A 54,780-nucleotide genomic window follows, 5' to 3' on the forward strand; every position below is an offset into this window, starting at 1 on the left:
CGGTGAAGCCGTCGCCGTCGTACAGCATGACGCGGCGGCCGGCGCCACGGAAGTTGTCGCGCAGCACCTGGATTTCGGTGCTGTGCATCTCGAACAGGCGCAGGCGGTCCGCGTCGCGCAGCATCTGCCAGGCGAGCCAGGGCGAGCCGGGGTAGTGCTTCAGGTTGCCGTCCGGGTTCAGCGTGCGTACCTGCTCCAGGTAATCCTCGACCAGCGTCGGCATGGGCCGCTTGGCGGCGGCGGCTTGCCACAGCCTGGCAATGCCGGTCTCGAACTCGCCCTTTTTCTGCGCGTAGGCGTGATCGAGCGCGTACAGCCCGGCGCCAGCGTGCGTGTCGATGTACCAGAAGGGCTTGTCTTTCTGGCTCAACTGCTCCAGCAACTGGACCACGATGGCGTGTTTGAGAACATCGGCGTGGTTGCCGGCGTGGAAGGCGTGACGGTAGCTGAGCATGGCGAGGCGGGAAAAGGGCGTGCGGGGCGTGCAGGTGCCGGCCTGGAGGGGCCGGCGGCACAGGGCGCTATGCTACCATCGCCAGGCTTTGGGGCGGGCCGGCGGCATGCCGGAGGGCGCGCCTGGCGGGCAATTGCCGATTGCCGGCTCCTTCGCCATCCTCCGGTCCAAATGCACTTCCAATGCATTGCGCGTCTGACGGTCCTGCGCACTTCCCATTCTCCCGACTCTTGTCACCTTGTTGCCTTGTCCATGTCCCGCAGCCTAGATCTCGCCGAGCCCGCTTTTTCTGCCTCAGGCTTGCCATACTCGCCGCGCTACGACGAGGCCTATCAAGGTAACGAGGATAGCCTGGAGCGAGCCCGTCACGTCTTCCTTGCCGGCAACGGCTTGCCGCAGGCCTGGGGTGGGCGCGACCAGTTCGTGATTCTGGAGGCCGGCTTCGGGTTGGGGCTGAACTTCCTGGCAACCTGGCAGGCATGGCGAGACGATCCCAAGCGTTGCCGGCGGCTCCACTTTGTGTCGATCGAGAAGCATCCGTTGACGAGCGAGGGGCTTGCCGCGATGCATGCCAGCTTTGGCGCGCAGGCGGCGCTCATGCCGTTGGCCGCCGAGCTGAGGACCGCGTGGCCGCTGGCGCTGCCCGGCCTGCACCGGCTGGAATTCGAGGGCGGGGCGGTTGCGCTGACGCTGGCGTTTGGCGATATCGACGCCATGCTGCCGCGGCTGGTGCTGGGCGCGGATGCGTTTTACCTGGACGGTTTTTCGCCTGCGCGCAACCCTGATATGTGGCAGCCGCCATTGATGAAGCGGCTGGCCCGGCTGGCCCGCCCGGAAGCCACGCTAGCCACGCACGTGGCGGACATCGTCTTCCAGCGGGGTTTGCAAGCCGCCGGCTTCGCGGTCAGCTCTGTGCCGGGATATGGCTCAGAGCCACTGATGACCGTGGCGCGCTTCCCTGTCATGCGCGGTACGCGGCGGCAGCCGCCGCCATCCGCCGCCGCGTGGCCTGAGCGGCACGCGATCGTCATCGGCGCGGGCCTGGCCGGCTGCGCGGTCTCGGAGCGGCTGGCCGCGCGTGGCTGGCGCGTGACCTTGTTCGATGCCCATGACGGCCCGGCGCAGCTGACCTCAGCCCACCGTGCCGCCGCCATGCATCCGCACTTGTCCTCGGATGACAGCGTCCTGTCGCGCCTGTCGCGCGCCGGCAACCTGCTGGCCCTGCGGACCTGGGCGGCGCTGGCGGCGGCGGGACATGCGCCCGGCTGGCAGGGCTGCGGCGTGCTGCAGACCGGTGCGGGCGTGGAGGACGCGGATATCCAGCAGGCGGCTCTTGCCGCCCTGGGTTTTCCGGAAGCGTTCGCGCGGTGGATGAGCGCCGAGGAGGCGGCCAGCCGGCATGGCGCGCCGGTGCCCCACGGCGGGCTGTGGTTCGGGCAGGGCGGCTGGGCGCCGCCGCCCGAGATCTGCCGCGCGCAGCTGGCGCGGGCCGGGACGGCGGTAACGGCGCGCTATGGCAGCCGCGTTGCGCGGCTGGCGCGTGTGGCGGATGGCTGGCAGGCGCTGGATGAGGCGGGCATGGTCATGGCCGCGGCGCCGGTGGTGGTCGTGGCCAACGCGTACGAGGCGCTGCGCTTGCTCGCGCTGCGCCATATGACGATCGACCGGGTGCGCGGCCAGCTCACCACGCTGGAGCCGGCAGAACTGGCGCGCCTTGGGCGATGGCCCGATTGCGTGGTCACCGGCACCGGCTACCTGCTGCCGCGCGCCGCGGACGGCACCGCGCGCATCGGTTCCAGCTACGAGCCGGATGCACAGGAATCCGGCGCGCTGGACGAGCGCCCCGCGGTGCACGCCGAGAACCTCGCCCGGCTCGCCGGGTTGCTGCCGGCGCTTGCCGGCACGGCAGCCAGCCTGGATCCGGCAACGCTCAAAGGGTATGTGGGCGTGCGCAGCGTCTCGCACAACCGCCTGCCGCTGATCGGCCGCGTGGCCGACGAGGCCCAGGCGGCGCGGGACGCCGCGGCGCTCAGCGGGGCACGCCTAAGGGATATCCCTCGGCTGCCGGGGCTTTACGCGGCACTTGCATATGGCTCGCGCGGCCTCACATGGGCCGCATTGGGGGCGGAATTGCTGGCCAGCCAGATCGAAGGGGAGCCATTGCCGCTCGAGCTCGAACTGGCCGAGGCCATCGATCCGGCGCGCCTGCTGGTGCGCGCCTTGCGCCAGGGGACCGTGGCAAGCGGCGATGTGCCCGCCGAGCCGGTTCCCGGGTAAAAACTGCCGGAACCGAATGAAAACCGTGCGATAATGCCCGTTTTCCGTTTGCGTGGACCTGCGCCCGGATGCTCTGGAAACGCCAGTTTTTGCGCGTGTCCTGCGTGCGACGCGGTTTGCGTGCCGGGTATCGGCATTAGCCGTCGCTTTGCCTGTGTCTTCTCGGGCACGCGAGCGGGGTGCGCTTACGAACACAACAACACTCTGGATTGGATCAACGACCATGTCGAATGTCATTGAAAACCTTGGCAAACTGGACCGCAAGGTGACCCTGGCCATTCCCAAGGCCGAAGTCGAAAAGGAAAAGCTGGAACGTCTGGTTCGCCTGTCGAAGACGGTGAAGATGTCCGGTTTCCGTCCCGGCAAGGTACCGATGAAGATGGTCGAGAAGCAATACGGCCAGCAAGTCGAGTTCGAAGTGCGCTTCGACAAGGCTGCCCGCAAGTTCTTCGACATCACCAAAGAACAAGACGTCAAGGTTGCCGGCCAGCCGAAGTTCGAAGTCAAGACCGACGGCGTGAGCGAAGATGAAGTGGCCTTCGACGCGACCTTCGAGGTCTATCCGGAAGTCAAGCTGGGTGACCTGGCTGGCGCCGAAGTGACCCGCACCAAGACCGAAATCACCGATGCCGAAGTCGACAAGACCATCGACATCCTGCGCAAGCAGCGCGTGCACTACCACACCCGTGGCGAAGCCGGCGAGCACGGCGACGGCGGTGCGGAAGTGGCCGCCCAGAACGGCGACCGCGTGACCCTGGACTTCGTCGGCAAGATCGACGGCGTGGAATTCCCCGGTGGCAAGGCTGACGACTTCGCCTTCGTGCTGGGCGAAGGCCGCATGCTGCCCGAGTTCGAGCAAGCTGCACTGGGCCTGAAGGTTGGCGAAAGCAAGACCTTCCCGCTGGCGTTCCCCGAGGACTATCACGGCAAGGACGTGGCCGGCAAGACGGCCGAGTTCACCGTCACGCTCAAGAAGATCGAGTGGGCGCACCTGCCGGAAGTCAACGACGAGTTCGCCAAGTCGCTGGGCGTCGCCGACGGCAGCGTCGAGAAGATGCGCGCCGACATCCGCGAAAACCTCGAGCGCGAAGTCAAGCGCCGCACGCACGCCATGCTGAAGGACCAGGTCATGGACGCGCTGTTGAAGGCGAGCGAGCTGGAAGTGCCGAAGGCCCTGATCGAGCAAGACCAGGAGCGCCTGGTGGAAATGGCTCGTCGCGACCTGGAGCAACGCGGCATGCCGAACGCCAAGGACATGCCCATCCCGGCCGAAATGTTCACGCAGCAAGCTGAGCGCCGCGTCAAGCTGGGCCTGATCCTGGCCGAGATCGTCAAGGCGCACGGCCTGGACGCCAAGGCAGACCAGATCAAGGCCGAGATCGAAGACTTCGCCAAGAGCTACGAAGACCCGAAGGAAGTCATGCGCTGGTACTACGGTGACCAGCAGCGCCTGGCCGAGATGGAGGCCTACGTGCTCGAAAACAACGTGGTAAATTTCGTGTGCGACAAGGCCAAGGTCACCGACAAGACGGTGTCCTTCGAGGAACTGACTGCCGAAGGCAACAACCAGCCTCAGCAGGCCTGAGCCTGGCTCGTGGCCGGCGCGCGTGGCGCGTTGGCCGCAGCCTTGTCTCTTACCGAACTCCAGGAGAACTTGCATGACCCGCAATGATTTGCTTGACCGTCTGGCCACCACGCAGGCCTCCGCCCTGGAAACGCAGGGACTGGGGCTGGTGCCGATGGTGGTTGAGCAGTCCGGTCGGGGCGAGCGCGCCTATGACATCTATTCGCGCCTGTTGAAGGAGCGYCTGATTTTCATGGTCGGCGAAGTCAACGACCAGACCGCTAACCTGGTGGTCGCCCAGTTGCTGTTCCTGGAAAGCGAAAATCCCGACAAGGATATCTCGCTCTACATCAACTCGCCGGGTGGCTCGGTGTCGGCTGGCCTTGCCATCTACGACACCATGCAGTTCGTCAAGCCGGACGTGGCCACGCTGTGCATGGGCATGGCAGCCAGCATGGGTGCCTTCCTGCTGTCGGCTGGCGCCAAGGGCAAGCGTTCGGCGCTGCCCAACTCACGCATCATGATCCACCAGCCGCTGGGCGGTGCGCGCGGCCAGGCCTCGGACATCGAGATCCAGGCCCGCGAGATCCTGTACCTGCGCGAGCGGCTCAACACGATCCTGTCGGAAGTCACCGGCCAGCCGGTCGACAAGATTGCCCGCGATACCGATCGCGACAATTTCATGAGCGGCGAGCAGGCAGTGGACTACGGCCTGATCGACAAGGTGCTCGCCCGCCGTGCCTGACAGGCCGGCCCGGCTGCCGCAAGGCGGGCCGGGCAGGGGCCGGGTGGCGATCCTTCGGGTATCGCCGCGCGGCCGCAATGAAGAAGGCTATACAGAAACGAGGCCTTGTGCCTCGTTTTTTGCTTTTGCCCCACAGCTTGGGGGTCTACCCGCCGCGCCATTTTTTTTGGCGTATGATGCGTTTGAAGCGTATCCCCGCAGCGCTCCGGCACTGCGGCACGCACACTGCTAATGTGACTGATTCCTATGGCGGATAAAAAAGGTTCATCCAGCGAGAAGCTCCTTTACTGCTCGTTCTGCGGCAAGAGCCAGCACGAGGTAAAGAAGCTCATCGCGGGCCCGTCGGTGTTCATTTGCGACGAATGCATCGACCTGTGCAACGAGATCATCCGCGACGAGGCTGCTGCATCCGACAAGGACGCGGGGGCCACGGCCAAGTCCGATCTCCCCACCCCGCACGAGATCCGCGAAAGCCTGGATCAATACGTGATCGGGCAGGAGCAGGCCAAGAAGATCCTGGCCGTAGCGGTGTACAACCACTACAAGCGCCTGAAGCACCTCGGCAAGAAGGACGACGTCGAGTTGTCCAAGAGCAACATCCTGCTGATCGGCCCCACCGGTTCGGGCAAGACGCTGCTGGCGCAAACGCTGGCGCGCCTGCTCAATGTGCCGTTCGTGATCGCTGATGCCACCACGTTGACCGAAGCCGGCTATGTCGGCGAGGACGTGGAAAACATCATCCAGAAGTTGCTGCAGAACTGCAACTACGAGGTGGAAAAGGCACAGCGCGGCATTGTCTACATTGATGAGATCGACAAGATCTCGCGCAAATCCGACAACCCGTCCATCACCCGCGATGTCTCCGGTGAAGGTGTGCAGCAGGCCCTGCTGAAGCTGGTCGAAGGCACCATGGCTTCGGTGCCTCCGCAAGGCGGCCGCAAGCACCCGAACCAGGACTTCCTGCAGGTGGATACCACCAACATCCTGTTTATCTGCGGCGGTGCGTTCGACGGCCTCGAAAAGGTCATCATGCAGCGTTCGGACAAGACCGGTATCGGTTTTGCCGCGCAGGTGCAGAGCAAGGAAGAGCGCGAGGCCAGCGAAGTGCTGCCGCAGGTCGAGCCGGAAGACCTGATCAAGTTCGGGTTGATCCCGGAACTGATCGGCCGCCTCCCGGTAGTGGCTACGCTGGCCAAGCTGGACGAAGCCGCGCTGATGCAGATCCTGGTCGAGCCGAAGAACGCGCTGATCAAGCAGTACCAGAAGCTGCTGGCGATGGAAGGCGTTGAGCTGGAAATCTGCCCGGCCGCGCTCTCCGCGATTGCCCGCAAGGCAATCCGCCGCAAGACCGGTGCACGTGGCCTGCGTTCGATTCTCGAACAATCGCTGATGGATGTGATGTACGACCTGCCTAACTACAAGGGCGTGCAAAAGGTGGTGATCGATGAGAACACCATCACCGGGGATGCTCCGCCGTTGCTGATGTACGAGGAACAGCCTAAGGTGGCTGGTTCGAACTGACGCGAACGCCGGCGCTTATGACGATGCCAGGCCGGCAGCGAGTCCTGAGAGGCCGTTCGCGAAAAGCGAGCGGCTTTTTTTCTTCATTTTCGTAAAACGAAGGGGAGGAAACGGGGGTATGCTGTTTGGACGGGTCTTGCAAGTGCGGGGAGCAGCATTTTGCAACTAGCATCGAATCGCGTGCAAAGGATGTCTTGCAATCGATTCATGAGACCCAATTTACGCCTAAATGACTGACTGGGGAAAATGATGTCCGGAACACAACTCCTCCCGGCTGAGCCGATCCGCTTGCCACTGTTGCCGCTGCGCGACGTGGTGGTGTTTCCGCACATGGTGATCCCACTGTTCGTGGGACGTCCGAAGTCCATCAAGGCGCTGGAAACTGCGATGGAGGCGGGCAAAAGCATCATGCTTGTGGCCCAGAAAACGGCGGCCAAGGATGAGCCGACCGCTGACGACCTCTATGAGGTGGGCTGCATCGCCAACATCCTGCAAATGCTCAAGCTGCCCGACGGCACCGTCAAGGTGCTGGTGGAAGGCACGCAGCGCGCGAATATCCGCGAAGTGAGCGAAGACGAATCGCACTTCATGTGCGAAGCCGTGCCCGTGCCGCCGGGCCCGGTCGAGACCGCCGAGACGGAGGCGCTGCGCCGCGCCATCGTGTCGCAATTCGACCAGTACGTAAAGCTGAACAAGAAGATCCCGCCCGAGATCCTGACGTCGCTGTCGGGTATCGACGAGCCGGGTCGCCTGGCCGACACCATCGCCGCGCATCTGCCGATCAAGCTCGAGCAGAAGCAGAAGATCCTGGAGATGGTGAATGTCACCGAACGCCTGGAGAGCCTGCTGTCGCAGCTCGAAGGCGAGATCGACATCCTGCAGGTGGAAAAGCGCATCCGTGGCCGCGTCAAGCGCCAGATGGAGAAGAGCCAGCGCGAGTACTACCTCAACGAGCAGGTCAAGGCCATCCAGAAGGAACTGGGCGAGGGCGAAGAAGGCGCTGACCTGGAAGAACTCGACAAGCGCATCAAGGCTGCGCGCATGCCGAAGGAAGCCAAGAAAAAGGCCGACGCCGAATTCAAGAAGCTCAAGCTGATGTCGCCGATGTCGGCGGAAGCCACGGTCGTGCGCAACTACATCGACACGCTGGTCAACCTGCCGTGGCGCAAGAAGAGCAAGGTCAACAACGACCTCGCCAACGCCGAGCGCGTGCTGGATGAAGACCACTACGGTCTCGAGAAGGTCAAGGAACGCATCCTTGAGTATCTTGCAGTGCAACAGCGCGTGGACAAGGTGAAGGCGCCGATCCTGTGCCTCGTTGGGCCCCCTGGCGTGGGCAAGACTTCACTCGGGCAGTCTGTCGCGCGTGCCACGAACCGCAAGTTCGTGCGCATGGCGCTGGGCGGCGTGCGCGACGAGGCCGAGATCCGTGGCCACCGTCGTACGTACATCGGCTCGATGCCCGGCAAGATCCTGCAAAGCCTGGCCAAGGTCGGCGTGCGCAATCCGCTCTTCCTGCTCGATGAAATCGACAAGATGGGCATGGATTTCCGCGGCGATCCGTCGTCGGCATTGCTCGAAGTGCTGGACCCGGAGCAGAACCACACGTTCCAGGACCATTACATCGAGGTCGATTTCGACCTGTCCGATGTGATGTTCGTGGCGACCTCCAATTCGCTCAACATTCCGCCTCCGTTGCTGGACCGGATGGAAGTGATCCGCCTGTCGGGTTACACCGAGGAAGAAAAGGTCAACATCGCCCAGCGCTACCTGCTGCCCAAGCAGATCAAGAACAATGGCCTGAAGCCCGGCGAGATGGAAGTGAACGAAGACGCCCTGCGCGACATCATTCGCTACTACACGCGGGAAGCGGGTGTGCGTTCGCTCGAGCGCGAAGTGTCGAAGATCGCCCGCAAGGTGGTGAAGCTGCTGCTGCTCAAGAAGGAAACGGGCACGGTCAAGGTCGCGTCCGAGAACCTGGACAAGTTCCTTGGCGTGCGCAAGTACGACTTCGGCCTGGCCGGCAAGGAAAACCAGGTAGGCCAGGTGACCGGGCTGGCGTGGACGGAAGTGGGCGGCGATCTGCTGACCATCGAAGCCGCGATCATGCCGGGCAAGGGCAACATCACCCGCACCGGTTCGCTGGGCGACGTGATGAAGGAGTCGGTCGAGGCAGCACGTTCGGTGGTGCGCTCGCGGGCACGTCGTCTGGGCATTACGGACGAGATGTTCGAGAAGCGCGACATCCACATCCACGTGCCTGAAGGCGCCACCCCCAAGGATGGCCCTTCGGCAGGCGGTGCGATGACCACGGCGCTGGTGTCGGTGCTCACGGGCATTCCGGTGCGCGCTGACGTGGCCATGACCGGCGAGATCACGCTGCGCGGCGAAGTCCTGCCGATCGGTGGCCTCAAGGAGAAACTGCTCGCGGCGCATCGCGGCGGTATCAAACTGGTGCTGATCCCCGAAGAGAACGTGAAGGATCTCGCGGAGATTCCGGACAACGTCAAGAACGCCATCGAGATCGTCCCGGTGCGCTGGATCGACAAGGTCCTGGAACTCGCGCTCGAGCGCAAGCCCGAGCCTCTGCCTGAAGAAGTGGCCAAGCCTGCCGATGTGGCGGACAAGGGCGCTGCCAAGGTCGAGATGATTCATCACTGATGATGTCTCGCTGATGCTGCCGTAGCTTGCTGGCAGCGCGTGAAAAACGCCGCGGGTGTCCCCCGCGGCGTTTTTCTATTCTGTCTCCCGTTCCGCCGTTTATTTCGTGCCACTTTGCACAACGTGCAGGTGCATTCTCCGGCCTGTAAAAATGTCTGCGAAGACTACTTGGCAAAACGCCAAAGGCTGTATTACACTTGCGCCCTCGCAACGCAAACAGCAGTAATTACTCTGATATGTGCGCGGCGATGCTTGCAGCATGCAGTGCGGCTGCGGTACGAGCGGGTGCTTAGCTCAGTTGGTAGAGCGGCGCCCTTACAAGGCGTAGGTCGGGGGTTCGAGCCCCTCAGCACCCACCACGCTCCTGCCGCAAGACAAGCCCGACACACTGATGCATCCTGCAACACCGATTCAGGAGTGGTAGTTCAGTTGGTTAGAATACCGGCCTGTCACGCCGGGGGTCGCGGGTTCGAGTCCCGTCCACTCCGCCAAACAAGCAGTCAGCAAAACGGGCCCCTAGTGGCCCGTTTTGCTTTTTGCGCATCACATCGCTTGACCAATTCCGCGCTCCGTTCTTGATCAAACCGGCTCCGGCTTGCAGTGTCCCGCAGCACCCGCCCGGCAAGGGCAGATATGGCTCGCCAATTGCGCCGCAGGGCTGCAAATCGCGTGAAGCCTGCCGCTCCTGATAGAATCCCGGAGTTTGCCGTTCGTACAACCCTTTTCCTGAGTCAGCATGCTTGATTTCGTACGCAACAACCGGCGCTTGATGCTTTTGCTGCTGCTGGTGCTTGTCTTCCCGTCGTTTGTGTTCTTCGGCGTGGAGAGCTACTCGCGTTTCATGGACAGCTCGCACGACCTCGCCAAGGTCGACGGCCGCGCTATCACCGCGCAAGAAGTGGATAACGTGGTACGTGACCAGAGCGAGCGCATGCGCCAGATGCTTGGCACGAACTACGACCCGCGCCAGTTCGAAGGCGCGCAGGCACGCCAGCAGGTGCTCGACCAGCTGATCCTGCAGCGCGTGGTAGCGGATGAGGTGGCCAAGAAGCACCTGACCGTTTCCAACGAACGCCTGCTCGAGACGATCAGCAGCATTCCCGCCATAGCCCAGTTGCCGAAGAAGAAAGACGGCACGATCGACGACAAGGCCTATGTCGGCCTGCTGGCCCAGCAAGGCATGACGCCGGAGCAGTTCGATGCCCGCATGCGTTTTGACCTGGCCACCCAGCAGCTCAGTAGCTCGGTTGGCGCTACCGCCTTCGTGCCGAAGTCCTTGCTGGACCGCTTGATTGCCATTCGCGACCAGCAGCGCGACGTGCAGGCGCTGCAAATCAAGGCGGCTGATTTCACCGCCAAGGTCAATCCGGATGACGCTGCGCTGAAGGCCTACTACGAAGGCCACAAGGCGGCGTTCTCGGTGCCCGAGCAAGCCAAGGTCGAATACCTGGTGCTGTCGGCCGACGCGCTGGCCGCGACGACGCCGGTCACGCCCGAAGAGCTCAAGTCCTACTACGACAGCAACATCGCGCGCTTTCGCACCGACGAGCAGCGCCGCGCCAGCCACATCCTGATCGGCTCGCCCAAGGAAGCCTCGGCCGCAGAGCGACAGGCTGCCAAGGAAAAAGCCACCAAGCTGCTCGAGGACCTGCGCAAGCATCCCGAGACGTTTGCCGACGTGGCCCGCAAGCAATCGCAGGACCCGGGCTCGGCGGAGAAGGGCGGCGACCTCGGCTTCATGGGCCGTGGCGCGCTGGTCAAGCCGTTCGAAGACGCGATGTACGCGCTCAAGGATGGCCAGATCAGCGACGTGGTCGAGACCGACTACGGCTATCACATCATCAAGCTCACCGGCATCAAGCCGGCCGAGACCAAGCCGCTTGATCAGGTCCGTACCGAGCTGGAAGCGGAGTTGCGCAAGCAACTCGCCGCCAAGAAGTACACCGAACTGGCCGACACGTTTGGCAATACGGTCTATGAGCAGTCCGACAGCCTCAAGCCGGCCGCCGACAAGTTCAAGCTGACGATCCAGAGTGCCGACAACGTGACCCGCCAGCCGAACCCGGCCCTGGGCGCGCAAAACCCGCTCAATAACGAGAAGCTGCTCAAGGCGCTGTTCAGCGATGAGTCCGTCAAGAACAAGCGCAACACCGAGGCCGTGCAGGTTGGCCCCACCACGCTGGTGGCGGCGCGTATCGTCGACTACCGCCCGGCCACGGTGCGCAAGTTCGAAGACGTGCAGGCCAAGGTGCGTGAAGGCTATATCGCGCAGCAGGCAGCCGAGCTTGCCGCCAAGGCGGGCGCGGAACGTCTCGAAGCACTGAAGAAGAGCGGCGGCGCCGACGGCTTCGGCGCACCGGTAACGGTCTCGCGCGCCAAGGCCGACGGCCTGGCACCGAAGGCGGTGGAAGCCGTCATGCGTGCCGATACCGCCAAGCTGCCCGCGTATGTCGGCGTGGACCTGGGCGCCGACGGCTACGCGATCTATCGCATTGGCAAGGTCAGCCAGCCTGCGCAGGCGGATGCCGCGCAGCGCCAGGGCGAGGCGCAGCAACTGGGCCAGATGCTGGGCCAGAGCCAGCTGGAAGCCTTCTACGAAGGCCTGAAGGACCGGGCCAAGGTGAAGCTGCTCAAGCCCGCTACCACCACGGAAGCGGGTCCGGCCAGCGGTGCTGGCGCGCAGTAATACTGCCGCTCGCAGCCATAAAGAGAAAGGCGCCTTCGGGCGCCTTTCTCTTTATGGCAAAGCCGCGGACAACTAGCGGGTAGCTGTCTTGGCCGCTGGCGTCTTCAGCAAGGGCTTGAGCTGCGGCCAGACGGTATCGAGCAATGCGCCCTGCGCCTGCGCCGTGGGATGGAGGCGGTCCGCCTGGAACCACTCTGGCTTGGCGATCACCTGCTCCAGCAGGAAGGGCACCAGCCGGACCTTGTACTCGCTGGCCAGCTTGGGGTAGAGCGAGAAGAACCGCTCGGTGTAGTCCGGCCCGTAGTTGGGCGGGATCCGCATGCCCACCAGCAGCACGCTGGCCTTGGCCTGCTGCGCGCTGGTGACGATGCTGCGCAGGTTGGCCTCGGTGGTCTGCAGCGGCAGGCCGCGCAAGGCATCGTTAGCGCCCAGTTCCACGATGACCACGGCCGGATGGTGCGTTGCCAGCAGGTCGGGCAAGCGCGTCTTGCCGCCCACCGTGGTCTCGCCGCTGATGCTGGCATTCACGACGTTATAATCGAAACGTTCCGCCCGCAGACGCGCCTCCATCAGCTTGACCCAGCCTGCATCGCGGGCCAGCCCATACTCAGCGGACAGGCTGTCGCCCAGCACCAGGATGGCGGGCGTTGCCGCACGCGCCATCGACGCCGTGGCCGGCACCATCGCGGGCAGCAGCGTGGTCACGCATACCGCCAGCGCCAGCTTTCGCCAACCGCACCAGAACTTCTTGCTCATGTCTTCATCCATTCTTGCAGTCGAGTCATTAGGAAAGACCGTAGCCGACACGACAGGTTCGCTGACGATTTTGCACGACGTGTCGTTTTCCGTCACGCCCGGCGAAACGCTGGCCATTGTGGGCGCATCCGGCTCGGGCAAATCCACCCTGCTGGGTTTGCTGGCGGGTCTGGACCTGCCCACGACAGGCACCGTCAAGCTCAACGGGCAGGACCTGTTCCAGCTCGACGAAGACCAGCGGGCTGCGCAGCGCGGACGCCATGTGGGCTTTGTGTTCCAGTCGTTCCAGCTGGTCGGGCACCTGAGCGCCCTGGAAAACGTCATGCTGCCGCTGGAGTTGCGCGGAGAGACCGCGGGCGTGCGCGAGCGCGCCGCCGACATGCTGGCCCGCGTGGGGCTGAGCGGGCGCCTTTCCCACTATCCGCGCACGCTCTCTGGTGGGGAGCAGCAGCGCGTGGCGCTGGCGCGGGCGTTTGTGGCCCGTCCCGACATTCTCTTTGCCGACGAGCCTACCGGGAGCCTGGATACGGCCACCGGGGAGGCCGTCATTGCGCTGATGTTCGAGCTGAACCGCGATGCCGGTTCCACCCTGGTGCTGGTCACGCACGATCGCTCCGTGGCGGCCCGCTGTGGGCGCATCCTGACCATCGAAGCCGGCCGGGTCGCCAGCGACGAGTGGATGACCGCGCCGGTTTGATAACCGCTGCGTCAGGTGTTGCCGAGCGCCGCGCGCGCGCGCGCAATCAGGCTGCCGGTCGATGCATCGTGCTGCCCGGCGGCGGCACTTGCCGCATGGTTAAGTTCGCCCTCGATCGGCTTGGCCAGTATCTTGCCGAGTTCCACGCCCCATTGGTCGAACGAGTTGATGTTCCAGACCACGCCTTGCACGAAGGTGCGGTGTTCGTAGAGCGCGATCAGCGCGCCGAGGGTATGCGGCGTGATGTCTTCCATCAGCAGCGTGTTGCTCGGCCGGTTGCCCTCGAACACCATGTGGGCGATACGGATCTCGTCGGTGAGGCCCGTGGCGCGCAGTTCCTCGGCCGTGCGCCCGAGCATCAGCGCCTCGGCCTGGGCAAAGCAATTGGCCAGCAGCTTGGCGTGATGGCCGGGCAGCAGGCGCGGCGGCCGCAGCGGCGCCACGAAATCCACCGGCACGATCTGCGAGCCCTGGTGGATCAGCTGGAAATAGGCGTGCTGGCCGTTGGTGCCGGCGGAGCCCCAGACCACCGGCGCGGTATGGGCGCGCACGTGGCGGCCGTCAAGCTGCACCGATTTGCCGTTGCTCTCCATCTCCAGTTGCTGCAGGAAGGCAGGGAACAATTCGAGCGAGGTGGAATACGGCGCCATGCAACTGGTCGGCATGCCGAAGAAGTTGCGGTACCAGATGCCGAGCATGCCCAGCACCACCGGCATGTTCTGCGCCAGCGGCGCGCTGCTGAAATGCGCATCCATGGCGCGGCCACCGATCAGCAGGTCTTCGAATGCATCGAAGCCCACCGCCAGCGCAATCGACAGCCCGACCGAGGACCACAGCGAGAAACGCCCACCGATCCAGTCCCAGAACTCGAACATGTGCGCCGGGTCGATGCCGAAGGCGCGCACCGCCTCCACATTGGTCGACACCGCGGCAAAATGGCTGGCCAGCTGGTCCTGGGCCACGCCTTTGTCGAGGAACCACTGGCGCGCGCTGCAGGCGTTGGCCATGGTCTCTAGCGTGGTGAAGGTCTTGGAGCAGACGATCACCAGGGTTTGCTCGGGGTCGAGCCGGTCCAGGCATTCGGCCAGTTCGGTGCCGTCCACGTTGGAGACGAAATGCATGCGTGGGCCGTTGCCGGCCAGGTGCGAGAGCGCGCGGCACACCATGCGCGGGCCCAGGTCCGAGCCGCCGATGCCGATGTTGATGACGTCGGTGATGCGCTTGCCGGTGAAGCCGGTCCAGTCGCCGCTGCGCACGCGCTGCGAGAACACGCGCATGCGGTCCAGCACGGCGTGGATGGCGGGCATGACAGGCTTGCCGTCAACCTTGAACGCTGCGCCGGCGCCGGCGCGCAGCGCGATGTGCAGGACCGCGCGGTCCTCGGTGGCGTTGATGTGGTCGCCGGCAAACATGGCATCGCGGCGTTTCGGCACGCCGGCTTCATCCGCCAGTTGCATCAGCAATGCCATGGTCTGCGGCGTGATGCGGTTCTTGGAGTAATCGAGATACAGGCCTGCGGCTTCCAGCGAAAACTGCTCGACGCGTTGTTCCGCGGAGCCGGCGGCAAACCACTCGCGCATCGGCGTTTCGCGAATGGCGTCGTGGTGTTGCAGAAGTGAGTGCCAGGCGTGGAGGTCTGTGGGCATGCGTACGGAAATCTTTGAAGGACAGCGCGGAAGTACCGTTTCAAGCTTGGTTTTTCGGCTAGATATCATTGCTCCCCGGCAGCCAGCCCGGCTGGCCTTGCGCGACGGTCAGGAGCCTCTCAAGTATAACGCGCCCATCTGGCACGACTCGGCGTTTTGGCGGCAAAAGACGGCATTAGTGCTTCCGAGGGGATCGATCGCCAAGCGCATTCCTTCGCGCGCTGGCGCTGTTCTCCCGTCAGCCGGGCCGGCGCGCGATCGCCCGCAGCGCTGACTCGCCCCCCGCCACGCACACCCCGCCAACGCAGATCACCGCCACGCCGAGCGCGGTGATCCAGTCCGGCAACTGGCCGAACGCCAGGTAGCCGATGGTCGTCGCCGACAGGATCTGCAGGTAGAGGAAGGGGCTGAGGAATGACGCGTCGGCGTACTGGAACGCGCGAATCACAAAATAGTGGCCAATCGAGCCGGTGATGCCGGTGCTCAGCAGGAGCACGGCTTGCAGCGGCGTGGGTGCCGCTTCGAACCAGAAGAAGGGCACCAGCAGCGTGGTCAGGGCTGCGCCGGTCACGCCGCTCTGGATCAAGGTGGTCATGGGCGCGTCATGCGCGGCGATGCGCCGCGTCAGCATCTGCATCAGCGCGAACACCAGTGCCGACAACAAGCCCAGCGTAATGCCGGCCCCGCTCAGCTCGCCGCCGGGGCGCACCACGATCAGCATGCCAATGAAGCCGATTGCCACGCCGCTCCAGCGGCTGACACGCGCATGCGCGCTCGGGCGCTCGCCGAGCAGCCAGGGCGACAACGCCACCACGAACAGCGGCGCGCAGAAATTCAGCGCCGTGGCCTCGGCCAGCGGCATCAGCTTGAGCACGCTGAAGAACACCAGCGTGGAGACCAGCATCATCCCCCCGCGCAACCACTGCAGGCCCGGTTTCACGGGGCGCCATTGCTGGCGGAAACGCACCGGCCCGAGCAGCAGGAAGATGGCGGCCACATGGCCCACGTAGCGTACCCACGCCACGCCCACCACCGGCAGGCCCTGCTGGGTTAGCGTCTTGCTGCTGGCATCCAGCAGGCTGAGGATCCATTGGCCGAGCACCAGCAGGGCCACGCCGGTAAGCAGCTGGCGCCGGGCCGGCGAGCCGCTGGCGGCCCGCAGGCGGGCGCCGCCATCCGTTGCCTTCGTCATGCCTGCTGCGCCCGCAGCAGGGCATTGAACAGGTCGCGCACCGGCAGGTAGAGCTCGCTCGCGGTCAGGCCGGCGGGGCCGGTGCCCTGCGCCACCAGGTGGTCGGCGGCGCGCCCGTGCAGCCAGACCGCGGCCTGCGCGGCCTGCAGCGCCGGCATGCCTTGGGCCAGCAGGGCGCCAATCATGCCGGCGAGCACGTCGCCGGTGCCGGCGGTGGCCAGGCCGGCATTGCCGGTCGGGTTGATCGATAGCGACACGCTGCCAAGCGCATCCGGCGGCGACGCGATCACCGTGCCCGAGCCCTTGAGCACGACCACGGCCTGCCACTGGGCCGCCAGCGAGCGCGCCGCCGCCAGGCGGTCGCGCTGGATCTCGGCCACGCTGATGCCGGACAGGCGCGCGGCTTCAAGCGGGTGCGGCGTCATCACGCGCACCGGCGGGCCGCCGCCAAGCATGGCGGCAAGCGCGGGGTCCGCGGCCAGCAGGTTCAGCGCATCGGCATCCAGCACCAGCGCGGGCGGCTCGGTGGCGGCCACGCTGGCTTGCAGCAGCTGCGCCAGCTGCTTGCGCGCCGCCGTGCCCGTGCCCATGCCCGGGCCGATCACCAGCGCGGACATGTTGGTCAGCTCGATCTCCGCGATCGGGTGCAGCATCAGCTCCGGGTGCACAGGGTCGATCAGCGGCGCGGGCTGCGCCAGGAAAGCGATGTGCACGCGCCCGGCGCCAAGGTGCTGCGCGGCACGCGCGCCAAGCAGCGGTGCGCCGGTCATGCCGATGCCGCCGCCGATCACGGCGAGCGAGCCGAACGTGCCCTTGTTGGTGGCATGGCGCCGCGTGGGCAGCGCCGATGCAAACGACGCCGGCACGTTGACCGTGGCGCAGGCAGACTGGGCCGGCGGGTAGCGCAGGCCGAGCGGGGCGATATCGACCTCGCCCGCGCAATCGCGCCCGTCGAGCGTGAGCAGGCCGGGCTTGGCACCGATGAAGGTGAGGGTGCGGCGCGCGCGTACCGCCGGCGCGCCGGCGCCGGTATCGGCGAACAGCCCGCTCGGGATGTCGAGCGAGAACACGGGCAGCCGGGACTCGGCAAGGTGCGCGATCCACTGCGCCGTGAAGCCATCGGCGGCGCGGTTCAGGCCAATGCCGAACAAGCCGTCGACCAGCGCGCAGGTGTCCGGGGGAAACGGCGGCAGGGTGCCATGGCAGGCGGATTCCGGCATGGCGTGCAGTATCACGCCGGCCGCGCGCGCCTCCAGCCAGGCACGCCCGGCGTCGGCAGGCAGGCGATCGGGCTCGGCCGTCAGCCACACCTGGACCTGGCGCCCGGCCTGGTGCAGGCGGGTGGCGGCTACCAGCGCGTCGCCGCCGTTGTTGCCCGGGCCGGCCAGCAGCAGCAGCGGGCCCGCTGGCGCATGGTGCGCCAGCCACGCCGCCGCGGCGGCGCCGGCCCGGGACATCAGCGCGAAGGCGGGCAGGCTGGCCATGGCGGCCGCTTCGATGTGGCGGACGGCCGCCACGTCGTACAGCGGGATCGCGCTGGCGCTTGCCGCGTCCAGGGGCAGCCAGGCATCGTCGGGCAGCGCAGCGGCCAGCGTGGGAGAAGTCGGGGCAGAGCTTTGCATGGTCAGCGTGGGCCTAAGCCGTAGCGGTCGGGGGTCAGGCCATCCAGGTCGATGCCAGGGCGATTGCCTGCGATCAGGTCGGCGGCAATGCGCCCGGAGCCGCATGCCATCGCCCAGCCGGTGGAGCCGTGGCCCAGATTGAGGTACAGCCCGGGCACGGCCGTGGCGCCGATCAGCGGCGGGCCATCGGGCAGCATCGGGCGGGCGCCGGCCCACAGCGTGGCCGTGCCATAGTGGCCTGCAACCGGGAACCAGTCGCGCGCCACCTTGAGCAAGGTGTTGATGGCCGCGGGGCGCAGGTCGAGCTTGCGCGAGCCGAGCTCGGCGGTGCCGGCAATGCGCAAGCGGTTGCCCATGCGGGTGATGGCGACCTTGTAGGACTCGTCCATCAGCGCGCCTAGTGGCGCCTGCAGCTCGTCGCTGACCTGCACGGTGGCGGAATAGCCTTTGACAGGGTAGAGGGGGATGCGCAGGCCCAGCGGGCGCAACAGTGCGGCGCTAGCTATGCCTGCACTGACCAGCACGCGATCGGCGGTGAGCGTTTCGCGCGCGCTGCGGGCATCGCCGGCATCGGTGCTGCGCAGGTCAAGCGAGAGCTTGCCGCCCGGCAACGGCCGCAGCGCGCTGGCGTCGCTGTCCATGACAAAGTGCACGCCCGCAGCCTCGGCCAGCACGCGCAGCCGGCGCACGAACATCGGGCAATTGCCGGATTCGTCCTCGGGGAGGTGCAGCCCGCCGGCCAGCGGCGTGTCGGTGGTCAAGCCAGGCTCGATGCGCCGGCAGCCGTCGGCGTCGACCAGCCGGTGCGGCACCTTGTGCTCGCGCAGCAGGGCCAGCGCCGGCTCGGCGAGATCCCGGTCGCGCTGGGTACGGAACAGCTGCAGGTAGCCTTGAGATTGCTCGTAGTCGATCTGGAGCTGGCCGCGCAGCGCATGCAGGCATTCGCGGCTGTAGAAGGCCAGGCGCTGCATGCGCAGCTTGTTGATGCGGTAGCGCTCCAGCGTGCACTCGCCCAGCCAGCGCGCGATCCAGCGCCACATGGCCGGATCGGCGCTGGGCCGGAACAGCACGGGCGAGGTGCTGGCGAAGAGGTTGCGCAGCACCTTGCCCGGCATGCCGGGCGCCGCCCAGGGTGTGACATAGCCCGGCGCGATCACGCCAGCGTTGCCGAAGCTCGACTCCTGCGCCGGCGCCGCGCGCCGCTCGACCACGGTTACGTCGAAGCCAGCCTCGCGCAGGTACCACGCGGAGCACACGCCGATGGCACCGGCTCCGATGACGATCACATGCATGGCGCTCCGTAGGTTACTTCAGTTACTTCAGCTCTTTTTGCATCACCACATCGGGCAGCCAGGTGACGATCTCCGGCCACACGGTGACGATGCCGATGGCCACCACCATCATCATGAAGAACGGCAGCGAGACCCGCGCTATGTAGTTACTGTCCTTGCCTGTCATGCTCTGCAGCACAAACAGGTTGAACCCCACAGGTGGCGTCACCTCGGCGATCTCCACCAGCAGCACGATGAATATCCCGAACCATACCAGATCGAAGCCCGCGGCCTGCACCATCGGCAGCACGGTGGCGGTGGTCAGCGCGATCATGGAAATGCCGTCGAGCGCGGTGCCCAGCAGGATGTAGATCACGGTCAGCACGGCGATCAGCGCCCAGGGCGACAGGTGCATCGAGGCCACCCATTCCGCCAGCGCGCGCGGGATGCCCGTAAAGCTCATGGTCACCGACAGGAACGAGGTTGCACCCAGCACGAACATGATCATGGCGGTCAGCCGGGTGGCCGACATCAGGCTTTCCCAGAACGCCTTGCGTGTGAGCGAGCCGCCCACCCACGCCAGCGCCAGCGACGCCACCACGCCGTAGGCGGCCGCTTCCGTGGCGGTGGAGTAGCCTGTGATCATGATCCACGTGATAAAGGCAATCAGCACGATGCACGGCATCAGCTGGCGGATCGAGGCGAGCCGCGAGCGCCAGTTGAAGACTTCCGCCTTCGGCGTCTTGTCCGGGTTCGACAGCGCCCACACCACGATGTAGCCGGAGAACAGCAGCATCAGCAGCAGGCCGGGCAGAAAGCCAGCCAGGAACACGCGGATGATCGACACATCGGCCGAGACCGCATAGACCACCATGGTGATCGATGGCGGGATCAGGATGCCGAGCGTGCCGGCGCACGACAGCGAGCCCAGCGTCACGCGCTCATCGTAGCCGCGCCGGGTCAGCTCGGGCAGCGCCGACTTGGCGATGGTGGCGCAGGTGGCGGCAGACGAGCCCGACACCGAGCCGAAGATGCCGCAGCCCAGGATGTTGACGTGCATCAGGCGCCCGGGGAGCCAGTTCAACCACGGCGAGAGCCCGTTGAACATCTGCTCGGACAGCTTGGTGCGAAACAGTATCTCGCCCATCCACACAAAGAGCGGCAGCGAGGCCAGCGTATACGATGCGCTGGACGACCACCACGCATTGGCCAGGTTGACCAGCGCATCGCGATCGGCAAACACCACCAGCCCCACCCAGGAGGTGACGGCAATGGCCACGGGAATCCACGCGCCGATGACCAGGAAGCCGATCATCACCACCAGCAGGATCAGGGAAATCAGGACGGTGCTCATCAGACGGTCTCCCCGAAGTCGCCGGCGGCCAGCTTGGCTTCCTGCGCCAGCTGGTAGCGCGGCTTTTGCTTGCGCGCCACGCGCAACAGTTCGTCCAGCACCGCCAGCATGAAGCCGGCGCAGCCCAGCACCGCAAAGCTCTGCGGAATCCACAGCGGCACCACGATCTGGCCCTGCGACACATCGCCGATCTCCCAGCTCGCCCAGGCAAAGCTGAACAAGGCCCAGGTCGCGTAGGCGGCGAACACCGCGCAGATGGTCAGCGAGATCAACTCCAGCCACCAGCGCACGCGCGGCTTGACGGCCTCCAGCAGCATTTCCACGCGCACGATGCCGCCGTGCTGGAAGGTCTGGCCGAGTACGAGAAAGGCGGAGGCGGCGCACAGCCACGCAACGATATCGTCGCCGCCCTTGAAGATGAACGTGGTCTCGCGCGAGAACGACATCAGGATCATGATGAGGCAGACCCCGAGGATGCACAGCGCGCCGAGCACGGCAAACAGGTCAAGCAGCCGGTCCAGCCAGCGCTTGTTGACGGAAGTGGCTTCCATGGCGAGTGGGGAGGGTTGATGCGGTGAAAAAGAGGGCGCGGGAGGCTTGCGGCAGCAGGGCCACGGCGGCGTGCAACGCCGCCGTGGCCGGATACGGATCGCTTGATTCTCGCTAGCGCACTGACTGCGGCGCCAACTACAGCGCCAACAACGGCAATGACGGCAACGCCTACTTCTTGTATGCGTCCAGGATGGCCTTGCCGTCGTCGCCAGCGCCCTTGGCCCAGTCTTCCACCATCACCTGGCCAAGCTTCTGCATGTCTTGCTTCAACTGGGGCGAGGGCGGCTGCACCGTCATGCCGTTCTTGCCGAGCACGGCCAGGTATTCACGCGTCTTTTGCTCCGAGATCTGCCAGCCGCGCTTCTCGGCTTCGGCCACCGTCTTGAGCAGGGCGTCCTGGGTTGGCTTGTCCAGCGCCGCGAAGGACTTCTTGCTGACCACCAGCATGTTCTTGGGCAGCCAGGCATCGACGGTGTAGAAGTACTTCACGCTCTCCCAGACCTTGGTATCCACGCCCGTGGCGCCCGAGGACATGAACGAATTGACGGTGCCGGTGGCGAGTGCCTGCGCCAGGTCGGCGGCCTGGATGGTCACTGGCTGCGCGCCCACCAGTTCGGCGATCTTGGAGGTGGCGGGGTTATACGCGCGCCACTTCAGGCCTTTCATGTCGGCCGCGGTGTTGATCGGCTTGTTGGCGTAGATGCCTTGCGGCGGCCAGGCCACCGCGTACAGCAGCTTCATGCCTTGCTTGTCCAGCACCTTGTCGGTGACCGCGCGCGASGCCTGCCACAGCTTGTAGGAGTCCTGGTAGCTGGTCGCCAGGAAGGGCACGGCATCCACGCCGAATACCGGGTTCTCGTTGGCCAGCAGCGACATGAGGATCTCGCCCATCTGCACCTGGCCGGTCTGCACGCCGCGCTTGATCTCGTTGGCCTTGAGCAGTGAGCCGTTGGGATGGATCACGATCTTGAGCTTGCCGCCCGTGGCCTTCTCCACGTCGGTGGCCATCTGCTGCAGGTTTTCGGTGTGGAGGTTGCTCACCGGGTAGCCGGTTGGCAGGTCCCATTTGGTATCCGCCCGCGCGGCCGACGTCATCACGGCAGCGGTGGCAAGCACCCCGCCTAGCAACATGCACTTCAGTGTGGCCTTCCCTTGCATCGATCTCTCCTGGTTGGTCGTTGCGGCTACGTCTGTCTTGGTTTTTGTTCTGAAGTCGTCTTGCCCGCGCCACCTGGCTCAGGGGTGGCGCGGGTTACCTCTGTCCTTGCCGCGGCGCCTCAGGCCGCCGGCTTGATGATGGATTCCAATGCAATTGCCGTGCCCAGCAGTTGCGCGTCGCGCAGTGCACCGTGCGAGAGCATCAGGCCCACGGGCAACTCGTCCGGCTGGTGGCAGGGCAGCGAGATGGAGCAGCCATCGAGGAAGTTGAACGCCGACGTATTGCGCAGCAGCAGGGCGTTGGTGCGGAAGAACAAATCGTCGTCCGCCACCAGCGGGGCGATCGGCGGCGCCACCATCGGCACGGTGGGGCAGGCCACGGCATCGAAGCCTTCGATGCGGGCCGCAACGCGCGCGATCCAGTCGAGGCGGGCGCGCATCAGGTCCACATAATCGGCCGCGCTCATGGCCGCGCCGCGGTCGATGCGCGAGGCGACGCGCGGATCGTATTGCTCGCGCCGCGTGGCCAGCACATGGCGGTGGATGGCATGCGCCTCGGCGGCGGTGAATCCGCCGCCGGCGTTGATGCTGGCCAGCTCGGCTAGCTCCGGCAGGTCGATGTGCTCGATCTGTACGCCGGCCGCGGACAGCCGGCCGAGGGCACGGTCGAACGCGCGCGCCACCGTGTCATCGAGTCCGTCGAGCAGGACCTGGCGCGGGATGGCCAGGCGGATACCCGCCGCGGCCTTGATGACGGGGAGCACCGCCTGGTCGGCGATCACGCTGTCCACCAGCACGCAATCCTGCACCGTGCGCGCCATGGCGCAGGCGGTGTCCAGCGTATAGGAGAGCGGGAAGGCGCCATCCAGCGGCACGCGCCGGGCGGTCGGCTTGAAGCCGGTCAGCCCGCACAGGGCAGCCGGGATGCGGATGGAGCCGCCGGTGTCGCTGCCCAGCCCCGCCACCGCCAGGCCCAGCGCCACGGACACCGCGGCGCCCGACGACGAGCCGCCGGGAATGCGCGCGACCTGCTTGTCCGCGGGGTTCACCGGCGTGCCGAAATGCGGGTTGATGCCCACGCCTGAGAAGGCGAACTCGGTCATGTTGGTGCGCCCGACCAGCGCTGCGCCGCTCTCGCGCAGCCGGCGCACCACCGTGGCGTCGGCCGTGGCCGCCAGCGCGTCGCTGCGCACCGGCGAGCCGGCGCGCGAGGCTTCGCCGGCGATGTTGAACAGGTCCTTGACCGAGACCGGCAGGCCTGCCAGCGGATGCAGCGGCTTGCCCGCCCGGCAGGCCGCGTCGGCGGCCTTGGCGACCTGCGCGGCGGTGTCGAAGGTGGTGTGCAGGAACACGGCGTGCGCGTCCGGCTGCTGCGCGTGCTGCGCAGCCTGGGCGATCACGTCGGCGCGGGAGATCGCGCCATCGCGAAGTTTTGTCTGTAATGTATGGATATCCGTGGGCATGGGGCTCGCGATCAGTCGCGCTCAGGAGGGGGCCGATCGAGTCTATCGAGTGCGTCCGCGCTGCGCAACCAGCCCATGGCGGGGCACGTCCGCGTCCCCGCGATAGTGCGCAGCCCGCGTTCCCCGCCCCTTTTTCGTGCAGAATCCACGGTGACATCCCCGATGTTTTGCTTGGATTTATTTTGTGTTTATCCTCATAATTTGTTAATAAACTGTCAAGCCAAATATGGTGGCCGGGACATCGGGGATACACCTAGTCATCCTTGTCGTTCCATGCGTACACCAACCCCTGAAAGGAGTGAAGACATGGCGCGTAAGCCAGCGACTCAGCCAGCAACTCAGCCAGCAACCGAGCCAGTAGCCGATCAAGCCGAGGGTGGCCAAGCGCCCGCCAGATCTGCGGCCAGCGCGCTGGCGCATCCGTCGGGCCCCAATATCGTTTCGTCTTCGCACCTGGTGTCGGAGCGCAGCCCGGAGCTGTCGGAGTTCGAGTTCGGCCTGAACACGGCCTACAACGCCTACAGCCGCTGGGTGGTACGCTGCATGGGCGCCTCCGGCGTGCGCGACCTGACCTTCCTGGACGTGCTGGTGCTGCATCACGTCAACCACCGGGCGCGCCCCAAGCGGCTCGCCGATATCTGCTTCGTGCTCAACGTCGAGGACACCCACCTGGTCACCTACGCGCTCAAGAAGCTGCAGGGCCTGGCACTGGTGGAGGGCGAGCGCATCGGCAAGGAAGCCACCTACATCACCACCCCCGCCGGCACCGAGGCCTGCGCGCGCTACCGCGAGATCCGCGAGCAATGCCTGACCAGCAATTTTTCCGCCGGCAGTGCCGAGAACGTGGAGATCGGCGAGCTGGCACGGCTGCTGCGTGTGCTGACCGGCCTGTACGAGCAGGCCGCACGCTCGGCAACGTCCCTGTAGCAGCAAGCACACCGCGCGCGGCCGGCCTGCGCCCCGGCCGCGCTGCCGCATGACCGCCCGATTTTTTGCCCGACATCTCCATCACGCCCTAGAAGGAAGCCCCCGTATGCCGCAGTCGCTGCCATCCTCCGCTGCCGTTGTTTCGGACCGTCGCCGCTGGCAATTCTGGATCGATCGCGGTGGCACCTTCACCGATGTGGTCGGGCTCCGGCCGGACGGCATGGTGGTCACGCACAAGCTGTTGTCCGAGAACCCGGAGCAGTACAGCGATGCCGCCGTGGCCGGCATCCGCCACTTGCTGGGGCTGGCGCCGGGCGAGCCGGTCACGCCGGCGCAGGTGGAGGTCGTGAAGATGGGCACCACGGTTGCGACCAATGCCTTGCTGGAGCGCAAGGGCGAGCCGGTGGCGCTGTTCATCACGCGCGGCTTTCGCGATGCGCTGCGCATCGCCTACCAGAACCGGCCGCGCCTGTTTGACCTGAACATCGTGCTGCCGGAGCTGCTCTACCGCGAAGTGGTGGAGGTGGGCGAGCGCCTGGATGCGCAGGGCGAAACGGTGACGCCGCTCGACGAAGCCGCGCTGCGCGCCGATATGCTGCGCGTGTTCGGCAGCGGCATCCGCGCCATCGCCATCGTGTTCCTGCACGGCTACCGCCAGGCGGCGCACGAGCAGGCTGCCGCGCGGATCGCCCGCGAGACCGGCTTTACGCAGATTTCCGTCTCGCACCAGGTGTCGCCACTGATGAAGCTGGTCTCGCGTGGCGACACCACGGTGGTGGACGCCTACCTGTCGCCGATCCTGCGCCGCTATGTCGGGCAAGTGGAGCAGCAGATGCCGGGCGTGCGCCTGCAGTTCATGCAGAGCAGCGGCGGCCTGACCGATGCGCACCGCTTCCAGGGCAAGGACGCCATCCTGTCCGGCCCGGCCGGCGGCATCGTCGGCATGGTGCGCTCGTCGCAGAGCGCGGGCTTCGGGCGCATCATCGGCTTCGACATGGGTGGTACGTCGACCGATGTCTCGCACTTCAACGGCGATCATCCCAACGATTTCGAGCGCGTGTTCGAGACCAGCGTGGCGGGCGTGCGCATGCGCGCGCCCATGATGAGCATCCACACGGTGGCCGCTGGCGGCGGCTCCATCCTGCATTTCGACGGTAGCCGTTTCCGCGTCGGCCCCGATTCGGCCGGCGCCAACCCGGGGCCGGCGAGCTACCGGCGCGGCGGCCCGCTGGCGGTGACCGACTGCAATGTCATGCTCGGCAAGATCCAGCCGCGGCATTTCCCCGCGGTGTTCGGCCCACGCGCCGATGCCGCGCTGGACCGCGACACGGTGGTGGCCAGGTTCGCGGCGCTGGCGCAGGCGGTAACAGACGCGACTGGCGATCAACGCAGCGCCGAGCAGGTGGCTGAAGGCTTCATCGAGATCGCGGTCGGCAATATGGCCAATGCCATCAAGCAGATCTCCGTGCAGCGCGGCCACGACGTGACCGGCTACACACTGACCACCTTCGGCGGCGCCGGCGGGCAGCACGCCTGCCTGGTGGCGGACGCCCTCGGCATGCAGACCGTGTTCGTGCATCCGCTGGCGGGCGTGTTGTCGGCCTACGGCATGGGCCTGGCCGACCGCACCGCCATGCGCGAGCGCGCCGTGGAGACGCGCCTGGACGACAGCGCATTGCCCGCGTTGCAGGCCACGCTCGACGCGCTGGCAAGCGAAGCGCGGCAGGAACTGCTGGAGCAGGAAGTCGCCGAGGCGCAGATCGATGTGGTGCGTCGTGCGCACCTGCGCTATGAGGGCACGGATTCGGCGCTGGTGGTGCCGTTCGGCACCTTACCTGCCATGCAGGCGGCGTTCGATGCCGCGTACCGCCAGCGCTATGCCTTCCTGATGCAGGGCAAGCCGCTGGTCGTGGAAGCCCTGTCGGTGGAAGCCATCGGCAGCAGCGAGCCGCCCGAGGAGAAACTGCCCGACGCGCAGCTGCGCTCCGGCGGCCCCGTACCGGCGGAACTGGTGCGCGTGTTCAGCGGCGGCGCCTGGCACGACACCCGCCTGTTTCCGCGCGATACGCTGCGCCCCGGCGACGTGCTGCCGGGCCCCGCCATCATCGCCGAGCGCAACGCCACCACGGTGGTCGAGCCCGGCTGGCAGGCTGAGCTGACCGCGCGCGACCACCTGGTGCTGACCCGCGCCGTGCCGCGTCCCCAGCGGCGCGCCATGGGCACCGACGCCGATCCGGTCATGCTGGAAGTGTTCAACAACCTGTTCATGTCGATCGCCGAGCAGATGGGCCAGCGGCTGCAGAACACGGCGTACTCGGTCAACATCAAGGAACGGCTCGACTTCTCCTGCGCCATCTTCGATGCCGGCGGCAACCTGATCGCCAATGCCCCGCACATGCCGGTGCACCTGGGCTCGATGGGCGAGAGCATCAAGACGGTGATCGCGCGCAACACCGGGCACATGGCCGATGGCGATGTCTACGTGCTCAACGACCCGTACAACGGCGGCACGCATCTGCCGGACGTGACGGTGATCACGCCGGTCTTCGACGAGGCTGGCGCGGAGATCCTCTTCTACGTTGGCTCGCGCGGCCACCATGCGGATATCGGCGGCATCACGCCGGGCTCGATGCCGCCGGACTCCACGGTGGTGGAGGAAGAGGGCGTGATGATCGACAACTTTCCGCTGGTGAAGGCCGGTGTGCTCGACGATGCCGGCATGCGCGCACTGCTGGCGGGCGCGCGCTACCCGGCCCGCAATATCGACCAGAACATGGCCGACCTGCGCGCCCAGGTGGCGGCCAACGCCAAGGGCGTGGAAGAGCTGCGCAAGATGGTGGTGCAGTTCGGCCTGCCGGTGGTGCGCGCCTATATGGGCCATGTGCAGGACAACGCCGAGGAAGCCRTGCGCCGGGTCATCACCGCGCTGAAGGACGGCGCCTACCGCTACCCGCTGGATAATGGCGCGCAAATCCAGGTACGCGTGACCGTGGATCAGGCCAGACGCGAAGCCGTGGTGGACTTCACCGGTACTTCGGCGCAACTGCCCAACAACTTCAACGCGCCGCGTGCGGTCTGCATGGCGGCCGTGCTCTACGTGTTCCGCACGCTGGTCAACGAGGACATTCCGCTCAATGCCGGCTGCCTCAAGCCGATCAACGTGATCATCCCCGAAGGCTCCATGCTCAATCCGCGCTATCCGGCCTCGGTGGTGTCGGGCAATGTGGAAACGTCATCGTGCATCACCAACGCGCTGTATGGCGCGCTGGGCGTGGTGGCGGCCAGCCAGGGCACCATGAACAATTTCACGTTCGGCAACGCGCGCTACCAGTACTACGAGACCATCTCCGGCGGCAGCGGCGCGGGGCAGGGTTTCAACGGCTGCGACGTGGTGCAGACCAATATGACCAACTCGCGCCTGACCGACCCCGAGGTGCTGGAATGGCGCTTCCCGGTGCGGCTGGAGAGCTATGAGATCCGGCCCGGCTCGGGTGGCGCGGGGCAGTGGCACGGCGGCAACGGCGGCATTCGCAAGGTGCGCTTCCTGGAGCCGATGACGGCGTCGATCTTGTCCAACAACCGCTTGCACGCGCCGTTCGGCATGGCCGGCGGCGAGCCCGGCGCGATGGGCCGCAACTACGTGGTGCGGGGTGACGGGAGCGAGCAAGCGCTGGGCCATGTCGGGCGTTGCGAGATGAAAGCGGGCGATGTCTTCGTGGTGGAAACGCCGGGAGGCGGGGGCTACGGCAAGGTGTAAGGGCGTGGCGAGGGTTTTTACCGATAACGTGAACGCAGGGTGCGACAAAGAATGAAACCCCAATTCCTGTTCAGGTTATTCGCGCCATGCCCATCGCGGCGAAACCGCCCTTTGCGCTCACAAGCGGGTTGCGTTCGATCGTCCATGGCATGGCGTGCCGATTCACGCTGTGCTGACCGATCCCGGCGCCGCTGATGCCGCGATTGGCGGCGCGGTTGGCTTACCTGAGCATCGTCAACGCGCCACCAAGGAGACCCCATGCAGGACAACGCAAGCTGTGCCCACGCGGCCACGGCTGATTTTCATCGCCTGCTGGCGCGCGAGTTGCCTGAGCACGACGAGCAGGACTGGGAAGACGCGCAGCGCGGCTTTGTCGGCACCATCCCCAATGCCAAGGTGGCGCGCGGCAACGGGCACGGCGTGTGGAGCATGGAGGCCTACGGCTTTCTCGACGCCGCCGAGGCGCCGGATACCGTCAACCCCAGCCTGTGGCGGCAGGCGCGCCTGAACCGCATCCACGGCCTGTTCCAGGTCACGCCGCGCATCTTCCAGGTGCGCGGATTCGATATCGCCAATATCACCTTTATCGAAGGCGACACCGGCGTGATCGCGCTGGACGCGCTGACCTGCCCGGAGACCGCCGCAGCGGCGCTCGCGCTGTACCGGGCGCATCGCGGCAACCGCACGTTGCACACCGTGATCTACAGCCACAGCCACGCCGACCACTTTGGCGGCGTGGCGGGGCTGGTTGACGAGGCCGACGTGCGCGCCGGGCGGGTCCAGGTGATCGCGCCCTCCGGCTTTATGCACCACGCCATCGCCGAGAACGTGATCGGCGGCGTGGCCATGGCGCGCCGCGCGCAGTTCCAGTTTGGCCACACGTTGGCCAAAGGGCCGGCAGCGCAGGTGGATGCCGGCCTGGGCAAGACGCTGCCAATGGGCCGCTCGACGCTGATCGCGCCAACGCGGTCGATCGAGGCCGAGCACGAGATCCACGTGATCGACGGGCTGGAGATCGAGTTCCAGCTCACGCCAGAGACCGAGGCGCCCTCCGAGATGCACCTCTTCATCCCGTCCGAGGGCGCGCTCAACCTGGCCGAGAACGCTACCCACAACTTGCACAACCTGTGCCCGCTGCGTGGCGCCAAGGTGCGCGACGCGCTGGCGTGGTCCAAGTACCTGCACCGCGCGCTGCGCCGCTACGGCCCGCGTACCGAGGTGGTGCTGGCCCAGCATCACTGGCCGACCTGGGGCGCGGAGCGCGCCCGGCGCTTCCTGTCCGAGCAGCGCGACCTGTACCGCGTGCTGCACGACCAGACCGTGCGGCTGATGAGCCATGGCCTGAAGGCCGGCGAGATCGCCGAAGGGCTGCAACTGCCGGAGTCGCTGGCCAGGCGCTGGCACACGCGCGGCTACTACGGCACCGTGTCGCACAACGTCAAGGCGATCGTGCAGCACTACCTGAGCTGGTACGACGCGCATCCGGCCAACCTGCATGCGCTGCCGCCGGTGGCCGCCGCGCGCAAGCACCTGGAATACATGGGCGGCATCGACGCCGTGATGGCCAAGGCCCGCGCCGACTACGAGCGCGGTGAGTTCCGCTGGGTGGCCGAGGTGCTCAAGCACGCGGTCTACGCGCATCCCGCGCATGCCGAGGCGCGCGAGCTGGCGGCCAGCGCGCTGGAGCAGATGGGCTTCCAGGCCGAATCGGCGACGTGGCGCAATGCCTACCTGCTGGCCGCGCGCGAGTATCGCGAAGGGCCGCCGCAGGCTAATCCGCAGGGGCCGCCGGCCAACGCGCTGATGGGCGCGATGAGCAACGAGCTGCTGTTCGACGCGCTGGCGGTGCGCATCCACGGCCAGCGCGCGCAGGGCATGGCGTGCCAGATCGGCTGGCAGTTCACCGACAGCGGCGAGCATTGGGTGAGCACGCTGTCCAACTGCGCGTTGAGCAGCCTGCAGGTGGAGGCGGCCGATGTGGTGGCCGATGTGGCGGACACGGCGGACGTGGTCATCGAGACCAGCCGCGACACGCTCGACGCCATCCTGACCCAGCGCTGGACGGCGGCCGAGGCCGTGGCGCAAGGCCGGCTCACGCTGCGCGGCGACGCGTCGCTGCTGCCGCGCTTCATGGGCTTGCTGGACCAGTTCAGCGGCAGCTTCCCGGTGGTGGACGCGGCGCCCTGGCCGGATTGGGTTTAGGTGATTTAAGTGGCTTGTGAGGCGCAATTGGCCCGGATGTCGCCCGGCCCGCGTGATGGCTGCGGAGCTTGTCCGGGCCGCCGCCGCCTTTGTCTGTCGAGCCACCTCTGCTGCAACGCGGGAACCCCCTCTCGACAAGGTATAATCCCGGTTTCCCGCCAGCACGGCGCCCCAACCAGCGGCGCCGGCCGGTAGCAGCCCCTACCTCCTGCCCTCCCGACCGCTCAGACCATGGCGCATTTCTCGTGCTTCCCCGGTGCATTGGCGCTTTCCGCCTTTCGCCAGCAACGCCTGCTCACCGCCCTCAAGCAGATCGACGCCGACATCGAGTCGGTGCACGGCCAGTTCCTGCACTTTGTCGACACCGACGTGCCGCTATCGCAAGACGACAGCGCCCGCATCGCCGCGCTGTTGACCTATGGCGCGCCTTTCGAGGCACAAACCGACGGTGATCGCTTTGTGGTGATTCCGCGCTTCGGCACCATCTCGCCGTGGGCCAGCAAGGCGACCGACATCGCGCACAACTGCGGCTTCGAGCACGTACACCGCATCGAGCGCGGCATCGAGATCACCGTGATCTGCAAGAAGGGCCTGCTGCGCGGGCGCAAGACGCTGGATGCCGGCACGCGCGCCGCGGTGGCTGCCCACCTGTTCGACCGCATGACCGAAAGCGTGGTGGCTTCGCGTGAAGACGCCGCCGGCCTGTTCCAGGAACTGCCGGCCAAGCCGCTGCGCTTCATCGACATCTCCGGTGGCCGCGCCGCGCTGGCGCAAGCCAATACCGAAATGGGCCTGGCCCTGTCGGAAGACGAGATCGACTACCTGGTCGACGCCTACGCCAAGCTGGAGCGCAACCCGACCGACGTCGAGCTGATGATGTTCGCGCAGGCCAACAGCGAGCACTGCCGCCACAAGATCTTCAACGCCACCTGGACCATCGACGGCGTGCAGCAGGACAAATCCCTGTTCGCCATGATCCGCAATACCCACCAGCTCAACCCGCAAGGGTCGATCGTGGCGTACTCGGACAACTCCGCGGTGATGGAAGGCGATGTGGCTGAGCGCTGGTTCCCGCGCGGCACCGAGCAGAAGTACGGCCGCCATGAGGCGCTGACCCACACGCTGATGAAGGTGGAGACGCACAACCACCCGACCGCCATCTCGCCGTTCCCCGGGGCCTCCACCGGCGCCGGCGGTGAAATCCGCGACGAAGGCGCCACCGGCCGTGGCGGCAAGCCCAAGGCTGGCCTGACCGGCTTCACGGTCTCCAACCTGATGCTGCCCGACGCCGTGGAAGGCTGGGAAAACGCGCGTGACGCGGCCCAGCCGGTGGCGCACCGCAACCCGGACGACAAGGTGAGCGTGACCGGCAAGCCGGACCGCATCGCCTCGCCGCTGCAAATCATGACCGAAGGCCCGCTCGGCGGCGCCGCGTTCAACAATGAATTCGGCCGCGCCATCCTGGGCGGTTACTTCCGCGTCTACGAGCAAAACGTGGGCGGCACCGTGCGCGGCTATCACAAGCCGATCATGATCGCCGGCGGCATCGGCAACATCGACGCCGGCCACACGCACAAGAAGGCGCTGCCGGCCGGCTCGCTGCTGATCCAGCTGGGCGGCCCGGGCATGCGCATCGGCATGGGCGGCAGCGCCGCCAGCTCGATGGCGACCGGCACCAATACCGCCGACCTGGACTTTGATTCGGTCCAGCGCGGCAACCCGGAAATGGAGCGGCGCGCGCAGGAAGTCATCAACGCCTGCTGGCAGCTCGGCGACGACAATCCCATCCTGTCGATCCACGACGTGGGCGCGGGCGGCATCTCCAATGCCTTCCCCGAGCTGGTGGACGGCGCGGGCCGCGGCGCGCGCTTCGACCTGCGCCAGGTGCACCTGGAAGAGTCGGGCATGAGCCCGGCCGAGATCTGGTGCAACGAGTCGCAGGAACGCTATGTGATGGCGGTGGCGCCGGAGTCCTTCCCGCTGTTCCAGACCATGTGCCAGCGCGAGCGTTCGCCGTTTGCCGTGGTGGGCATCGCCACCGAAGAGCAGCAGCTGCAACTGGTCGATGCGCATGTCGACGCGGCGCTCAAGGAACACTATGCCGTGAACATGCCGATGGACGTGCTGCTGGGCAAGCCGCCGCGCATGCACCGCGACGTCAAGCACGTGGCGCAAAGCCTGCCCCCGGTGGACGTGACCGGCATCGCGCTGGACAAGGCCGTGCGCGATGTGCTGCGCCACCCGACCGTGGCCAGCAAGTCGTTCCTGATCACCATCGGCGACCGCACGGTTGGCGGCATGAACGCGCGCGACCAGATGGTCGGCCCCTGGCAGGTGCCGGTGGCCGACGTGGCGGTGACCACGCTCGACTACAAGGGCCGCGCCGGCGAAGCCATGACCATGGGCGAGCGCACGCCGCTGGCCGTGATCAACGCCCCCGCCTCGGGCCGCATGGCCATCGGCGAGGCGCTGACCAACCTGGCCGCCGCGCCGGTCAAGGACCTGGGCAAGGTCAAGCTGTCCGCTAACTGGATGGCCGCCTGCGGCGTAGACGGCGAAGACGCCAAGCTGTACGACACCGTGCACGCGGTCGGCATGGAACTGTGCCCGGCGCTGGGCATCAGCATCCCGGTGGGCAAGGATTCGCTGTCCATGCGCACCAAGTGGCAGGACGACGGCGTCGACAAGGAAGTGGTCGCGCCGGTCTCGCTGATCATCTCGGCGTTTGCCGCCGTGGATGACACCGACCGCACCCTGACCCCGCAACTGCGCACCGATGCGGGCGACAGCGTGCTGATCGCCATCGACCTCGGCCGTGGCAAGAACCGCCTGGGCGGCAGCATCCTGGCCCAGGTGACGCAGCAGGTTGGCGACACCACGCCGGACGTGGACAGCGCCGAAGACCTGAAGAACTTCTTCAACGTGATCCAGCGCCTGAACCGCGACGGCAAGCTGCTGGCTTACCACGACCGCTCCGACGGTGGCTTCATGGCAGCGCTGGCCGAAATGGCCTTTGCCGGCCATTGCGGCCTGTCGCTCAACGTCGACATGCTGGCGCTGGACCCCGTGCAGGAGCAGGACTTCGGCGACGCCAAGAACTGGGCGCAGCAAATCTCCGGCCGCCGCGACGAGCAGACCCTGCGCGCGCTGTTCTCGGAAGAGCTCGGCGCGGTGATCCAGGTACGCCAGGAAGAGCGCGATGCCGTGTTCGCCGTGCTGCGCGAAGTTGGCCTGTCGGCCTGCAGCCATGTGGTGGGCAAGCCCAATGCCACCGACCAGATCGAGATCTACCGAGACGCCAAGAAGGTCTTCGGCGCCGCGCGCAGCGAGCTGCAGCGCACCTGGAGCGAAGTCAGCTGGCGCATCGCGCGCCTGCGCGACAACCCGGCTTGCGCCGACAGCGAATACGATCGCGTGCTCGACGCGGCGGACCCGGGCATCTCGCCGGTGCTGACTTTCGATCCGGCACAAGACATCGCCGCACCGTTCGTGGCCACAGGCGCGCGTCCGCGCGTGGCGATCCTGCGCGAGCAGGGCGTCAACTCGCAGATCGAAATGGCGTACAGCATGGACCGCGCCGGCTTCGACACGCACGACGTCCACATGAGCGACCTGATCGCCGGGCGCGCCAACCTGGCCGACTTCTCCGGCTTTGTCGCTTGCGGCGGCTTCAGCTACGGCGACGTGCTGGGCGCCGGCGAAGGCTGGGCCAAGACCATCCTGTTCAACGCGCAGATGGCCGAGCAGTTCGCGGCCTTCTTCAACCGCCAGGACACCTTCGCGCTGGGCGTGTGCAACGGCTGCCAGATGATGAGCAACCTCGCCCCGATCATCCCCGGCGCGGGCGCATGGCCCAAGTTCACCCGTAACCAGTCGGAACAGTACGAAGCGCGCTACGTCACCGTGGAAGTGCAATCCTCGCCGTCGATCTTCTTCGCTGGCATGGAAGGCAGCCGCATCCCCATCGTGGTGGCGCACGGCGAAGGCTTCGCCGACTTCTCGCAGCAAGGCGACAAGAGCCAGGCCCAGGTGGCGCTGCGTTTCGTGGACAACCACGGCGCGCCGACGCAAACCTACCCGCTGAACCCGAATGGCTCGCCGGACGGCATTACCTCGGTGACCACCACCGATGGCCGCTTCACCGTGCTGATGCCGCACCCGGAGCGCGTGTTCCGCACCGCCACCATGAGCTGGGCGCCGGACGCCTGGAAGCAGGTGGAAGATGGCGGCAGCCCGTGGATGCGCATGTTCCGCAACGCGCGCAAGTGGGTGGGCTGAACGGCCTGCTGTTCTTCACGCTGTAGAAAGGAAAAGCCCGCTTCGCGCGGGCTTTTGTCTTTTCTGGTCGGGGCATTTGCCGAAGCCGGGGAACGGGCCAAAGCCGAGTGCTATGACGACGGCTGTCTCTCCCTCTCCCCTCCGAGGGAGAGGGCCGGGGAGAGGGGCGGCTTAGCTAGGAGCCACTGCAAGCGAAGCCCGTGGTTTTCCCGCTCAAGCCACCCGCCGTGTACTCCAGGCCTGATAAACGTAATACAACGGCCGCTGTGGATCCGATTGCCTGGCCGATGCCGGCGCCGCGCCGCGGATCTGCATGGTGACCAGCACCATGCGCGCGGCTTTCACGGGGGAGTAGCGGTCGCGCAGCGGCAGCATGGGCAGCACGGCGCGCCATTCCGGGGGCAGGCCATCGTGGCTGAAGGTGCCGAGCGCGCAGTAGCCCCATCCTTCGGATGTGAGGTGCCAAAGTTGCCGGTAGGGGCTGCCGCCTGTTGCCGCTGATGCCACTGATGCCACTGAAACCACTGATGCCACTGAAGCCATGGTCTCCCTCGTTCGCGTGCCGGTGCCCGCTGTGGGAGATCTGGCGGGCTTGCGCTATCCAGGCTGCGCGCCGGCCAGGGTGGTGGTGGCGCGCATGGCCTTGATATTACCCATGTGCGGCGGCGGTGGGAATGCTCCGCGCGCTTTGTGAGTGCGGCAGCACGCACACCACACACCATGTTTGGTGCCCGGCATACAGTGCATCACCCGGAGTTCGTCACTTGCCGGCGGCGGGGCTTTCTTGTCCTACAGCCCGCTGAACCCGTTATACCCCTGGTCTTCCCAGTAACCGCCCGGATTCTCGTTGGTCACGAAGAGCGCGGCGATATGCTTGGGGTTCTTGAAGCCGAGCTTGGTCGGCACCCGCAGCTTGAGCGGGTAGCCATACCGGGCGGGCAGCGGCTCGCTGCCAAAATCCAGCGCCAGCATGGTTTGCGGGTGCAGCGCGGTTTCCATGTCGAGGCTGGAGTAATAGCGGTCCGCGCATTTGAAGCCGATATAGCGGGCGGTGGTGTCCGCGCCGATGCGTTCCAGGAAGGTGCGCAGCGCAACGCCGCGCCATTCGCCGATCGCGCTCCAGCCTTCGATGCAGATATGCCGCGTGATCTGCCCCGCCTGCGGCAGCGCGCGCAGTTGCGCCAGGCTCCATGCGCGCTTGTCGGCGACGAGCCCGGAGACTTCGAGGCGGTAGCCGGCACCGTCGACCTCCGGCACGTCGTACTCAGGATAGAAGGCGTTGAACGGGAAGGGCTGCGTGATCTGGCTGCGGGCGTAGGTGGGGGCGAGCCGGTTGCGGTTGAACAGCCAGGCCTGCACGCGATCGTTCCAGTGCGACATTGACCACAGCACCTTGTCCACGGCGTCGCCATCCTGCAAGGTGCAGCCCGCCAGCATGGACAGGGCGCCTAGCGACAGCGAGGAGCGCAGCAACAGGCGCCGCTGGAGCTGCACGAGCTGGGGCTTGAAATCAGCCGCGCTTGGCGGCTCCGAGGCCGGCATGACGATCCGCTTGTCATCGTTGGGGGCGCTCATGCTTCGACATCTCCATGGCCAGCGCGCCCGGCGCGTCCAGTCAACATTGGCAACAAGGTGGCCGGCACCAGGATGACCAGCGCCAGGTGAATCACCACAAAACCCACGATCCCCGCCATGGCAAGGAAATGCACGTGGCGCGCCGTGTCGAACCCGCCAAACAGCGTCGCCAGCCAGTCCAGCTGCACGGGCTTCCAGATGGCCAGCCCGGATGCCACCACCAGCACGCCCAGCAGCAGCACCGCCACATACATCAGCCGCTGCACCGCGTTGTAGGCGCCGGGCCGATGCGGCAGGCGCAGCCGGATGGCAAGCGACGCGTCACGCAGGACGCCGCGCGCGCTCAGCGGCAGGAAGTGGCGCCGGAAATGCCGCGTGGCGAGGCCATAAGCCAGGTAGACCAGGCCATTGGCGGCCAGCAGCCACATGGCCGCGAAATGCCATGCGATCGAGCCGCCCAGCCAGCCGCCCACCGTCGCCCAGGCCGGAAATTTGAAGGGAAACAGCGGCGAGGCGTTGTAGATCGCCCAGCCGCTCATCACCATGCAGGCCATGGCGAAGGCGTTGATCCAGTGCGTGGCGCGCACGACCAGCGGATGGACGATGGCGCGCCGCGCGGACGCGGAGGAGGGGAGCTTGCGCATGACGGGGAACGTTGGCGGGACAGCAAGGTTCCAGGCCGGACGGCGCCGGCCCGGGCGGGTCTTACATCGGCGGCACGACGCCTTGCTTGCCGGCCGAGATAAAGCGCGCGGTCAGCCCGCCGTCGGCGCCTTTGCTGGCAAACAGCACGATATGCGCGCCGGGGACCAGCAAGGAGCGGTCGCCGGGTTCCAGGTTGACGATGGGCACGTCGTTGGGGATCACGATGCGCTTTTCGCCGTCGGGGTACTTCACGGTGATGGTGCGGCCGTTGCTGACCACCACGTTGCCCACGGTGCCGTTGGTCATGCTGCTGTTTTTGCCGAGGTCCCACGCACGGTGGCCTTCGCCGCTGCCGCGCATGCTCGGCGGGAACACGTGCACCTCGAGTGCCTTGAGCGAGCCATCCGCCTGCGGCACGGCGGCCGAGCCGATATAGCTGCCGGGCTTGATCTCATCGACCTTGGCCAGCGTCACCGCGCGCACCGCGGTGTCCTTGGTCAGGCCCACTTCCAGGTCCTGTCCCGAGCGTGTGCGCACCTTCAGCGTGTCGCCGGCGAAGGCGGTCACGGTGCCGCGCACGCCGGTCGGCGTGGCGGCGGGAGCGGGCTGTGCCAGCACCGCGGGCGCAGCGGCAAACATGGCGCCGGCGAGCAGCGCCGGGGCCACCAAGGTACGCGTCAACATGCTCGAAACGATCTTCATCCTGGAACTCCTGGTGCGTGGAAAGTGCTATGCAGGTTAGGGGAGAGGGCGGGTCGCTCGGATGACTTTTTGATGACCAAAATGTCATAAATCGGGGCTCCGGCCACCGCTAGAATGGCGGCATACCGTTGAATGGCTTTGCGCATCATGAGCATCCTCGTCATCGAAGACGACCCCAAGACCGGCGATTACCTCAAGAAGGGTTTGCGCGAAAGCGGCTACGCCGTGGATCTCGCGCGCACCGGTACGGACGGTCTGCACATGGCGCTGGAGCACGCCTACGACCTCGTCGTGCTCGACGTGATGCTGCCGGGCATCGACGGCTGGGAAATCATGCGCACGCTGCGCGCGCGGCGCGACCTGCCGGTGATCTTCCTGACCGCGCGCGACCATGTCAACGACCGCATCCACGGGCTTGAGCTCGGCGCCGACGATTACCTCGTCAAGCCGTTTTCGTTCATCGAGCTGGTGCTGCGCATCCGCACGCTGCTGCGCCGTGGCGTGGTGCGCGAGGCGGAGCTGTTCGAATTCGCCGACCTCAAGCTCGATGTCCTGCGCCGCAAGGTGACGCGCCAGGGCGTGGAGATCGTGCTGACCAACAAGGAATTCCTGCTGCTGCACCTGCTGGTCAAGCGCCAGGGCGAGGCGCTGTCGCGCACGCTGATTGCCGCCGAGGTGTGGGACATGAACTTCGACAGCGACACCAATGTCGTCGACGTGGCCATCAAACGGCTGCGCGCCAAGGTCGACCAGCCCTTCGACAAGAAGCTTATCCATACCGTGCGCAGCATCGGCTATACCTTTGGCGAGGGCGCGTGAAAGCCTGGTCCTCGCGCTCGCTGACCGCGCGCACGACGTTGTCGTTCGCCGCGATTGCCTGCGTGGTGATCGGCGCGCTGGGCGCGTATTTCTACCAGTCCGTCAAGACCTCGATGGAGGCCCGCGCCGATCTGCAGCTGATCGGGCGCGTGGCGCATTTCCGCCGGTTGGCCAGCGATGTGTACACCGTCGGCGAGCTCAAGGACCGGCCTTTGCTGTTCGAATCCATGCTCGGCGCCGAGCGCGACGTGCTGATTTTCCGCAAGCCGGGCGAGCCGCCGTTCATCCACGTCAACCCGGACAACCTGCCGGTGCCGGCAAAGCTTGAGGCGTCCCCGCCGGGCGACGGCGCCGGCCTGAGCGCGGCCAGCATCCTGCGCACCCGGCTGGACAACGGCGTGCCGGTGCACTGGGCGGCCGCGATGGCGCGCTCCAGCGAGGACGGCGGCGTGGTCGAGGTGATCGCCGCGCATCCGATGAGCAACGAAGTGCGGATGCTCGCCGCCTACCGTGACCGCGTGGTGCTGGCCGCGCTGGTCGGCATGCTGGCGGCGACCGCGCTCGCCTTCTTCGCCATCCGGCGCGGGCTCAAGCCGGTAGGCAGCATCGCCGCGCGCGCCGCCGAGATCAGCCCCGCCAGCCTCGCCGTGCGCCTGGATGAGCGGGATGCTCCCGCCGAGCTGCGCGGCCTCGTCGGCGCGTTCAACGCCATGCTGGACCGGCTGGCCGACGGCTACGAGCGGCTGTCCCAGTTCTCCGCCGACCTGGCCCACGAGATCCGCACGCCCGTGGGCGCGCTGATCGGCCAGACCCAGGTCACGCTGAGCCAGTCGCGCCGGCCGGAGGAATACCAGGACGTCCTCGAGTCCAACCTGGAGGAGCTGAACCGGCTCGGCCATATCGCCGAGAACATCCTGTTCCTGGCGCAGGCCGACCATGCCGGGCTGGTTATCGAGCGCGCCCCGGTGTCGCTGCCTGACGAGCTCAACAAGATCGCCGAGTATTTCGAAGGGCCGGCGGACGAGAAGGCGATGACATTCGAAGTGGAGGCACTCGGCACGGTCTGGGCCAATCCGCTGCTGTGCCGCCGCGCCATCAACAACCTGGTGGTCAATGCCGTGCGCTACGGCGCGCCGGGCAGCGTGGTGCGGCTCAGCAGTACCGAAGAGCCTGACGGCATCGTCGTTGCGGTGGAAAACCAGGGCGAGGCCATCCCGCAAGGCCAGCTCGACCGCCTGTTCGACCGCTTCTATCGCGGCGATGCGGCGCGCAGCCGGGTCACCGAGTCCAACGGCCTCGGCCTGGCCATCGTGAAGGCCATCATGGTGCTGCACGGCGGCGGCGTGATGGCCAGTTGCCCCGCGCCGGGGCTGGTGCGGTTTGCGCTGCGGTTCCCGCGGCAGCAAGGGTTGGCTTCCTGAGCTTGTGGCGGCTGGCGCCTGCCAGCCGTGCGCGCGGGATCCCCGCGCGCTTCATTGCCGTCTCGTTTCTAGCGTGACAGCAGCGTTACAGCAGGGTATCCAGCAGATCCGGGCCAAACACCTCCCGGTGCACCCGGTCCGCGTTCACGCCACGCGCCTGCAGTGCCGCGCGCTGTGCTTGCATGAACGGCAGCGGCCCGCACAGGTAGAAGTCCGCATCCGCAAGATCTTCGTCGGCCAGAATCACATTGATATCCATGCGGCCGGGCAGGGCGGGTTGCGCCAGAAATTCCGCCGGCTCCTCGGATTCCAGGAAAAAGTGCGTGCGCAGCTTGGGCAGCTTGCGGGCGGCATGCTTGACGTCCTTCAGGTGCGCCACGTGCGAAGCCATGCGCGCGGCGTGGCCGAATACGACCTTGCGTGAAGGATTGCGCTGCGCGACGGTGTTCAGCGCGCTGATCATGGGCGTGACACCGACGCCGGCCGAAAGCAGCACGATGGGGGTGCTGGGCTCGATGCGCGGGGCGAAGTCGCCGAAGGGCTGGCTGACCAGCAGCACGTCGCCTTCGCGGGCGTTTTCGTGCAGCCAATTCGAGACCGCGCCGGCGGGCAGGTCCTCGCCATTGCCGCGGTCGCGCTTGACCGAGATGCGCCAGGTCTTGCCGTTGGGCGCGTCGGACAAACTGTACTGGCGCTGCTGGAAGGCGCCGGGGGTGAGTTCCACCACCACGGAGATGTACTGGCCGGGCAGGAAGTCGGCCAGCGTGGTGCCGCCCACGGCTTCGAGCGTGAAGGCGGTGATGTCGGCGCTTTGTTCTTCGCGCGTGACGATGCGCACGGGCTGGCGGTGATCGGGGCCGGTTTGCGCGCGCTCGTAGAGGCGGGCTTCCGCGGCGATCAGTTCGGCGGCGAGCAGCCAGTAGGCTTCGTCCCAGGCGGCGACCAGCGCCGGGGTGGCGGCGTCGCCGAGCACTTCGCCGATGGCGCCGAGCAGGTGGCGCGCGACAATGGCGTAGTGGCTGGGCTTGATGCCAACCGAGACGTGCTTGTGGACGATGCGGCTGACCACCGGAGCCAGGGCGCTGTTGTCGCCATAGTTGGCGGCGTAGGCAAACACGGCGGAGGCCAGCGACTGCTGCTGCGAACCGTTAGCCTGGTTGCCCATGTTGAACAGGTTGGTCAGCTCGGGCCGGTCGGCAAACATGTTGCGATAGAACGTCTGGGTAATGGCCAGGCCATGTTCGCGCAGCACGGGCACGCTCGCGTCGATCAGGGGTCTCGATTGTTCGGACAGCACGGCAACCTCCAAAGATGTGCAGAAAATGCAACAAAAAAGAAAAATGACTCCGCAGCGTGGTGCGGTGGCGGCGTACGGTCTGGGTGCAATCCTGGTTCTGCCTGGACGCAGTCAGGTGGCGACGCCTTGAAACCGATTTTATTAAACATGCATTTGCAATGCAACATAAAATTTGCGGCAGCGCGCAAAGATGCATCTTTGGTCCATGTTAGACTGCGGCAGCCGTCACACTGAGGCGCAATACCTGCCGGAGCCCCATCCTGGCTACCCCATACATCATCGCCGCAAACCGGATTTTTCCATGAGACTGACCGACTACACCGACTACAGTCTGCGGACCCTGATCTATGTGGCGGTCCATCCTGGCGAACTGGTCACCATCCAGCACATCGCGGATGCGTTCGGCATTCCCAAGAACCACCTGATCAAGATCGTGCAAAAGCTCGGCCAGGCCGGCTTCCTGCATACGGTGCGCGGGCGCGCAGGTGGCATCGCGCTGGGCCGGCCGGCTGCGCAGATCAATGTGGGCGAAGTGATCCGGACCATGGAGTCGGATTTCAACCTGGTGGAGTGCTTCCAGGGCGACGACAACCACTGCATCATCACCCGCGTATGCGGCTTGCGCGGCGTGTTGTCCGCGGCGTTGCGGGCTTATTTCGAGGTGCTGGACGCGTATAGCCTGCAGGATCTGGTGGAGAAGCCTGCGGCGCTCACGCGGGCATTTGGCGACGGTGGCGCCGCCACCCTGACCGGCATCCCGATCAAGAACGTGACGCGCAAGGCCAAGGCCTCCCAGGCGGCAGCCGAGGACGCTGGCGAGCAGTAAGCCCGCGTTGCGCCGGTCTCCCGGCTGGCGAGGTCGGCCCGGGTTCAGGCCGGCGTCTTGCGAAACGAGATGGCGAAGCGGTTCCAGCTGTTGATCGTGGCAATCAGCAGGGTCAGGTCGACCAGCTCGGCGTCGCCGAAGTGGGGGCGAACCGCTTCCCATACGGCGTCGGGCACATGATCCTGGGCGACCAGCGTGACGGCTTCCGTCCAGGCCAGGGCGGCGCGCTCGCGGTCGGTGAAGAAGGGCGTTTCACGCCAGACCGACAGGGTGGCCAGGCGGCGGTCATTCTCGCCGCCCTTGCGCGCATCGGTGGTGTGCAGGTCGATGCAATAGGCGCAGCCATTGATCTGCGAGGCGCGCAGGCGCACCAGTTCTACCAGCGGTTTTTCCAGGCCGCTCTTGCCGATGCGTTCTTCCAGGCCGAGCACGGCCTTGATGGCGGCGGGGCTGGCTTTGTAGAAGTCGAGACGTTGTTCCATGGTTTGCTCCTGCCTTGCGTTTTGCGCCATCGGTGTGAAGGCGCGACAGGAACAAGAATAGGACGGCGACTGGCTATGCAAAATAGCCAGTTTTCTCTAATTTGAGGTAACCAGTGGCGGGCCGTCCGCCGCTAGCGCCCCGGCCAGCGTCTCCATGCCGGCGTGGATGTCCGCCACGCTGATGCCACCGTAGCCAAACAGGATGCCAGGCACCGGCGCCTGCCCGCCGTACATGCCCGCAATGCCATACAGGCCGACCGATGCGGCGGCGGCGCGCGCGATCAGCGCGGTTTCGTCTTGCGGCATCTTCAGGTGGGCCACCATGTGGATGCCCGCTGCCGGCGCGTGGGGCGTGAACCACGGGCTCAACGGGCCCTGCAGGTGCGCAAGCAACGCGGCGCGGCGTGCGGCGTACTCCTTGCGCATGCGCCGCAGGTGCTTGGCGAAGTGGCCGTCGAGCATGAACCTGGCCAGCGCCGTCTGCGTCATGGTGCAGCTGTGCCAGTCGCTGATCTGCTTGGCCCTGCGCACGGCTGTGCCCAGCGGCGCCGGGGGGATCACGTAGCCGATGCGCAACTCGGGGAAGATCGTCTTGGAGAAGGTGCCGACGTACGCCACCACCCCTGTCTTGTCCAGGCTCTTGAGCGACTCCACCGGGTGGCCCATGAAGCGGTACTCGCCGTCGTAGTCGTCCTCCAGCACCAGCGCGCCACGGCGTTGCGCCCACTCGAGCAGGGCCACGCGCCGCTCCAGGCTCATCGCCATGCCCAGCGGAAACTGGTGGGACGGCGTGACGTAGACAATGCGCGCGTTGTCCGGCAGGCCGTCCACTACCAGCCCCTGCGCGTCCACAGGGACATAAGCCACCTGCGCGCCCAGCGCGGAAAACGCAATGCGCGCGGGCGGATAGCCGGGATCCTCCACCGCCACCACGTCGCCGGGGCGGATGACCACCCGCGCCATCAGGTCGATCGCCTGCTGCGCGCCGTGCGTGACGATGACGTCCTGCCAGTTGCTCACCACGGCGCGGCTGAACGCCAGGTAGCGCGACACCGCAAGCCGCAATTCCTGCTCGCCGGCGGGATCCCGGTAGCTGCCGCGCCCCCGGGCCTGCACGCGTAGCGCGTGGCTGACGCAGCTGCGCCATTTGTCGAAGGGAAACATGCCCTTGTCGGTGACGCCGCCCACGAAGTCGAACGCTGGCGCGGCGCCGGGTGGCGTATGGGGAAGGGTGTCGGGCAGCGCCTCCCAGATCGAGCCGGAGCCGGCGCTGGGGGACAGCGATGACGGAGATGGTGCCAGGCCCGTCATCTCGTGCGCGACGAACGTGCCGTCGCCGGCGCGGGAGCGCAGGTAGCCCTCGGCAATCAACCGCTCGAACACGTCGAGCGTGGTCTTGCGCGACACCCCAAGCTGCGTGGCAAGGTCGCGGGTCGACGGCAGCCTCTCGCCCGGCGCCAGGCGGCCGTCGACGATGCCCGCCCGCAACTGTCGATAGAGTTGGCCGGCAAGGCCCTGCCGGCCGTGAATGCTCAAATGGACATCCATCTCTTGATCTTGTGTTGGTGGTTACCCGGGCCCGGCACGATGCCACAGGCTGAGGCGGGCAGGTGGGAAGCGTGGGGAGCGTGGTCTTGTTCGGCGGGCATCGCGGGAAGCCTTAACCTTCCCGCCCGTCGGCCCGGGGCCGGGTCAGGTAGGGCACGTACTTCAGCAGGTACAGCGCGAAGGCCGCCATCCAGAGCGCCGCCGTGCTGGCGATCCAGAACGGTTTGTATTGCGGCAACAGCAGCGGCCCGATCACGCGGACGACAGCAGCCAGGCCGATGCACGCGTAAGCGGCGTTCTCCATCGCACCCGCTTCCAGTTTTCGGCCGGTGTGGCCCAGCGCGGTGCGCGTGATCATTCCCAGGATGGCGCAGCCGATCGCGCCCACGGTGAGGGCGTGCAGCGCCGTCGAGCGGTCGGCCCAGCCCAGGGCGGATGCCGCCAGCAGCACCAGGCCCAGCGGCAGGCAGGCATACGCCAGGTGAAGGATGGCGATCAGCGGCTTGCGCACCGTGTGCCACGAGCGCCAGCCGCCAAGCCGCAGCGCTTGCGCCAGCGCAGCCAGCAGCGCGATGGCTGCGGTTGCCATGCCGCGCGGCGCCAGCGTGCAAGCGATCATCGCGGCCAGCGTCAGCGCCACCACGCTGCGCTCCACCGGCATCGAGCGCCGGATGCGTACGCCGGGCACGGTATTGGCGGTGAACATCGGGATCACCCGCCCGCCGATCACGGTAATGAAGATGACGACCAGGCCGATGCCGGCATCGGCACTTTGCAGCGCGATGTGCACGGCGCCTCTCGCCATCGCGAGGTGGAACACCACGTTCAGCAACCACAGCAAGAACAGGGCGGCGGCAAGGCCGTAGTTGCGCGCGCTGCCGGCGCGCACCAGCACGCGCAGGAAGGCGGCGGCGCACAGCAGCAGGAAGGCGAGGTCCAGCACGGCCGCGGCAGGGGCGGGCCCGGTCCACATCGCCACGCGTGCCGCGATCCACACAGCGGCGAGACTACCCAGCAGCCAGCCCTGCGGCGTCTGCTGTCCCGTCCAGTTCTTGCCGGCGGTAAACAAGAAGCCGGCCACAACCGCGGCGGCAAAGCCAAACACCATCTCGTGCGCATGCCATAGCATGCCGCCGATGGCCGGCTGTGCGCCAGGCCACGGCCACCAGCCCAGGTAGATGGCTGCCCACACGCCGATGGCCACCACGGCGAAGCCCGCTGCCAGCAGATAGAAGGGCCGGAACGCAAGCGCAAGCGCGGGGTGGCCGTGGTATCCGGCGCCGGCTGGTGGCCGGGTAGGTGGTGGCCGGGTAGATGGCCGGGTCTGTGGCAGGGGCAGCATGACGCCTCTCGCAAAGGGTTGGATGAAACGCGGATTGCCGTTGGTGTTTGTCGGTGTTTGCAGGTGCTTCCAGGTCTTTGTCCGTGCGCTTGCCAACAGAGCTCGCATATCGTGCGGCGCAGCAACCTGTGAACGATTCTATAAAACAAGTATTTCAAATGCAACATAAAATACGGGTGTGTCAACGAGGTGACACGCTCCCGCGCGCCTTTAATGCGCGGCCGCACCAGCGGCAGCATTGCCGCCCTTGGCCGGCTTGGTGAACCAGATCAGCGGAATGATCACGATGAAGATCACGCCCGAGATCCAGAAGATATCGTTCAACCCAAGCATGGCGGCTTGCGTGGTGAGGTTGCGTTCGAAGAACGCCATCGCCTGGTCAGGGCTGAAGCCGGCCGTGGCCTGCAAGGCTTCCAGCGCGTGCACAAAGGCCGGGTTGTGCTGGCTGGCCTGCTCCGCGAGTTGCGAGTGGTGCAGGACATTGCGGTCGTTCCAGGCCGTGCTGGCCAGCGACGTCCCTACCGCGCCGGTGAACACGCGAGCAAAGTTCGACAGGCCCGCAGCGGCCGGAATCTTGTCCGGCGACAGCCCCGACAGGATGATCGCGGTCAGCGGCACGAAGAACAGCGCGGTGGGGATGCCTTGCAACAACGTGGGCAGCACCAGCGTCCAGGTGTCCACGGTGGTGGTGTAGCCCGAGCGCATGAAGAACACTGCGGCGAAGCCGGCAAAGGCCATGGTCGCCAGCACCCGCGCATCGGAGCGCGGCATGATCTTGCCCAGCGCCGGCGCCAGTACTACGGCGAAGATACCCAGCGGTGCGGTCACCAGGCCGGCATTCACGGCCGGGTAGCCAAGGTACTGCTGCATCCATTGCGGCAGCAGGACCAGGTTGGCGAAGAATACGCCGTAGGCTACCGAGATTGCCACGGTGCCGCCCAGGAAGTTGCGCCCGGCAAACAGCTTGAGATCGACGATCGGATGTTCCTCGGTCAGCTCCCAGATCACGAAGAAGATAAAGCTGATCAACGCAACGACACCCAGGCCCACGATCAGCGACGAATGGAACCAGTCGAGATCCTTGCCCTTGTCGAGCATGATCTGCAGCGCTGCCACCCAGGTGATGAGCGAAGCCAGGCCAACCTTGTCGATTGGCAGCGCGCGCTTCGGTGTTTCACGCGAGCGGTAGATGATCCAGGTGACGGCGGCGGCGAACAGGCCTACGGGAATGTTGATGTAGAAGATCCAAGACCAGGAGTAGCGGTCGGTCATCCAGCCGCCCAGCGCCGGGCCGGCAATCGGCCCCACGGTAGCCGTCATGGCCCACAGCGCCAGCGCGGTGGAACTGCGTTGCTTGGGATACGAGCCAAGCAGGATGGCCTGCGATAGCGGAATCAGCGGGCCGGCCACGGCGCCTTGCAGCACGCGCGCGGCCAGCAGGGTCGGCAGGTTGGGCGCAATGCCGCACAGCCAGGATGCCAGCACGAACAACAGGATGGCGCCGACGAACAGGCGGATTTGCCCGATGCGCTGGGTCAGCCAGCCTGTGAGCGGGATCGATACCGCGTTGGCGGCGGCGAACAGCGTGATGACCCACGTGCCTTCGTCGACAGATACACCGAGGTTGCCGGAGATGGTGGGAATGGCCACGTTGGCGATCGACGAGTCGAGCACGTTCATGAAGGTGGCGAGCGCTACCGCGAAGGTGGCGAGCACCAGCTTGCCGCCGGTAAGCGGCGGGGGCTGGAGCGGTTCGGCTGTGTTGGCGTTTTCCATGTTGAACTCGACGGGTCTCTGGCTGGTGTCGGCCGGCTCTTGCCGGATTTGATTGCTATTTAAGAATCTGATATATCAGATAAATAACGAAGAAAAATCCTGCCAGCGCATTACAGGACAGCACCTTTGGCCGGTTTCTCAGCCGTCTTCGCGGCAACCGCGGTGGCCTGTGCGCCCTGGCTGGATGCGCCCGAGGTGCTGTTCAGCGCGATGATGCGAGCGATTTCAGCATCGGCCTGCTCCCCATAGCCACGGTAGACATTGGTGCTGTAGGTGGTTTTCTTGACCGCGCCGAGTTGCGCGCCGCTGCGGTCCCTGGTGTCCACGTCGACCTGCATCGACAAGCCGATCTGCAGCGGGTGGGCACGCAGCTCCGCCGGGTCGAGCTCGATGCGGGCGGGCAGGCGTTGCACTACCTTGATCCAGTTGCCGGTGGCGTTTTGGGCCGGCAACGCCGAAAACGCGCTGCCGGTGCCGGCGGAGAAGCCCACCACGCGCCCGTGATAGCGCACGCTGCTGCCGTACACGTCCGCGCGCAGCACAACCGGCTGGCCGATTCGCATGTGCTGGAGCTGTACTTCCTTGAAGTTGGCATCCACCCACACGCCATCCAGCGGGACGATGGCCATCATCGGCGCGCCCGGGGCTACGCGCTGGCCGACCTGCACCGAGCGGCGCGCCACATAGCCCGTGACCGGCGCCGGCAGCGTGTTGCGGGCCAGGGCGAGATGCGCGTCGCGCAGCTTGGCGGCGGCGGCCTGTACGGCAGGGTGCTCGGCGACCGTGGTCTGGTCGGTCATGGTGCGGTTGGAGGCAAGTTGCTGGCGGGCGGCTTCGAGCGCGGCCTCGGCGGTCTTGACCGCGTCGCGGGCGTGGGCTACGTCTTCCGCGGACACGGCCCCGGTTTCCGTCACCTGGCTGCGGCGCTGGAAGTCGTCGCGGGCCTTGGCCAGGTCGGCCTGGCGTTGCTGGATCGCGGCCTGGTAGACGTTGTTGTTGACGTAGAGGGCGCTGACCTGGCGCACCGTTTGCGCGAGCTGAGCCTGGGCGTTGCCCAGCGCGACCTGCGCATCGGCCGGGTCGAGGTTGACCACGGCTTCGCCGGCCTGGACGATCTGCGTGTCGTCGGCGTTGACGCTGATCACGGTGCCGCTGACCTGCGGCGTGAGCTGCACGAGGTTGCCGTTGACGTAGGCGTCGTCGGTGTCTTCGTGATGCACGGCGTAGGTGAAGTAGTAGCCAGCGTAGCCGCCGGCGGCAATCAGGGAGGCCAGGCCCAGCGCGGAGAGCAGGCGCTTGCGGGTGGCCATCTTGCTGGCGGGGGCGGTGCTGCCGCTGTCGCTGTCGGCGGTGGTTTCGGTCTGGGTTGCTTCGGTCATGTTGATCACCTCGGTAGCTGTATCGGTGGTGTTATCTGAGTTGAGCGGTTATTGCGGCGATTGCGGCGATTGCGGCTGTTCGGGAGCGCCGGGCGCGGCGGCGCGAAGGACTGGCGGCGTGGCGCCCACCGCGGKGGGCGCCACGCTGGACGTATCCGTGTAGCCGCCGCCAAGAGACGCCGCCAGCGCGATCTGGCGGTCGCGGCGCGTCATGCGCAGCTGCGCCACGGCCTGGGTGCGGGCTAGCGCGCTGGTTTCCGCGTTCAGCACGGTGAGCTGGGTCGTCAGGCCCTGGCGATATTGCGCAAGGGCCAGGTCGCGGGCACGGCGGCTGTTCTGCTCGGCGCGCAGTGCATCAACCAGTTGCGCATCGATCGTGCGGATCTGGGCCAGTTGCGTCGCCACGTCGGTCAGGGCGCCGATCAGCGTCTGGTTGTAGTTCGCCACCGCCAAGTCGAATTCCGCGTAGCGGCCCTTCAACTGCGCGCGCAGCGCGCCGGCATCGAAGATCGGCAGGTGGATGGCCGGGCCGGCGCTGGCGGTGCGGCTGGCGGCGGTGAGAAAGCGGCCAAAGCCAAAGGCATCCAGGCCAATCGCGGCGCTCAGGTTGATGTCGGGGTAGAAGCCGGCCTTGGCCACCTTGATGTCGTGGGTGCTGGCATCCACGCGCCACCGTGCGGCAACGATGTCGGGGCGGCGCGAGACCAGGTCGGCCGGGAGGTTGTCCGGCAGGCGCACGGCATCGCCGGGGCTCAGCGTGGGCCGCGCGAGGGCCAGCCCGCGGTCCGGGCCGCGGCCGAGCAGGGCGCCCAGCTGGTAGCGGGCATTGAGGATGGCGCCGTTGAGCGCCGTGACCGCCGTGTTGCTGGCGTCGAGGTTGGCGTCGGCGGTGCGTTGTTCCACTTCGGTGTCCAGGCCGGAGGCGGCGCGGGCGTGGGTGATGCGGGCCAGCGCGCTGCGCTGCCTGACTTCGTCCTGGGCGATGTCGAGCAGGGCGTACAGGCGGGCCAGTTCGTTATAGGCGCGGGCCACGGCCGAGCTGACGGACAGGCGGACCTGCTCCGATTCGGCCTCGGCGGCGCGACGGGCCGAAACCGATGAGGCCAGCGCTTCGCGGTTCTTGCCCCACAGGTCGAGTTCATAGGTGGCGCTGATCACGCCACGGTTTTCGGTCTGCCAGGAACCCGCGACCGGCGGCGGCACCATGGCTGTCGCCGAGTACTGCTGGCGGGTCAAGGCGTAACCGGCGTCCACGCGCGGCAAGGTGTTGGCATTGGCGCCTTCGCTGTAGGCAGCGGCGGCGGCCAGGCGAGCCTTGGCCATGTCGATCGACGGGCTGCCTTCGAGCGCCTCGGCAATCAGCGCGCGCAGCTGCGCGTCACCGAACTGGGCGGCCCATTCGGCCGCGGGCCAGTGGCCTTGCTCGGCGGGCAGACTGGCGGTGGTTTCCAGCGCGGTGGGCTCGGCGACGTGCTTGTCGCTGGAGATGCCCGCGTAGCTGGCGCAGCCGGCCAGCCAGGCGCTGAGCAGCAGGGGCAGGACCTTGGCGGTGCGCAGGGCATGGCCGGTCGTTCGAGAAGTCTGCGTTTTCATTTTCTGATTTGTCAGATAAATGGTTAAAAAAAGACGCGCGCTCAGGCGGCCGAGAATTTGTCGAGCAGGCGCAACAATTCGTTGAACTCGCTCTTGCTGAAATTCTTGAGGCGCGCGTTGAGCACCTCGGGGGCGATCTCCGGGATCTGGTCGGCAACGCTGTGGCCCTTGGCGGTGAGTTCCAGGTTCACCACGCGGCGGTCATCCACGCTGCGCGAGCGGGTCAAGAGGCCCTTGTGCTCCAGCTTGTCGAGGATGCGGGTCATCAGGCCGGTGTCGATCACCAGCAGCTTGCTCAACTCGAACGGGGTGGTGGCCGTGCCGCGCGACAGCGACAGCAGGATGCCCATCTGCTGGGCGGTGATATCCAGTTCCTTCAGGGCCGCGTCCATCTCCATCAGCACAAGATTGCGGGCCTTGTTGAGATAAAAACCGACGCTCTCCGTCAGGTTGAAAGTCCCTTTCGTGTAGTGCTTCATGGCTGCCTCCTGTCTTCCGTCCGCTGGTTGGATGGTATTTGATAAGTCAGATAAATTCAAGGTCAGAATCTACATTGTTTAGCACGTGCGCAGAGGGCGGTCAGCAGGTTCCGAATGTGCCGCTTGCCGGCGCGGATGGCTACGCGTTCACCCCGCGGCTGGCGAAATACCGGGCTGGAGAATCGCCAAACGCTCGGTGAAACATGGCGATGAAGTTGCTTGGCGTGGCGTAGCCCAGCGCCTGCGCAACCTCGCCCACGGCCTCGCCGCGCGCGAGGCGCTCCAGCGCCAGCGTGAGCCGGGCCTGCTGCCGCCAGTTGGCAAAGCTCAGTCCGGTCTCGCCCTGGAACAGGCGGGAAAGCGTGCGCGCGGACAAGCCGGCCCAGGCCGCCCATTCCACCAGGCTGCGGCGGTCGTCGGGCTGCGCCAGGATGGCGTTGCTGATCCGGCAGGCGCGCCGGTCGGTCGGCAGCGGCAGGTGCAGGGGTTGTTGTGGCGCCTGCCGGATTTCATCCAGCAGCACCGCAGTGATTCGTTCCTGTGCGGCGTCCAGCGTGAACGGCGAAGGCCAGGACGCAGCGCGGCTGATCAGCGCGCGCATCACGTCGCTGGTCCCCACCACGCAGGGCATGCTGGGCAGGTCCTGCGCCGCGGCGGGCGCGATCCACACATTCCAGCCGCTCAGCACGCCGCTGATCGTGACCCGGTGCATTTCTCCGGGTGGCATCCAGCCAGCCCGCTGGGCGGGCAGCAGCCAGGAGCCGCGCTGCGTGCGGACATGCACCAGGCCGTTGTCGATGCAGAACAGCTGGCCGCGCACGTGGCTGTGCCAGCCCAGCTCACGCGTACCGAGCCGGAACTCGTTGTCCGCCTTGTCGGCGCCGCGCATAGCGATCAGGGCAGGGCCGCCCGGCTGTTCGCTGGTGTCGGCAAAGGCGGCCAGCAGGCTTTCCGTTTCCGCCGTCACGCGGGCTGAGGACGCAGGATGGGATGGATGCGACGACATGGCTGAAACTCATTATTTTTAGGCAGGATAACGATATCGAGTCTACCCGAATCCGCCGGATACTTGCTCCCAAGGCGCTGCCATCCACACTTCCCCGCGCCGCAGGAGATCCATATGCAGACCGCAATCCCCGCCGTACCGGCAATCCCGGCCATATCCGCAACACCCAGCTTCCAGATTTACGACGCCAGCCGCTTTCCCATCGTGATCGGCCGCACGCAGGCCATGCAGCCGGGCTATGCAATCCAGTGGCGCGAGGAGATGACCGCGCTGGTCGAGCAGGGCCGGCCCTTTGTCCTGATCCATGACCAGCGGCCAGCGGAGGAAACGCAGGAGGACCGCAAGCAGCGCGCCTTGTGGCTGAAACAGTACAAGGCACCGCTTGGCGCGGTATGCAAGGCGCTGATCCACATCGAGCCCGACCCGATCAAGCGGGCCGCGCTCAAGGCCCAAGCGTTGCTTGCCGTCAAGGCCTTCGGCATTCCCATGGCGATTTCCGCCACCATGTCCGACGCGCTTTCGCTGGCCGCGCGGGCGCTGGACGAGACCACGCTGGATGCGTCCGCGGATGCGCAGGCACCCGGGGCAGCCGCGCGTTGAGCGCTTTAAAACCAACGTCATGGCTCAAACCGCTAAGTTTTCCGTGTCTATGAAACCACTGCACATCACCATCGTCGGCGCTGGCCTGGGAGGCTTATGCCTGGCGCAAGGACTCAAGCAGCGGGGCATTGGCTTCGATGTCTACGAGCGCGATGCCGCGCTGGCCAGCCGTACGCAGGGCTACCGCATCCGGATCGACCACGCGGGCCAGCAGGCCTTGAAGGGCTGCCTGCCGGCGGCGTTGTTCAGCGTGTTCCAGTCGACCAGCGCCATCCCCGCCGCTGGCGTCAACATAGTGGACACCGGGCTCGAGGCCATCAGCGGCAGGTGGGTGGAGTCGTGGCGGCGTGCCCGTGGCGATGCGCCCGCCGCAGCGCAAGCAGAAGCAGAAGCAGAAGCGGAAGCGGAAGCGGAAGCGGAGACGGAAGCCGATGCGCAGGCGGAAGACCTGAGCGTGAATCGCCAGACGCTGCGCGAAGTCCTGATGCATGGCATCGAGGATCGGGTGCATTTCGGCAAGGCGTTCGTGCGTTACCGTGAAGACGAAGACGCGCGCGTGCAAACGGGCTTCTCCGATGGTTCATCCACCGTATCGGACCTGCTCGTCGCGGCGGATGGTGTTAATTCAAGGGTGTGCCGGCGGCGCCTGCCGGGCGCGGCACCGGCCGATACCGGGTTTGCCTGCCTCTACGGCAAGACCGATCCCACGCCTGCCATGCTGGTGCGGCTATCCGGCTTGCTGCCTGCCAGGACGTCGATCATCTTTGGCGATGGCCTGGCCGTCATCATCGATCCGATGCGGTTCCGCCCGCCGCCCGCGGGGTACCGCCTGAGCATGCCTGGCGACTACCTCTACTGGGCCATCGTCGGCGCGCGCGAAACCCTTGGCATCGGCTGGGAAGCCGGGGACGCGTTGCAGCAGGACGCGCTTGCCGCGCGCCTCGATCGCATCACGGCGGGATGGCATGCCGGGCTGCGCCCGCTGTTCCAGCAGAGCGATCGTGCCTCGCTGGCGATGGTGCCCGTCAGGACGGCAGATGTGCCCGCTGCCTGGCCAAGCAGTGCCGTCACCGTGCTGGGAGACGCCATCCATGCCATGAGCCCGGCCGGCGGCCTGGGGGCAAACACGGCGCTGCACGATGCGCTCCTGCTATCGCGGCAGCTGGGCGAGGCCGCCGCCGGCCGCCGCTCGCTGCGGGCGGCCATTGGCGGCTACGAAACCGCGATGCGGGAATATAGCGCGCGCGCCATCCTGGCGTCGCAGCGCGGGACAGAGGTGTTACTGGGCGCCAGCGGCCGGCAAGCGGAGCGGGTCCTGGCCGGCTAGGCGTGGCGATCGGGGAAGGAGGCGGTGTGACCTTGCGCACACAAACGTACTCAGCGCGGCCAAGCGAAGGGGCCGCGCGTGGTTGCCGCCGCAAAGGTCCGAACCCGGGGCGCTATTGCCCGGGAGCGAGCATTGCCACGCGGCGGCGCGGCAACATGGTGGCCGCGCCTTTCGGCTGCTCGCTACTTCGATTTCGCGCCGTCCGTGTACGGGTCGGCCTTGCCGGCCTTGGCGCCATCCGTATAGGGATCAGCCTTGCCAGCCTTGGCCCCGTCCGTGTAGGGATCGGGCTTGCCTTGCGTGGCATTCAGGTCCATTTGCGTGGATTGCTTCGCACCATCCGTGTACGGATCGAACTTGCCGGTTTTCGCCCCATCCGTATAGGGATCGGCCTTGCCGGCCTTGGCCCCGTCGGTGTAAGGGTCGAACTTCTTCTGCTGGCCATAGCTCAAGCCTGAAGCCGTTGCGGCGGCGACAAGTAACGTCAACGTGAGTACTCTGCGCATCTCTTGCTCCGGTGGTAAGGAGGTGGTCGCCTATGGTTCAGCGAGGGTGCGCCCGGTCACAGGCCGGCCGGAATAGCTGGCATCTGCGCCACGCCAGGCAAGCTGGGGCGGTAACCTCGGTGGGCCAGCGGGGCACGCAAGTGCAGGCAGGCCAGGGCGCATGAGAACTCGCCCCCGTCTGCCTATGCTGCGTCCCGCACAGTTCATCCTAGGAGTGAATCCGGGGAGGCCGTAGTAAAACGTTGTAAATCCTTGTTGCGCTTTTTCCTTTCGGCCGCGCCCTGTCCCGGAGCGTGAAAGGTGTGCCGCGGCCGGTGCATTCCCCCGATTTTCCTGGCTTTCCCCGGCTTTTCTTCTAGCGTCTCGTCACGTCCCATGTGCGCTTTGCGCGGTATCTTGGGTTTCAGGTATCCGATCTAAGAAACTCCTTGACTATCTATCTACCAGTAGATAATATTCAGCGCATGGAAGCCGCTGCTCCGCCCCAGCAAGAAAGCTGAAGCAGGAAAGAGGATCCAGCGCATCACCCGGGGAATTCCCGTTTTTTTTGGCCGGCTTATCTATCTACTAGTAGATAACAGGCAAGAGAAGCGAAGGGTTCCAAAGCGTACCGATTCGATTCCGCCCAAGCGCGGGTCCTCAAATGCAAATGGAGAACATCATGACCTCGAACC

The 54,780-nt window shown here is 66.4% G+C and carries 40 protein-coding genes and 2 tRNA genes (1 of these 42 running past the window's edge); 18 read left to right on the top strand and 24 right to left on the bottom strand.

Going from position 1 to position 54,780, the window contains the following annotated elements:
* On the bottom strand, window positions 1-454 hold the 5' portion of the coding sequence (locus AC1DQR_RS20380; RefSeq protein WP_043345913.1) for a 23S rRNA (adenine(2030)-N(6))-methyltransferase RlmJ. 404 nt of this gene lie to the left of the window's left edge; the window shows 454 of its 858 coding nt (coding positions 1-454); the start codon lies at window positions 452-454; its stop codon lies beyond the left edge, outside the window.
* A 252-nt stretch (window positions 455-706) separates the two neighbouring features.
* Here AC1DQR_RS20380 and mnmC point away from each other — a divergent pair, with 252 nt between their 5' ends.
* The 8 genes from mnmC to AC1DQR_RS20420 all read left to right on the top strand — a co-directional run bounded on the left by mnmC (window position 707) and on the right by AC1DQR_RS20420 (window position 11,908).
* Window positions 707-2,731 (top strand): bifunctional tRNA (5-methylaminomethyl-2-thiouridine)(34)-methyltransferase MnmC2/FAD-dependent 5-carboxymethylaminomethyl-2-thiouridine(34) oxidoreductase MnmC1, encoded by a 2,025-nt coding sequence (mnmC, locus tag AC1DQR_RS20385; RefSeq protein WP_416048295.1) that lies wholly within the window; start codon window positions 707-709, stop codon window positions 2,729-2,731.
* A 223-nt stretch (window positions 2,732-2,954) separates the two neighbouring features.
* On the top strand, window positions 2,955-4,316 hold the full coding sequence (tig, locus tag AC1DQR_RS20390) for a trigger factor (protein WP_416048296.1): 1,362 nt from the start codon (window positions 2,955-2,957) through the stop codon (window positions 4,314-4,316).
* Between the two features lie 73 nt (window positions 4,317-4,389).
* A complete protein-coding gene (clpP, locus tag AC1DQR_RS20395) occupies window positions 4,390-5,040 on the top strand; it encodes an ATP-dependent Clp endopeptidase proteolytic subunit ClpP (protein ID WP_043345919.1) in 651 nt (216 codons plus the stop codon).
* A 246-nt stretch (window positions 5,041-5,286) separates the two neighbouring features.
* Window positions 5,287-6,561: an ATP-dependent Clp protease ATP-binding subunit ClpX gene (clpX, locus tag AC1DQR_RS20400; protein ID WP_477133677.1), complete on the top strand. Its 1,275-nt coding sequence runs from the start codon at window positions 5,287-5,289 to the stop codon at window positions 6,559-6,561.
* Window positions 6,562-6,810: 249 nt separating this feature from the next.
* On the top strand, window positions 6,811-9,222 hold the full coding sequence (gene lon, locus AC1DQR_RS20405) for an endopeptidase La (protein ID WP_043351692.1): 2,412 nt from the start codon (window positions 6,811-6,813) through the stop codon (window positions 9,220-9,222).
* A 283-nt stretch (window positions 9,223-9,505) separates the two neighbouring features.
* Window positions 9,506-9,581 (top strand) — tRNA-Val (locus AC1DQR_RS20410).
* Window positions 9,582-9,636: 55 nt separating this feature from the next.
* Window positions 9,637-9,713, top strand: a tRNA-Asp gene (locus AC1DQR_RS20415).
* Between the two features lie 245 nt (window positions 9,714-9,958).
* Window positions 9,959-11,908 (top strand): SurA N-terminal domain-containing protein, encoded by a 1,950-nt coding sequence (locus tag AC1DQR_RS20420; RefSeq protein ID WP_477133678.1) that lies wholly within the window; start codon window positions 9,959-9,961, stop codon window positions 11,906-11,908.
* A gap of 72 nt (window positions 11,909-11,980) precedes the next feature.
* Here AC1DQR_RS20420 and AC1DQR_RS20425 read toward each other — a convergent pair whose 3' ends face one another.
* Window positions 11,981-12,664, bottom strand: coding sequence for an arylesterase (locus tag AC1DQR_RS20425; RefSeq protein ID WP_416048297.1), 684 nt, complete (start codon window positions 12,662-12,664; stop codon window positions 11,981-11,983).
* On the opposite strand from AC1DQR_RS20425, the gene AC1DQR_RS20430 reads away from it, so the two are divergent.
* Window positions 12,663-13,361 (top strand): ABC transporter ATP-binding protein, encoded by a 699-nt coding sequence (locus tag AC1DQR_RS20430; protein WP_006160846.1) that lies wholly within the window; start codon window positions 12,663-12,665, stop codon window positions 13,359-13,361. The genes AC1DQR_RS20425 and AC1DQR_RS20430 overlap by 2 nt on opposite strands.
* Before the next feature lie 11 nt (window positions 13,362-13,372).
* On the opposite strand, the gene pgi is transcribed toward AC1DQR_RS20430, so the two are convergent.
* The 8 genes from pgi to AC1DQR_RS20470 form a co-directional block, all read right to left on the bottom strand.
* A complete protein-coding gene (gene pgi, locus AC1DQR_RS20435; RefSeq protein WP_416048298.1) occupies window positions 13,373-15,007 on the bottom strand; it encodes a glucose-6-phosphate isomerase in 1,635 nt (544 codons plus the stop codon).
* A 238-nt stretch (window positions 15,008-15,245) separates the two neighbouring features.
* Complete coding sequence (locus AC1DQR_RS20440; protein WP_477133679.1) at window positions 15,246-16,199, bottom strand: DMT family transporter; 954 nt, start codon at window positions 16,197-16,199, stop codon at window positions 15,246-15,248.
* On the bottom strand, window positions 16,196-17,821 hold the full coding sequence (locus AC1DQR_RS20445; RefSeq protein WP_416048300.1) for an NAD(P)H-hydrate dehydratase: 1,626 nt from the start codon (window positions 17,819-17,821) through the stop codon (window positions 16,196-16,198). The genes AC1DQR_RS20440 and AC1DQR_RS20445 overlap by 4 nt, the downstream gene beginning before the upstream one ends.
* Window positions 17,822-17,823: 2 nt before the next feature.
* Complete coding sequence (locus AC1DQR_RS20450) at window positions 17,824-19,113, bottom strand: D-amino acid dehydrogenase (RefSeq protein WP_477133680.1); 1,290 nt, start codon at window positions 19,111-19,113, stop codon at window positions 17,824-17,826.
* Between the two features lie 22 nt (window positions 19,114-19,135).
* Window positions 19,136-20,446: a TRAP transporter large permease gene (locus tag AC1DQR_RS20455; RefSeq protein WP_253927291.1), complete on the bottom strand. Its 1,311-nt coding sequence runs from the start codon at window positions 20,444-20,446 to the stop codon at window positions 19,136-19,138.
* Window positions 20,446-20,997 (bottom strand): TRAP transporter small permease subunit, encoded by a 552-nt coding sequence (locus tag AC1DQR_RS20460; protein ID WP_309405805.1) that lies wholly within the window; start codon window positions 20,995-20,997, stop codon window positions 20,446-20,448. Before AC1DQR_RS20460 ends, AC1DQR_RS20455 begins: the two co-directional genes overlap by 1 nt.
* A 169-nt stretch (window positions 20,998-21,166) precedes the next feature.
* A complete protein-coding gene (locus AC1DQR_RS20465) occupies window positions 21,167-22,129 on the bottom strand; it encodes a TRAP transporter substrate-binding protein (protein WP_174424553.1) in 963 nt (320 codons plus the stop codon).
* Between the two features lie 146 nt (window positions 22,130-22,275).
* Window positions 22,276-23,619: an amidase gene (locus AC1DQR_RS20470; protein WP_416048302.1), complete on the bottom strand. Its 1,344-nt coding sequence runs from the start codon at window positions 23,617-23,619 to the stop codon at window positions 22,276-22,278.
* 306 nt (window positions 23,620-23,925) lie between these two features.
* On the opposite strand from AC1DQR_RS20470, the gene AC1DQR_RS20475 reads away from it, so the two are divergent.
* From AC1DQR_RS20475 to purL, 4 genes are all read left to right on the top strand, one after another.
* Window positions 23,926-24,546 carry a winged helix DNA-binding protein gene (locus AC1DQR_RS20475; RefSeq protein WP_477133681.1) on the top strand — a complete coding sequence of 207 codons (621 nt, stop codon included), beginning with the start codon at window positions 23,926-23,928 and terminating at the stop codon, window positions 24,544-24,546.
* A 106-nt stretch (window positions 24,547-24,652) separates the two neighbouring features.
* Complete coding sequence (locus tag AC1DQR_RS20480) at window positions 24,653-28,303, top strand: hydantoinase B/oxoprolinase family protein (protein ID WP_477133682.1); 3,651 nt, start codon at window positions 24,653-24,655, stop codon at window positions 28,301-28,303.
* A 258-nt stretch (window positions 28,304-28,561) separates the two neighbouring features.
* Entirely contained in the window at window positions 28,562-30,505 is a 1,944-nt protein-coding gene (locus tag AC1DQR_RS20485) for an alkyl/aryl-sulfatase (RefSeq protein ID WP_477133683.1), read from the top strand.
* Between the two features lie 231 nt (window positions 30,506-30,736).
* Window positions 30,737-34,783 carry a phosphoribosylformylglycinamidine synthase gene (gene purL, locus AC1DQR_RS20490; protein WP_416048306.1) on the top strand — a complete coding sequence of 1,349 codons (4,047 nt, stop codon included), beginning with the start codon at window positions 30,737-30,739 and terminating at the stop codon, window positions 34,781-34,783.
* A gap of 213 nt (window positions 34,784-34,996) precedes the next feature.
* On the opposite strand, the gene AC1DQR_RS20495 is transcribed toward purL, so the two are convergent.
* The 4 genes from AC1DQR_RS20495 to AC1DQR_RS20510 form a co-directional block, all read right to left on the bottom strand.
* Complete coding sequence (locus tag AC1DQR_RS20495; protein WP_477133684.1) at window positions 34,997-35,290, bottom strand: hypothetical protein; 294 nt, start codon at window positions 35,288-35,290, stop codon at window positions 34,997-34,999.
* A gap of 282 nt (window positions 35,291-35,572) precedes the next feature.
* Entirely contained in the window at window positions 35,573-36,325 is a 753-nt protein-coding gene (locus tag AC1DQR_RS20500) for a molybdopterin-dependent oxidoreductase (RefSeq protein ID WP_477133696.1), read from the bottom strand.
* A 29-nt stretch (window positions 36,326-36,354) separates the two neighbouring features.
* On the bottom strand, window positions 36,355-37,002 hold the full coding sequence (locus AC1DQR_RS20505) for a cytochrome b/b6 domain-containing protein (RefSeq protein ID WP_416048308.1): 648 nt from the start codon (window positions 37,000-37,002) through the stop codon (window positions 36,355-36,357).
* A gap of 61 nt (window positions 37,003-37,063) precedes the next feature.
* Window positions 37,064-37,705 (bottom strand): hypothetical protein, encoded by a 642-nt coding sequence (locus AC1DQR_RS20510; RefSeq protein ID WP_150985777.1) that lies wholly within the window; start codon window positions 37,703-37,705, stop codon window positions 37,064-37,066.
* Window positions 37,706-37,852: 147 nt separating this feature from the next.
* Here AC1DQR_RS20510 and AC1DQR_RS20515 point away from each other — a divergent pair, with 147 nt between their 5' ends.
* Entirely contained in the window at window positions 37,853-38,524 is a 672-nt protein-coding gene (locus AC1DQR_RS20515; RefSeq protein WP_150985778.1) for a heavy metal response regulator transcription factor, read from the top strand.
* Window positions 38,521-39,945, top strand: coding sequence for a heavy metal sensor histidine kinase (locus AC1DQR_RS20520; protein ID WP_477133685.1), 1,425 nt, complete (start codon window positions 38,521-38,523; stop codon window positions 39,943-39,945). Before AC1DQR_RS20515 ends, AC1DQR_RS20520 begins: the two co-directional genes overlap by 4 nt.
* Before the next feature lie 85 nt (window positions 39,946-40,030).
* On the opposite strand, the gene AC1DQR_RS20525 is transcribed toward AC1DQR_RS20520, so the two are convergent.
* Window positions 40,031-41,242, bottom strand: a complete 1,212-nt coding sequence (locus AC1DQR_RS20525; protein ID WP_477133686.1) for a globin domain-containing protein — start codon at window positions 41,240-41,242, stop codon at window positions 40,031-40,033.
* A gap of 301 nt (window positions 41,243-41,543) precedes the next feature.
* Here AC1DQR_RS20525 and AC1DQR_RS20530 point away from each other — a divergent pair, with 301 nt between their 5' ends.
* Window positions 41,544-42,068 carry an RrF2 family transcriptional regulator gene (locus AC1DQR_RS20530; protein WP_477133687.1) on the top strand — a complete coding sequence of 175 codons (525 nt, stop codon included), beginning with the start codon at window positions 41,544-41,546 and terminating at the stop codon, window positions 42,066-42,068.
* 44 nt (window positions 42,069-42,112) lie between these two features.
* Here AC1DQR_RS20530 and AC1DQR_RS20535 read toward each other — a convergent pair whose 3' ends face one another.
* The 8 genes from AC1DQR_RS20535 to AC1DQR_RS20570 form a co-directional block, all read right to left on the bottom strand.
* The gene (locus AC1DQR_RS20535) at window positions 42,113-42,550 is read right to left on the bottom strand and encodes a carboxymuconolactone decarboxylase family protein (protein WP_477133688.1); all 438 of its coding nucleotides are present in this window, start codon (window positions 42,548-42,550) and stop codon (window positions 42,113-42,115) included.
* A gap of 96 nt (window positions 42,551-42,646) precedes the next feature.
* The gene (gene pdxR / locus AC1DQR_RS20540) at window positions 42,647-44,098 is read right to left on the bottom strand and encodes a MocR-like pyridoxine biosynthesis transcription factor PdxR (RefSeq protein ID WP_477133689.1); all 1,452 of its coding nucleotides are present in this window, start codon (window positions 44,096-44,098) and stop codon (window positions 42,647-42,649) included.
* 112 nt (window positions 44,099-44,210) lie between these two features.
* Window positions 44,211-45,431, bottom strand: coding sequence for an NnrS family protein (locus tag AC1DQR_RS20545; RefSeq protein ID WP_477133697.1), 1,221 nt, complete (start codon window positions 45,429-45,431; stop codon window positions 44,211-44,213).
* A 219-nt stretch (window positions 45,432-45,650) separates the two neighbouring features.
* Complete coding sequence (locus tag AC1DQR_RS20550) at window positions 45,651-47,216, bottom strand: DHA2 family efflux MFS transporter permease subunit (RefSeq protein WP_477133690.1); 1,566 nt, start codon at window positions 47,214-47,216, stop codon at window positions 45,651-45,653.
* Between the two features lie 110 nt (window positions 47,217-47,326).
* Window positions 47,327-48,595: an EmrA/EmrK family multidrug efflux transporter periplasmic adaptor subunit gene (locus tag AC1DQR_RS20555; protein WP_477133691.1), complete on the bottom strand. Its 1,269-nt coding sequence runs from the start codon at window positions 48,593-48,595 to the stop codon at window positions 47,327-47,329.
* 48 nt (window positions 48,596-48,643) lie between these two features.
* Window positions 48,644-50,188: an efflux transporter outer membrane subunit gene (locus AC1DQR_RS20560; protein ID WP_477133692.1), complete on the bottom strand. Its 1,545-nt coding sequence runs from the start codon at window positions 50,186-50,188 to the stop codon at window positions 48,644-48,646.
* Between the two features lie 41 nt (window positions 50,189-50,229).
* Window positions 50,230-50,667 carry a MarR family winged helix-turn-helix transcriptional regulator gene (locus tag AC1DQR_RS20565; protein WP_416048318.1) on the bottom strand — a complete coding sequence of 146 codons (438 nt, stop codon included), beginning with the start codon at window positions 50,665-50,667 and terminating at the stop codon, window positions 50,230-50,232.
* Between the two features lie 139 nt (window positions 50,668-50,806).
* Entirely contained in the window at window positions 50,807-51,673 is an 867-nt protein-coding gene (locus AC1DQR_RS20570) for an AraC family transcriptional regulator (RefSeq protein ID WP_477133693.1), read from the bottom strand.
* 114 nt (window positions 51,674-51,787) lie between these two features.
* Between AC1DQR_RS20570 and AC1DQR_RS20575 the strand changes: the two genes are divergently transcribed.
* Both AC1DQR_RS20575 and AC1DQR_RS20580 read left to right on the top strand, forming a co-directional pair.
* A complete protein-coding gene (locus AC1DQR_RS20575) occupies window positions 51,788-52,273 on the top strand; it encodes a hypothetical protein (RefSeq protein WP_416048320.1) in 486 nt (161 codons plus the stop codon).
* A 49-nt stretch (window positions 52,274-52,322) separates the two neighbouring features.
* Entirely contained in the window at window positions 52,323-53,600 is a 1,278-nt protein-coding gene (locus AC1DQR_RS20580) for an FAD-dependent oxidoreductase (protein ID WP_477133698.1), read from the top strand.
* Window positions 53,601-53,782: 182 nt separating this feature from the next.
* Here AC1DQR_RS20580 and AC1DQR_RS20585 read toward each other — a convergent pair whose 3' ends face one another.
* Window positions 53,783-54,106: a hypothetical protein gene (locus AC1DQR_RS20585; RefSeq protein WP_150985789.1), complete on the bottom strand. Its 324-nt coding sequence runs from the start codon at window positions 54,104-54,106 to the stop codon at window positions 53,783-53,785.
* Window positions 54,107-54,780: the final 674 nt, after the last annotated feature.

This window comes from Cupriavidus sp. 05L411, from assembly GCF_056398045.1.

Coding starts and splice junctions, on each gene's coding strand:
- mnmC (WP_416048295.1), top strand. CDS start 707: ATGTCCCGCAGCCTAGATCTCGCCGAGCCCGCTTTTTCTGCCTCAGGC.
- tig (WP_416048296.1), top strand. CDS start 2,955: ATGTCGAATGTCATTGAAAACCTTGGCAAACTGGACCGCAAGGTGACC.
- clpX (WP_477133677.1), top strand. CDS start 5,287: ATGGCGGATAAAAAAGGTTCATCCAGCGAGAAGCTCCTTTACTGCTCG.
- lon (WP_043351692.1), top strand. CDS start 6,811: ATGTCCGGAACACAACTCCTCCCGGCTGAGCCGATCCGCTTGCCACTG.
- AC1DQR_RS20420 (WP_477133678.1), top strand. CDS start 9,959: ATGCTTGATTTCGTACGCAACAACCGGCGCTTGATGCTTTTGCTGCTG.
- AC1DQR_RS20430 (WP_006160846.1), top strand. CDS start 12,663: ATGTCTTCATCCATTCTTGCAGTCGAGTCATTAGGAAAGACCGTAGCC.
- AC1DQR_RS20425 (WP_416048297.1), bottom strand. CDS start 12,664: ATGAGCAAGAAGTTCTGGTGCGGTTGGCGAAAGCTGGCGCTGGCGGTA.
- pgi (WP_416048298.1), bottom strand. CDS start 15,007: ATGCCCACAGACCTCCACGCCTGGCACTCACTTCTGCAACACCACGAC.
- AC1DQR_RS20440 (WP_477133679.1), bottom strand. CDS start 16,199: ATGACGAAGGCAACGGATGGCGGCGCCCGCCTGCGGGCCGCCAGCGGC.
- AC1DQR_RS20445 (WP_416048300.1), bottom strand. CDS start 17,821: ATGCAAAGCTCTGCCCCGACTTCTCCCACGCTGGCCGCTGCGCTGCCC.
- AC1DQR_RS20450 (WP_477133680.1), bottom strand. CDS start 19,113: ATGCATGTGATCGTCATCGGAGCCGGTGCCATCGGCGTGTGCTCCGCG.
- AC1DQR_RS20455 (WP_253927291.1), bottom strand. CDS start 20,446: ATGAGCACCGTCCTGATTTCCCTGATCCTGCTGGTGGTGATGATCGGC.
- AC1DQR_RS20460 (WP_309405805.1), bottom strand. CDS start 20,997: ATGGAAGCCACTTCCGTCAACAAGCGCTGGCTGGACCGGCTGCTTGAC.
- AC1DQR_RS20470 (WP_416048302.1), bottom strand. CDS start 23,619: ATGCCCACGGATATCCATACATTACAGACAAAACTTCGCGATGGCGCG.
- AC1DQR_RS20475 (WP_477133681.1), top strand. CDS start 23,926: ATGGCGCGTAAGCCAGCGACTCAGCCAGCAACTCAGCCAGCAACCGAG.
- AC1DQR_RS20485 (WP_477133683.1), top strand. CDS start 28,562: ATGCAGGACAACGCAAGCTGTGCCCACGCGGCCACGGCTGATTTTCAT.
- purL (WP_416048306.1), top strand. CDS start 30,737: ATGGCGCATTTCTCGTGCTTCCCCGGTGCATTGGCGCTTTCCGCCTTT.
- AC1DQR_RS20500 (WP_477133696.1), bottom strand. CDS start 36,325: ATGCCGGCCTCGGAGCCGCCAAGCGCGGCTGATTTCAAGCCCCAGCTC.
- AC1DQR_RS20505 (WP_416048308.1), bottom strand. CDS start 37,002: ATGCGCAAGCTCCCCTCCTCCGCGTCCGCGCGGCGCGCCATCGTCCAT.
- AC1DQR_RS20510 (WP_150985777.1), bottom strand. CDS start 37,705: ATGAAGATCGTTTCGAGCATGTTGACGCGTACCTTGGTGGCCCCGGCG.
- AC1DQR_RS20515 (WP_150985778.1), top strand. CDS start 37,853: ATGAGCATCCTCGTCATCGAAGACGACCCCAAGACCGGCGATTACCTC.
- AC1DQR_RS20530 (WP_477133687.1), top strand. CDS start 41,544: ATGAGACTGACCGACTACACCGACTACAGTCTGCGGACCCTGATCTAT.
- AC1DQR_RS20535 (WP_477133688.1), bottom strand. CDS start 42,550: ATGGAACAACGTCTCGACTTCTACAAAGCCAGCCCCGCCGCCATCAAG.
- pdxR (WP_477133689.1), bottom strand. CDS start 44,098: ATGGATGTCCATTTGAGCATTCACGGCCGGCAGGGCCTTGCCGGCCAA.
- AC1DQR_RS20550 (WP_477133690.1), bottom strand. CDS start 47,216: ATGGAAAACGCCAACACAGCCGAACCGCTCCAGCCCCCGCCGCTTACC.
- AC1DQR_RS20555 (WP_477133691.1), bottom strand. CDS start 48,595: ATGACCGAAGCAACCCAGACCGAAACCACCGCCGACAGCGACAGCGGC.
- AC1DQR_RS20565 (WP_416048318.1), bottom strand. CDS start 50,667: ATGAAGCACTACACGAAAGGGACTTTCAACCTGACGGAGAGCGTCGGT.
- AC1DQR_RS20570 (WP_477133693.1), bottom strand. CDS start 51,673: ATGTCGTCGCATCCATCCCATCCTGCGTCCTCAGCCCGCGTGACGGCG.
- AC1DQR_RS20575 (WP_416048320.1), top strand. CDS start 51,788: ATGCAGACCGCAATCCCCGCCGTACCGGCAATCCCGGCCATATCCGCA.
- AC1DQR_RS20580 (WP_477133698.1), top strand. CDS start 52,323: ATGAAACCACTGCACATCACCATCGTCGGCGCTGGCCTGGGAGGCTTA.
- AC1DQR_RS20585 (WP_150985789.1), bottom strand. CDS start 54,106: ATGCGCAGAGTACTCACGTTGACGTTACTTGTCGCCGCCGCAACGGCT.